Origin of the sequence: Paenibacillus alba (assembly GCF_013204855.1) — a bacterium.
Classification (GTDB): domain Bacteria; phylum Bacillota; class Bacilli; order Paenibacillales; family NBRC-103111; genus Paenibacillus_E; species Paenibacillus_E alba.
Window position 1 is genome coordinate 461,374 of record NZ_JABMKZ010000003.1, and the last position, 57,671, is coordinate 519,044.

Annotated in this window: 57 protein-coding genes and 2 pseudogenes (2 of these 59 only partly in view); 50 read left to right on the forward strand and 9 right to left on the reverse strand. The window is 45.2% G+C overall.

Translation table 11 applies throughout. The features are described from left to right. The 3 genes in view from HQN90_RS05645 to HQN90_RS05655 are tightly spaced (at most 29 nt apart) and all read left to right on the forward strand, a layout consistent with a single transcriptional unit that may run on beyond the window. Positions 1-64: the final stretch of a PHP domain-containing protein gene (locus HQN90_RS05645; RefSeq protein WP_173216840.1), read on the forward strand. The gene continues 794 nt to the left of window position 1, outside the view; the window shows 64 of its 858 coding nt (coding positions 795-858); its start codon lies beyond the left edge, outside the window; the stop codon is at positions 62-64. Continuing rightward, on the forward strand, positions 61-942 hold the full coding sequence (gene galU / locus HQN90_RS05650) for a UTP--glucose-1-phosphate uridylyltransferase GalU (RefSeq protein WP_173216841.1): 882 nt from the start codon (positions 61-63) through the stop codon (positions 940-942). Before HQN90_RS05645 ends, galU begins: the two co-directional genes overlap by 4 nt. A gap of 29 nt (positions 943-971) precedes the next feature. Beyond that, a complete protein-coding gene (locus HQN90_RS05655; protein ID WP_173216842.1) occupies positions 972-2,303 on the forward strand; it encodes a UDP-glucose dehydrogenase family protein in 1,332 nt (443 codons plus the stop codon). Positions 2,304-2,367: 64 nt separating this feature from the next. On the opposite strand, the gene HQN90_RS05660 is transcribed toward HQN90_RS05655, so the two are convergent. Both HQN90_RS05660 and HQN90_RS05665 read right to left on the reverse strand, forming a co-directional pair. Continuing rightward, complete coding sequence (locus tag HQN90_RS05660) at positions 2,368-2,595, reverse strand: hypothetical protein (RefSeq protein ID WP_173216843.1); 228 nt, start codon at positions 2,593-2,595, stop codon at positions 2,368-2,370. A 166-nt stretch (positions 2,596-2,761) separates the two neighbouring features. Beyond that, a complete protein-coding gene (locus HQN90_RS05665) occupies positions 2,762-4,528 on the reverse strand; it encodes an Rqc2 family fibronectin-binding protein (RefSeq protein ID WP_173216844.1) in 1,767 nt (588 codons plus the stop codon). Between the two features lie 231 nt (positions 4,529-4,759). Here HQN90_RS05665 and HQN90_RS05670 point away from each other — a divergent pair, with 231 nt between their 5' ends. The 19 genes from HQN90_RS05670 to spoVM all read left to right on the forward strand — a co-directional run bounded on the left by HQN90_RS05670 (position 4,760) and on the right by spoVM (position 25,886). Next, positions 4,760-7,546: a calcium-translocating P-type ATPase, SERCA-type gene (locus HQN90_RS05670; RefSeq protein ID WP_173216845.1), complete on the forward strand. Its 2,787-nt coding sequence runs from the start codon at positions 4,760-4,762 to the stop codon at positions 7,544-7,546. Positions 7,547-7,808: 262 nt separating this feature from the next. Beyond that, positions 7,809-8,645 carry a diaminopimelate epimerase gene (gene dapF, locus HQN90_RS05675; RefSeq protein ID WP_173216846.1) on the forward strand — a complete coding sequence of 279 codons (837 nt, stop codon included), beginning with the start codon at positions 7,809-7,811 and terminating at the stop codon, positions 8,643-8,645. A gap of 118 nt (positions 8,646-8,763) precedes the next feature. Further along, positions 8,764-10,638 carry a bifunctional homocysteine S-methyltransferase/methylenetetrahydrofolate reductase gene (locus HQN90_RS05680; protein WP_173216847.1) on the forward strand — a complete coding sequence of 625 codons (1,875 nt, stop codon included), beginning with the start codon at positions 8,764-8,766 and terminating at the stop codon, positions 10,636-10,638. Between the two features lie 29 nt (positions 10,639-10,667). After that, positions 10,668-11,552, forward strand: coding sequence for a YicC/YloC family endoribonuclease (locus HQN90_RS05685; RefSeq protein ID WP_173216848.1), 885 nt, complete (start codon positions 10,668-10,670; stop codon positions 11,550-11,552). A 33-nt stretch (positions 11,553-11,585) separates the two neighbouring features. Next, on the forward strand, positions 11,586-11,846 hold the full coding sequence (remA, locus tag HQN90_RS05690) for an extracellular matrix/biofilm regulator RemA (RefSeq protein WP_009672664.1): 261 nt from the start codon (positions 11,586-11,588) through the stop codon (positions 11,844-11,846). Beyond that, entirely contained in the window at positions 11,836-12,474 is a 639-nt protein-coding gene (gene gmk / locus HQN90_RS05695; RefSeq protein WP_079416239.1) for a guanylate kinase, read from the forward strand. The genes remA and gmk overlap by 11 nt, the downstream gene beginning before the upstream one ends. After that, the gene (rpoZ, locus tag HQN90_RS05700; RefSeq protein ID WP_079416237.1) at positions 12,475-12,699 is read left to right on the forward strand and encodes a DNA-directed RNA polymerase subunit omega; all 225 of its coding nucleotides are present in this window, start codon (positions 12,475-12,477) and stop codon (positions 12,697-12,699) included. It abuts the gene before it with no gap. 67 nt (positions 12,700-12,766) lie between these two features. Beyond that, complete coding sequence (gene coaBC, locus HQN90_RS05705) at positions 12,767-13,996, forward strand: bifunctional phosphopantothenoylcysteine decarboxylase/phosphopantothenate--cysteine ligase CoaBC (protein ID WP_173216849.1); 1,230 nt, start codon at positions 12,767-12,769, stop codon at positions 13,994-13,996. Further along, positions 13,986-16,499 carry a primosomal protein N' gene (priA, locus tag HQN90_RS05710; protein ID WP_173216850.1) on the forward strand — a complete coding sequence of 838 codons (2,514 nt, stop codon included), beginning with the start codon at positions 13,986-13,988 and terminating at the stop codon, positions 16,497-16,499. The genes coaBC and priA overlap by 11 nt, the downstream gene beginning before the upstream one ends. A 42-nt stretch (positions 16,500-16,541) precedes the next feature. Beyond that, positions 16,542-17,024 carry a peptide deformylase gene (def, locus tag HQN90_RS05715; protein WP_079416231.1) on the forward strand — a complete coding sequence of 161 codons (483 nt, stop codon included), beginning with the start codon at positions 16,542-16,544 and terminating at the stop codon, positions 17,022-17,024. Next, positions 17,021-17,998, forward strand: coding sequence for a methionyl-tRNA formyltransferase (fmt, locus tag HQN90_RS05720; protein ID WP_244209169.1), 978 nt, complete (start codon positions 17,021-17,023; stop codon positions 17,996-17,998). The genes def and fmt overlap by 4 nt, the downstream gene beginning before the upstream one ends. Positions 17,999-18,117: 119 nt before the next feature. Continuing rightward, on the forward strand, positions 18,118-19,506 hold the full coding sequence (gene rsmB / locus HQN90_RS05725; protein WP_338042286.1) for a 16S rRNA (cytosine(967)-C(5))-methyltransferase RsmB: 1,389 nt from the start codon (positions 18,118-18,120) through the stop codon (positions 19,504-19,506). 215 nt (positions 19,507-19,721) lie between these two features. Beyond that, entirely contained in the window at positions 19,722-20,789 is a 1,068-nt protein-coding gene (gene rlmN, locus HQN90_RS05730; RefSeq protein WP_079416227.1) for a dual-specificity RNA methyltransferase RlmN, read from the forward strand. A gap of 15 nt (positions 20,790-20,804) precedes the next feature. Next, positions 20,805-21,569, forward strand: coding sequence for a Stp1/IreP family PP2C-type Ser/Thr phosphatase (locus HQN90_RS05735; RefSeq protein WP_173216852.1), 765 nt, complete (start codon positions 20,805-20,807; stop codon positions 21,567-21,569). Further along, positions 21,566-23,677 (forward strand): Stk1 family PASTA domain-containing Ser/Thr kinase, encoded by a 2,112-nt coding sequence (gene pknB, locus HQN90_RS05740; protein ID WP_173216853.1) that lies wholly within the window; start codon positions 21,566-21,568, stop codon positions 23,675-23,677. Before HQN90_RS05735 ends, pknB begins: the two co-directional genes overlap by 4 nt. Continuing rightward, positions 23,677-24,606 (forward strand): ribosome small subunit-dependent GTPase A, encoded by a 930-nt coding sequence (gene rsgA / locus HQN90_RS05745; protein WP_173216854.1) that lies wholly within the window; start codon positions 23,677-23,679, stop codon positions 24,604-24,606. The genes pknB and rsgA overlap by 1 nt, the downstream gene beginning before the upstream one ends. A gap of 5 nt (positions 24,607-24,611) precedes the next feature. Then, a complete protein-coding gene (gene rpe / locus HQN90_RS05750) occupies positions 24,612-25,262 on the forward strand; it encodes a ribulose-phosphate 3-epimerase (protein ID WP_173216855.1) in 651 nt (216 codons plus the stop codon). Positions 25,263-25,276: 14 nt separating this feature from the next. After that, positions 25,277-25,522, forward strand: a complete 246-nt coding sequence (locus tag HQN90_RS05755; RefSeq protein ID WP_173216856.1) for a hypothetical protein — start codon at positions 25,277-25,279, stop codon at positions 25,520-25,522. A gap of 283 nt (positions 25,523-25,805) precedes the next feature. Beyond that, positions 25,806-25,886, forward strand: a complete 81-nt coding sequence (gene spoVM / locus HQN90_RS05760; protein ID WP_036634233.1) for a stage V sporulation protein SpoVM — start codon at positions 25,806-25,808, stop codon at positions 25,884-25,886. Between the two features lie 98 nt (positions 25,887-25,984). On the opposite strand, the gene rpmB is transcribed toward spoVM, so the two are convergent. After that, positions 25,985-26,173, reverse strand: a complete 189-nt coding sequence (rpmB, locus tag HQN90_RS05765) for a 50S ribosomal protein L28 (protein WP_029197753.1) — start codon at positions 26,171-26,173, stop codon at positions 25,985-25,987. A gap of 326 nt (positions 26,174-26,499) precedes the next feature. Between rpmB and HQN90_RS05770 the strand changes: the two genes are divergently transcribed. The 8 genes and pseudogenes from HQN90_RS05770 to HQN90_RS05805 all read left to right on the forward strand — a co-directional run. Next, complete coding sequence (locus HQN90_RS05770) at positions 26,500-26,859, forward strand: Asp23/Gls24 family envelope stress response protein (RefSeq protein WP_028558212.1); 360 nt, start codon at positions 26,500-26,502, stop codon at positions 26,857-26,859. A gap of 28 nt (positions 26,860-26,887) precedes the next feature. Beyond that, positions 26,888-28,630 (forward strand): DAK2 domain-containing protein, encoded by a 1,743-nt coding sequence (locus tag HQN90_RS05775; RefSeq protein WP_173216857.1) that lies wholly within the window; start codon positions 26,888-26,890, stop codon positions 28,628-28,630. A 44-nt stretch (positions 28,631-28,674) separates the two neighbouring features. Next, positions 28,675-29,532, forward strand: a complete 858-nt coding sequence (locus tag HQN90_RS05780; protein WP_079416214.1) for a DegV family protein — start codon at positions 28,675-28,677, stop codon at positions 29,530-29,532. 4 nt (positions 29,533-29,536) lie between these two features. Continuing rightward, positions 29,537-31,582: an ATP-dependent DNA helicase RecG gene (gene recG / locus HQN90_RS05785; protein WP_173216858.1), complete on the forward strand. Its 2,046-nt coding sequence runs from the start codon at positions 29,537-29,539 to the stop codon at positions 31,580-31,582. 143 nt (positions 31,583-31,725) lie between these two features. Next, complete coding sequence (locus tag HQN90_RS05790) at positions 31,726-31,992, forward strand: DUF1294 domain-containing protein (protein ID WP_208629849.1); 267 nt, start codon at positions 31,726-31,728, stop codon at positions 31,990-31,992. A gap of 508 nt (positions 31,993-32,500) precedes the next feature. Next, the gene (locus HQN90_RS05795; RefSeq protein WP_173216859.1) at positions 32,501-32,788 is read left to right on the forward strand and encodes a stage VI sporulation protein F; all 288 of its coding nucleotides are present in this window, start codon (positions 32,501-32,503) and stop codon (positions 32,786-32,788) included. Between the two features lie 148 nt (positions 32,789-32,936). After that, positions 32,937-33,308: a YhjD family protein gene (locus tag HQN90_RS05800; RefSeq protein ID WP_173216860.1), complete on the forward strand. Its 372-nt coding sequence runs from the start codon at positions 32,937-32,939 to the stop codon at positions 33,306-33,308. Further along, positions 33,305-33,433: pseudogene (locus tag HQN90_RS05805) on the forward strand (Y-family DNA polymerase); the annotation flags it as partial. The gene HQN90_RS05800 and the pseudogene HQN90_RS05805, both read left to right, overlap by 4 nt. A 1,545-nt stretch (positions 33,434-34,978) precedes the next feature. Here the strand turns inward: HQN90_RS05805 and HQN90_RS05810 are convergent. Together HQN90_RS05810 and HQN90_RS05815 are read right to left on the reverse strand one after the other, a co-directional pair. Then, the gene (locus tag HQN90_RS05810) at positions 34,979-35,434 is read right to left on the reverse strand and encodes a DUF4304 domain-containing protein (protein WP_173216861.1); all 456 of its coding nucleotides are present in this window, start codon (positions 35,432-35,434) and stop codon (positions 34,979-34,981) included. A 34-nt stretch (positions 35,435-35,468) separates the two neighbouring features. Continuing rightward, positions 35,469-35,804, reverse strand: a complete 336-nt coding sequence (locus tag HQN90_RS05815) for a hypothetical protein (protein WP_173216862.1) — start codon at positions 35,802-35,804, stop codon at positions 35,469-35,471. 630 nt (positions 35,805-36,434) lie between these two features. Here HQN90_RS05815 and HQN90_RS05820 point away from each other — a divergent pair. The 9 genes from HQN90_RS05820 (at position 36,435) to HQN90_RS05860 (ending at position 41,648) form a co-directional block, all read left to right on the forward strand. Next, a complete protein-coding gene (locus HQN90_RS05820) occupies positions 36,435-36,878 on the forward strand; it encodes an HAD domain-containing protein (protein ID WP_173216863.1) in 444 nt (147 codons plus the stop codon). Between the two features lie 43 nt (positions 36,879-36,921). Further along, positions 36,922-37,278 carry a hypothetical protein gene (locus HQN90_RS05825; RefSeq protein ID WP_173216864.1) on the forward strand — a complete coding sequence of 119 codons (357 nt, stop codon included), beginning with the start codon at positions 36,922-36,924 and terminating at the stop codon, positions 37,276-37,278. Positions 37,279-37,469: 191 nt separating this feature from the next. Then, the gene (locus HQN90_RS05830; protein ID WP_173216865.1) at positions 37,470-38,051 is read left to right on the forward strand and encodes a hypothetical protein; all 582 of its coding nucleotides are present in this window, start codon (positions 37,470-37,472) and stop codon (positions 38,049-38,051) included. Between the two features lie 208 nt (positions 38,052-38,259). Beyond that, positions 38,260-38,571, forward strand: a complete 312-nt coding sequence (locus HQN90_RS05835) for a hypothetical protein (RefSeq protein ID WP_173216866.1) — start codon at positions 38,260-38,262, stop codon at positions 38,569-38,571. A 102-nt stretch (positions 38,572-38,673) separates the two neighbouring features. Next, positions 38,674-39,291: a hypothetical protein gene (locus HQN90_RS05840; protein ID WP_173216867.1), complete on the forward strand. Its 618-nt coding sequence runs from the start codon at positions 38,674-38,676 to the stop codon at positions 39,289-39,291. Between the two features lie 66 nt (positions 39,292-39,357). Continuing rightward, positions 39,358-39,714 carry a cyclic-phosphate processing receiver domain-containing protein gene (locus tag HQN90_RS05845; protein WP_173216868.1) on the forward strand — a complete coding sequence of 119 codons (357 nt, stop codon included), beginning with the start codon at positions 39,358-39,360 and terminating at the stop codon, positions 39,712-39,714. Positions 39,715-39,797: 83 nt separating this feature from the next. After that, positions 39,798-40,163: a DUF6547 family protein gene (locus tag HQN90_RS05850; RefSeq protein WP_216855209.1), complete on the forward strand. Its 366-nt coding sequence runs from the start codon at positions 39,798-39,800 to the stop codon at positions 40,161-40,163. 171 nt (positions 40,164-40,334) lie between these two features. After that, on the forward strand, positions 40,335-40,646 hold the full coding sequence (locus HQN90_RS05855; RefSeq protein WP_173216869.1) for a hypothetical protein: 312 nt from the start codon (positions 40,335-40,337) through the stop codon (positions 40,644-40,646). Positions 40,647-40,733: 87 nt separating this feature from the next. Further along, the gene (locus HQN90_RS05860; protein WP_173216870.1) at positions 40,734-41,648 is read left to right on the forward strand and encodes a tetratricopeptide repeat protein; all 915 of its coding nucleotides are present in this window, start codon (positions 40,734-40,736) and stop codon (positions 41,646-41,648) included. Positions 41,649-41,966: 318 nt separating this feature from the next. Here the strand turns inward: HQN90_RS05860 and HQN90_RS05865 are convergent, their stop codons facing one another. The 3 genes from HQN90_RS05865 to HQN90_RS05875 all read right to left on the reverse strand — a co-directional run bounded on the left by HQN90_RS05865 (position 41,967) and on the right by HQN90_RS05875 (position 43,712). Then, positions 41,967-42,287, reverse strand: a complete 321-nt coding sequence (locus HQN90_RS05865) for a hypothetical protein (RefSeq protein WP_173216871.1) — start codon at positions 42,285-42,287, stop codon at positions 41,967-41,969. Positions 42,288-42,808: 521 nt separating this feature from the next. Next, positions 42,809-43,276: a CDI toxin immunity protein gene (locus tag HQN90_RS05870; protein ID WP_173216872.1), complete on the reverse strand. Its 468-nt coding sequence runs from the start codon at positions 43,274-43,276 to the stop codon at positions 42,809-42,811. A 55-nt stretch (positions 43,277-43,331) separates the two neighbouring features. After that, positions 43,332-43,712 carry a hypothetical protein gene (locus HQN90_RS05875; protein ID WP_173216873.1) on the reverse strand — a complete coding sequence of 127 codons (381 nt, stop codon included), beginning with the start codon at positions 43,710-43,712 and terminating at the stop codon, positions 43,332-43,334. A gap of 434 nt (positions 43,713-44,146) precedes the next feature. Here HQN90_RS05875 and HQN90_RS05880 point away from each other — a divergent pair, with 434 nt between their 5' ends. The 10 genes and pseudogenes from HQN90_RS05880 to HQN90_RS05925 all read left to right on the forward strand — a co-directional run bounded on the left by HQN90_RS05880 (position 44,147) and on the right by HQN90_RS05925 (position 52,080). Then, positions 44,147-45,073: a DoxX-like family protein gene (locus HQN90_RS05880; protein ID WP_216855210.1), complete on the forward strand. Its 927-nt coding sequence runs from the start codon at positions 44,147-44,149 to the stop codon at positions 45,071-45,073. Continuing rightward, positions 45,070-45,749: pseudogene (locus tag HQN90_RS05885) on the forward strand (DUF4166 domain-containing protein). Before HQN90_RS05880 ends, HQN90_RS05885 begins: the two are co-directional and overlap by 4 nt. Positions 45,750-46,236: 487 nt before the next feature. Further along, positions 46,237-46,524 carry a hypothetical protein gene (locus tag HQN90_RS05890; protein ID WP_173216874.1) on the forward strand — a complete coding sequence of 96 codons (288 nt, stop codon included), beginning with the start codon at positions 46,237-46,239 and terminating at the stop codon, positions 46,522-46,524. Between the two features lie 462 nt (positions 46,525-46,986). Beyond that, positions 46,987-47,538: a hypothetical protein gene (locus HQN90_RS05895; protein ID WP_173216875.1), complete on the forward strand. Its 552-nt coding sequence runs from the start codon at positions 46,987-46,989 to the stop codon at positions 47,536-47,538. A 119-nt stretch (positions 47,539-47,657) separates the two neighbouring features. Beyond that, positions 47,658-47,918 (forward strand): hypothetical protein, encoded by a 261-nt coding sequence (locus HQN90_RS05900; protein ID WP_173216876.1) that lies wholly within the window; start codon positions 47,658-47,660, stop codon positions 47,916-47,918. 144 nt (positions 47,919-48,062) lie between these two features. Continuing rightward, positions 48,063-48,290: a hypothetical protein gene (locus HQN90_RS05905; protein ID WP_173216877.1), complete on the forward strand. Its 228-nt coding sequence runs from the start codon at positions 48,063-48,065 to the stop codon at positions 48,288-48,290. Between the two features lie 253 nt (positions 48,291-48,543). Continuing rightward, positions 48,544-48,795, forward strand: coding sequence for a hypothetical protein (locus tag HQN90_RS05910; protein WP_173216878.1), 252 nt, complete (start codon positions 48,544-48,546; stop codon positions 48,793-48,795). A gap of 1,151 nt (positions 48,796-49,946) precedes the next feature. Continuing rightward, on the forward strand, positions 49,947-50,315 hold the full coding sequence (locus tag HQN90_RS05915) for a YhjD family protein (protein WP_173216879.1): 369 nt from the start codon (positions 49,947-49,949) through the stop codon (positions 50,313-50,315). After that, on the forward strand, positions 50,312-51,580 hold the full coding sequence (locus HQN90_RS05920) for a DNA polymerase IV (RefSeq protein ID WP_173216880.1): 1,269 nt from the start codon (positions 50,312-50,314) through the stop codon (positions 51,578-51,580). Before HQN90_RS05915 ends, HQN90_RS05920 begins: the two co-directional genes overlap by 4 nt. Then, a complete protein-coding gene (locus tag HQN90_RS05925; RefSeq protein WP_173216881.1) occupies positions 51,577-52,080 on the forward strand; it encodes a YhjD family protein in 504 nt (167 codons plus the stop codon). Before HQN90_RS05920 ends, HQN90_RS05925 begins: the two co-directional genes overlap by 4 nt. Before the next feature lie 95 nt (positions 52,081-52,175). Here the strand turns inward: HQN90_RS05925 and HQN90_RS05930 are convergent, their stop codons facing one another. Further along, complete coding sequence (locus HQN90_RS05930; protein WP_173216882.1) at positions 52,176-55,985, reverse strand: hypothetical protein; 3,810 nt, start codon at positions 55,983-55,985, stop codon at positions 52,176-52,178. Between the two features lie 613 nt (positions 55,986-56,598). Here HQN90_RS05930 and HQN90_RS39540 point away from each other — a divergent pair. Next, a protein-coding gene (locus HQN90_RS39540) for a CHAT domain-containing protein (RefSeq protein ID WP_173216883.1) crosses the window boundary here: on the forward strand, positions 56,599-57,671 show its beginning. It continues 1,180 nt past the right edge of the window; the window shows 1,073 of its 2,253 coding nt (coding positions 1-1,073); the start codon lies at positions 56,599-56,601; the stop codon falls past the right edge of the window.

Here is a 57,671-nt window from a genome sequence, read left to right on the forward strand (position 1 = left end):
CTCAAAGCGCATAGGCATCGATATCCTGCAGCACCTACAACCCGAGAAGGAGCAGCGACCATGAAGAAGATTCGCAAAGCCATTATTCCCGCGGCTGGTTTAGGTACTCGGTTCCTGCCAGCGACGAAGGCGCAGCCCAAAGAAATGCTGCCCATCGTTGATAAACCGGCTATTCAATATATTGTCGAGGAAGCGATTGAATCCGGCATTGAAGATATCATCATTGTAACCGGGCGCAATAAGCGTGCCATTGAGGATCATTTTGACAAATCCGTTGAGCTTGAGATGATGCTGGAGGAAAAAGGCAGTACGAAGCTGCTGGAAATTGTACAGTCGGTGTCCAATTTGGCCGATGTGCATTATATTCGCCAAAAGCAGCCGCTCGGACTCGGTCATGCCATCTTGTGCGCACGCAAGTTTATCGGAGATGAGCCCTTCGCTGTTTTGCTCGGGGACGATATTCTTCAATCTTCGCCGCCTGGACTTAAGCAAATGATGAATATTTACGAACAAACCGAAACGTCTGTCATCGCCGTACAAGAAGTTCCTTGGGCGGATGTAAGCAAGTACGGCATCATATCCCCGGCTGCCGCGCGTGAGCAGTATCAGCTGATCGAGGATCTGGTGGAGAAGCCTGATCGCGACCAAGCGCCTTCCAATTTAGCGGTTATCGGCCGGTACATTATCATGCCGGAAATTTTCGGCATTTTGGAACGTCAGGAGGCAGGCCGCGGCGGCGAAATTCAATTGACCGACGCTTTGCGTGTGCTTAACAGACAGCAGCAAATGGCCGCTTATCTGATGCAGGCTAAGCGCTACGATGTTGGCGACAAGATGGGGTATATCGAAGCGACGATTGAGCTTGCTCTGCAGCGTCCGGATTTACAGGAGCAAGTGAAATCATATTTATTATCTCTGATCAAGCAATGGGATTCCAAATAGGCATGCGCTAAACTTGGGAGGTTGAATGGATGAGAGAGGCAGAACGGATTGCGGTTATCGGTGCGGGTTATGTAGGCTTGGTATCAGGTGCCTGTTTCGCTGAAATGGGGCATCGTGTGATCTGCGTGGATCAAGCAGAGGAGAAAATTGCTCGTTTGCAGCAAGGTGAAATGCCCATCTACGAGCCTGATTTGAAAGAGCTGGTTACTTCTAATGTTTTGGCCAATCGACTATCGTTTACCTCGCAAATCGGGGAGGCTGTTCGCAGTTCGGATATTATCATCGTTGCCGTGGGTACGCCTACACTGGACAACGGCGATGTGGATATGTCCCAAGTGAACAGTGTCCTTGCCAGTATTGCGGCCAATGCCATTACCTCGAAGATCGTCGTCATGAAGAGTACCGTGCCCGTCGGGAGCGGCAGCTTGGCTGAGCAATACCTTCGCCTGCTGGCCGCTTCTCACATCGAGATACAGGTCGTTTCCAACCCTGAATTTCTGAGAGAAGGCTCGGCGATTTGGGATACTTTTCATCCGGATCGCATTGTGATTGGCGCCAAACATCCTGATGCGGGAGCGCGCATTGCAGCCCTGCATGCATCCTTGCGTGCTGAATTGCTTATGACGGACCGCGAAAGCGCTGAGCTTATTAAATACGCCTCGAATGCTTTCCTAGCGACGAAGATTTCATTTATTAATGAAATGGCCAATGTGTGTGAGAAAGTAGGCGCTAATGTTAGCCTCGTGGCCAAAGGAATGGGATTGGACCGGCGCATTGGCCCGCATTTTTTGAATGCGGGTATTGGTTATGGAGGCTCATGCTTCCCGAAGGATACGAAAGCGCAGCTGAAGCTGGCGCAGAATATCGATTATGACTTCAAAATATTGCGTTCTGTCATTGAAGTGAATCACTTGCAACGAGAACGCTTCGTAACCAAAATTGAGCAAGAAGTCGGTCGTGTAAGCGGGAAAAAAATCACTGTGCTGGGTCTCGCTTTTAAGCCGAATACCGATGATTTGCGGGATGCTCCTGCACTCGATATTATCGCTGGTTTGCAGCAATTAGGCGCTGTCGTCCATGCGTACGACCCTGCGGCAGTTGAACATGCTTCCAGCCTTCTTCCGGATCTGCAAGTATTCACCGATCCCTATGCTGCGCTTGATGAGGCGGATGCTGTGGTGATCACGACCGAATGGGAGGCTATTCGCTGCTTGAATTGGCGGTTAATTCGCAGCCTAGTGAAGGAGCCGCTCATTGTCGATGGCCGAAATATGTTTGAGCCGAATGAGATGCGTGAACTCGGCTTTACGTATGTTTCCATCGGCCGAAAAACAGCTGCACTAGCGGAAATGGTCGTTTAAGTGTGAGACCTAACAAGGGCTGCCTACAAGTAGAAAAACTACTTGAGGGCAGCCCTTGTTTTATTCATTGAAGAAGGTTGGCTGCTTTCTGCCGGCTGAGCCTGCCTTTTTGGCAGTCTCGGCGTGCTTTTGCGGGGATAGTGCCATATTCGCTACCTGAGCCTACCATTTCGACCGTCTCGGAGCAAGTTGGACGCTTTCTCCCCGCTGAGCCTGCCTTTTTGGCAGTCTCGGCATGCTTATGCGGGGAAAGTGCCATATTCGCGAGCTGAGCCTGATTATACGACTTCATAGAAAAGAACCTGCACTTTGGCAGGTTCTCTGAGTTAAGGAATGAAAAGCCCTGTTAGTGGAATCCCAAGATCCCATGAGCTGAAGAGGAATCACGCCCCATCCATGACCAATTACGTTGTCACAGACTAACAGGGCTTGCAAGCAAGCCCCGCTGCTTCTTCTCGTTATTTGATCGTTACCTTCATCTGCTTGATGTTATTTTCGTCTGGCGTGACGAACAGTGTTTTTTGATTGACATAAATGACGAAGCCGGGCTTGGAGCCGTTGGGTTTGTGGACATGCTTGATGACCGTGTAATCCACAGGGACCTGGCTGGAATGTTTGGCTTGACTGAAATAAGCGGCTAATTGCGCTGCTTCGGTTAGAGTGGCTTCGGAGAAGCTGTCTCCCCTAATCACAACGTGGGAGCCGGGAATATCCTTGGTATGCAGCCAGGTATCCATCGACGAGGCAAGCCGATTCGTTAAATACTCGTTTTGCGTATTATTTTTCCCCACATATATCGGAATGCCTTCACTAGACAGATAGCTAGCCAGCGCAGGCTTATCTTTTTTCTTCTTTTTGCGCTGCTTTTTGTTGCGATCCCGGATGTAGCCTTGCTCCATGAGCTCGTCGCGAATTTCTTCAATATCGCTTAGCGAAGCCACACTCAGCTGCTGGAGCAGGGAGCCTAAATAAGCAATTTCTTGATGCGTTTGTTCGATTTGCTCTTCGACGACCGCTGTACTATTTTTCATTTTGGTATACTTTTTAAAATAGCGCTGCGCATTTTCAGATGGCTGGAGGAGCGGGTCGAGCGCAATTGTGATCATAGCCTGGTTCTCATCGTAATAGTTAACGGTTTCTACCTCTTTATCTCCTTTTTTGATCAGATGGAGGGAGGCAGTCAACAATTCGCCGAGAATTCGGTATTTGTCGGCATCTTTGGAATCATCTACGGTTTCCTGTAATTTTTCCAGTTTTTTCACATTTTTATTGGATTCATTATTTAAAAAACGCAGCAGATCCGCGACCCGTTGTTTGACGGTATCCCTCTCCGCTTTATCCCCATAAAAATGTTCCAAACAGACGCTTGGCGTTGGGTATGTTGTTGAATCTCCGGCAATATGAGTCAGAGGCGTCATGGCAAAAAATAATTTGCCTGTGCCTTCTTGCTGGGTGATGACAGGCTCATACCGGTGTTCACGCACAGCCGTCATAATGCCATCGAAAGCTTTCCACAACGAGGCGGATTCAACCTGTTCCGTGTGGTTCCCGCCTTGTTTGCTGCGGAAGACGATCTCCTTGGCAATCAATGGACTTAACCCGCTGAAGGCGGCAACCAGCCGCTGCTCCGGCTTTTGAGGCTCCTCTTGTGAATCCTCGGCGGCCTCTGTCTCCATGGTGCGATGAAAAGCGGCGCTGCCGGTCTCGAGCGGATTTTGCTTATCTTGCGCGGGCGGTGTGACATATTTGCTTCCGGGCATGACGACGCGATAAGAGCTGATGGCTGGCGTGACGTGATGAATGCCGTCCAGAATCGTTTCGGTCGCTGGATCCAGCAGAATCATGTTGCTGTGCCGTCCCATAATTTCCACAAGGATATGTTTGAGGCTCATATCGCCTAATTCATCACGATGACGTATTTGCAAGCGGATAACCCGCTCCATGCCGATTTGTTCCACAGCTTCAATAACGCCGTTCTCACAGTGCTTGCGCAGCAGCATGCAGAACATGGGAGCATCCATGGGGTTGAGCTGTGATTGTTCGGTAAGCTGAACCCGCGGATAGGTGGGATTGGCGGAAAGCAGCAGCTTCAGGTTCTGCCCTTGTGCTCGAATGTGCATGATGATGTCATTTTCGCTGGGCTGATGAATTTTATTAATGCGGCCTCCTACGCACGTCTGCAGTTCGTGAACGATTGCATGAAGGACTAGTCCGTCTAAAGCCATGATACTTACAACTCCATTCTAGGGGAGCTAATGGCGGCGATATACGATGACATCCCCATTAGCTCCGTGTTTAAAAACTTGTGCTAACCTCTATGATGCCATACTTTACACAAAAACTTAAGTGCCCGCCACCGGGAAAGATGATTTCAGGGATATTTTCCGGCTTGTCTGAATACATTTACGTATGAGTGATTGGTTTGAACAAGTGGGAAGTGGGAGGGAGAAGGGCGGATGAGTCAGAATAAGTGGTACCAGTTGACGTCGGAGGAAGTCCTGCAGTCGCAGCAGGTGAATGCGCAGCAAGGATTGCCCTGGGAAGAAGCTTGGAAGCGGCAGGCGGAGATAGGTCGTAATGAGCTGTCAGAAGGGCATCGTGTGTCTCCGATTACGCTGCTTTTAAATCAATTTAAAGATTTCATGGTGCTGGTCCTATTGGGGGCGACCCTGATTTCAGGTTTGTTAGGCGAATATTTGGATGCCATTACGATTGTTGTCATCATTGTGATGAATGCGGTATTAGGCTTTACCCAAGAATTTCGTGCGGAACGCTCCTTGCGTGCACTCAAAGAACTGTCAGCCCCGAATTCGAATGTGTGGAGGGAAGGGGCAGTTCATCAAATACCCGCTCGTGATTTGGTTCCCGGAGACATTATTCTGCTGGAAAGCGGTGACCGTGTTCCGGCAGATGTGCGCTTCCTGGAGACGAATGGCGTCTACATCGAAGAGTCGGCGCTTACCGGGGAATCGGTCGCTGTCGGCAAAGTAACTTCGGCCATTCCACTTGACGAGGTTCCGCTGGGAGATCAGCGAAACTTGGGCTTCATGGGCACTATGGTTTCGCGCGGAACGGCCAAAGCGGTTGTTGTCCGCATCGGAATGGACACGGAGATGGGGAAAATCGCCGACTTGATCCAGAATACAGAGTCGATGGAAACACCGCTGCAGCACCGACTGGAGCAGCTTGGCAAAATTTTAATTATCGTCGCGATCGCTTTAACGATATTAGTTGTCGTAGCAGGTATTATGCATGGACAACCGCCTTATGCGATGTTCCTGGCAGGAGTCAGCTTAGCGGTTGCGGCCATTCCAGAAGGACTGCCGGCGATTGTAACGATAGCACTCGCACTTGGCGTACAACGGATGATCAAGCGCAAAGCGATTGTCAGAAAGCTGCCTTCCGTGGAAACGCTGGGCTGCGCCTCGGTTATATGCTCCGATAAGACAGGCACGCTGACGCAAAACAAAATGACCGTTACCCACTTATGGGTAGGCGGCGATGTGATGGAAGTGACAGGGGACGGCTACACGCCGGTTGGAAGCATTCAATTAGGCGGTCAAAATGCGGACGTCGCTAAACACGTTTCCTTGAACAAATTGCTGCAGGTATCCGTGCTTTGTAATAATGCGATCCTTTATGAAGAGAAGCAGGAGTCCAAGCGGAAGAAGGGCAAGGAGGACAGCGCCGTTTCAGTTTGGAGTATTAAAGGGGATCCGACCGAAGGGGCTTTGGTCGTTCTTAGTGCCAAAAGCGGCATTACCCAGCAGTCGCTCAGCGAGACCTACAAGCGGGTTGCCGAATTTCCTTTCGACTCGGACCGCAAGCGCATGTCTGTTCTCGTCAGCTCGGAGAATGGCCGCATGGCTTGTACCAAAGGAGCACCTGATGTTCTGCTCCAGCATTGCAGTTACATTCTGTGGGAGGGCAAAGTGATTCCTTTCACTCCGACGCTCAAGCAGAAGGTCATTGCTGCCAATGAAGGGATGGCCAAATCAGCCTTGCGGGTGCTGGGGATTGCTTACAAGGAGATTAAGAGCAGCGACCGCTATGAAGATCATGAGGATGTAGAACATAGTTTGATTTTTGTTGGACTGACAGGCATGATTGATCCTCCGCGCAAAGAAGTGCGTGATGCCATTTCCAAATGCCGCAAGGCAGGTATCAAGACGGTGATGATCACAGGCGACCATCAAACAACCGCAGAGGCGATTGCCAAACAGCTGGGCATGATCCCGGCCAATGGGGTCAGCATGAGCGGGCAGCAGATCGCTCAGCTGTCGGACGATGAGCTTGATGCCAAAGTCAACGATACGTATGTTTACGCAAGGGTTTCTCCGGAACATAAGCTGAGGATCGTCAAAGCTTTGCAGCGCAATGGACATGTCGTCGCCATGACAGGGGATGGCGTGAACGATGCGCCGGCGATTAAAGCAGCAGATATCGGTATCGCAATGGGGATCACGGGGACGGATGTATCCAAGGAAGCATCCTCGCTTATTCTTAGCGACGACAATTTCTCCACGATTGTGGCAGCGATTGAAGAGGGACGAGGTATTTATGAAAATATCCGCAAATTCATTCGTTACCTGCTCGCTTCCAATGTTGGAGAAATTATGACGATGTTTATCGCCATGATGGCGGGACTTCCGCTGCCGCTTGTGCCTATTCAGATTTTGTGGGTGAATCTGGTGACAGACGGCCTTCCGGCCATGGCGCTTGGCGTAGATCAGGCGGAGAAAGATTTGATGCAGCATAAACCGCGTTCCGCGAAGGAAAATATTTTCGCAAGACGTTTGGGATGGAAAATTATTTCCAGGGGTCTTCTCATCGGTGTCTGTACATTAGGGGCTTTCTGGCTCGTCCTGCGAGTCAATCCTACAGATGCGGATACGTTGTTGAAGGCACAAAGCGTTGCTTTTGCCACGCTCGTTATGGCGCAGCTTATCCATGTGTTCGACTGCCGCAGTTCTCGCTCGATTTTTCACCGCAATCCGCTGCAAAATCGGTATTTGGTTTTTGCGGTGTTATCCTCACTCGTTCTGATGCTTCTTGTCATGTACGTAGAAGCACTGCAGCCGATTTTCAAAACGGTACCGCTTGGCTGGAAGGACTGGATTCTGGTGCTTATCGCCGCCGGCATCCCTACATTCTTGATGGGTCTGGGCAGTGTCTTGTCACCTAAGCGCAGCAAAAGCTCTCGTTCTACCGCGTATAAATCATCCAAGCCTAGTTTTAGATAAACAGCGAAGTGCGGAAAGCTGCCTATGGCGGCTTTTTTGCGTACGGCATTTGGATCGGATAGGCACTGCAAAATAGGCTGACATAGGGGGGTGGGAAGGGAGGCTTGAGGCTGGATGATGTGCCGGCTAGGGGCGCTAGCCCTCTGACTCATGTGATCACGAGAAGAGGAGATAATCGCCGAATACAGGGGAAAGGGCTATGCATTTGTGCATTTTTACGCTATGATAATGGCTAAAACAGATGCTTGGAGTGCTGAAAACAATGAATTTCTCAAAATTGCATGGTCTAGGCAACGATTTTATCGTTATAGCGGGTGAACAAGAATTACCGGCAGATGTTGATCAGCTGGCCATCCGGCACTGCAATCGCTTCTTCGGTATTGGCGCCGACGGCTTAGTTTATATACTCCCTTCGGAGAATGCAGATTTCAAAATGCGAATTATTAACTCTGACGGTTCTGAAGCCGAGCAATGCGGCAACGCGATTCGGTGTGTGTCCAAATATGTCTTTGACCATGGGTTAATTGATAAAACAGAGATTACGGTTGAAACGCTGGGTGCCGGTGTGCAAAAGGTGCAGCTCAACTTGAAGGATGGCAAGGTGTCAACGGTTCGCGTGGATATGGGTCAGCCTATTCTGAACGGTCTTCAGGTACCGACTACGATAGATGAAGATCAAGTGATTCATCATCCGATTGAGGTAGACGGCAGAGAGTTTCATTTTACGGCCGTTTCGATGGGGAATCCGCACTGTGTTATCTATGTAGACGATGCAGTGAATTTTGACCTCGCGGCATGGGGACCGAAGCTTGAAGTGCATCCGATGTTTCCGCGCAAAATCAATGTCGAATTTGTTACGGTGAGAAATCGGAGCTATACGGATATGCGTGTTTGGGAAAGAGGCGCGGGTCCGACGCTTGCTTGCGGAACAGGGGCTTGCGCAACGCTGGTTTCTTCTGTCCTAAATGGCTTGACAGACCGTGAGGCAACCGTTTCCTTGAAGGGCGGGGACTTGTTTATCGAATGGAATGAAGCGGATAATCACGTCTATATGACAGGACCGGCTGTAGAAGTATATACGGGAACGATTGTGAAATAAGCAGGCGAGTATCCTAAGGGCTCTTATGTATCAAAATTATTGATAAACGTTTTCCTTAATATCTCCCTTATTTTATGATACAGTATAACTACATTTTTTAGTAAATGGGGAGTTTATCATGAAATTGGATCTTCGCACGGCGCTGCAGCAGGAAATTATAACTGGTGACGGCGCAATGGGGACTTATTTATATCAGATGGGATTTCCGGTGGGCATTTCATATGAAGAATTGAATTTGCTCAGACCGGAAACGGTTGCCGACGTGCACCGCCGCTATTTCGAGGCAGGTGCTCGTCTTATTGAAACGAATACCTTCTCGGCGAACCGCGAGAAATTATCGAAATACGGACTTGAAGGCGATGTAGAAGCCATCAACCGTGCTGGGGTTGAGCTTGCAAGGAAAGCTGTCGGTGACGACGCTTATGTCGTAGGGGCGATTGGTTCCATTCGCGCAGGCAAACGTAAGAATGTTCGTACCGCTGATGTTGAGGATTCACTACGCGAGCAGATTGGTGTTCTACTGGACTCGCCTGTGGATGGACTCTTGCTGGAAACGTTCTATGATCTGGAGGAACTTCAGCTTGCGCTGCGGATCATTCGGAGCATGAGCAGCTTGCCTGTGATTTGTCAGTTTGCGAATGAAGGCACAGGAAGCACGCAGGACGGCGTGCCGCTGCAGGAAGCTTTCCTGCGGCTGCGCGATGAGGGGGCAGACGTCATCGGCTTTAACTGCCGTGTTGGCCCTAACGGGATTCTCCGATCACTCGAGAAGCTGGCTCCGCTCGCGGGCGTGCCGTTCTCCGCGTTCCCGAACGCGGGGCTGCCCGACTACGTGGACGGGCACTATACCTATGCGGCGACGCCGCAGTACTTCGCCGAAAGCGCGATGCGCTTCGCCGATCTCGGCGCGCGCATCATCGGCGGCTGCTGCGGCACCACGCCGGAGCACATCGCCGCCGTCGCCAAGGCGCTGCAGGGCTATGTGCCGGCTGCGCCCGGCACGGCCGTCCCCGCGCGGGACGTGCGCGTGATCGAGCCTGCGCCGGCGAAGCCCGCGCCGCCGGCCAGCAAGCCCTCGCTGCTTGAAATCGTCAAGCAGCGCAAAACCGTCATCGTCGAGCTGGATCCCCCGCGGGATCTCGACATCGAGAAATTTATGCAGGGCTCGAAGGCCCTGCAGGATGCCCATGTCGACGCCATTACGATGGCCGACAATTCACTGGCGGTGACGCGCATGAGCAACCTGGCCCTCGGCTACCTTGTGCAGGATAAACTGGGCGCGCGTCCGCTGATTCACATCGCGTGCCGCGACCGCAACATGATTGGGACACAGTCCCATCTGATGGGTCTTCACGCGCTCGGCATTGACCATGTGCTGGCCGTGACCGGCGATCCCGCCAAATTTGGCGATCTCCCCGGGTCCAGCTCGGTGTACGATCTGACCTCATTCGAGATCATTCGGATGATTAAACAGCTGAACGAAGGCATTGCCTTCTCCGGCAAGCCGCTAAAGCAGAAGGCCAACTTCGTTGTTGGTGCTGCCTTTAATCCGAATGTGAAGCATTTGGATAAAGCGGTTCAGCGCTTGGAACGCAAAATCGAGGCAGGCGCCGATTACATTATGACGCAGCCGGTTTACGATGCGAAGCTGATCGAGCAGATTTATGAAGCGACCAAACATTTGGATATTCCGGTTTTCATCGGGATTGCCCCGCTTGCGAGCGGAGGGAACGCGGAGTATTTGCATAACGAGGTTCCGGGTATTCGGTTATCCGATGAAGTCAGGGCACGCATGGATGGACTCAAGGGTCCTGAAGGGCGCGCAATGGGTGTGGAGATTGCCAAAGAGCTGCTCGATGCAGCCATGCCATACTTTAACGGGATCTATCTGATGACCCCGTTTCTGGCCTATGAGATGTGCGTAGATTTGACCAAATACGTATGGGAAAAGTCGAATCGTCATGATTTCCACTTGTACCCACTTTCAAAATGAATTAAAATAGGGTAATGGATGTGATTAGGATGATTTGCAGTATGACCGGATTCGGACAAGCGAATCGTTCTTTTGCCGGATACAATGTGTTTATCGATGTGAAATCGGTCAATCATAGGTATAGTGAAGTGTCGATTCGCTTGCCTAAGGAATGGGCGGTCTTTGAAGACGCTTTGAAGAAAACGGTGCTGCAAGCCGTAAAGCGAGGACGTGTAGACGTCTTCATCACGGCGGAACGTGAGGCGGCTTCCATGAAGAGCGTGACGGTTGACTTTGCGCTGGCAGATGCCTATTTGCAGGCTGCTGAGCAGTTGAAGGAGCGCTATGGATATGCCGAGCAGGTCGGGCTCAAAGAATTATTAAGACTTCCTGATCTCGTTCAAATGAAAGAGTCGCGCAAGGAACCTGACAAAGAGATTGAAGAGGAATTGTGCGCCTGCTTGCAGGAAGCCGTTTCCAGGTTATCTGACATGCGGCTTCGCGAAGGCGCATTTCTGGAGCAAGATATTCGTGAACGCCTGATGGAACTGAAGCGGATTCATGTGGAGTTAGAAGCTTTGGCACCGCAGGTGGTTCAAGAATACGCGGCTAAGATGACGAGTAGAATTCAGTCTCTGCTGCAGGATCAGACGCCTGTGGATGGGCAGCGTCTAGCGACAGAAATTGCGATATTCGCAGATCGTTCGAATGTAGATGAGGAATTGACTCGATTGAAAAGTCATTTTGGGCAATGTGATCAATTGCTCACAGACCAGGAGCCTGTTGGACGCAAATTGGACTTCTTGATTCAAGAAATGAATCGGGAAGTGAATACAATTGGGTCTAAGTCGAACCACTCGGAGCCTACGGCTAGGGTCATTACGATGAAAGCAGAGCTTGAGAAAATGCGGGAACAAATACAGAATATCGAGTGAAGCGGCATGAAGCTTCGCGAGGAGGAAGCCCTAATGGCTATCAAATTAATTAATATCGGGTTCGGCAACATCGTATCAGCGAACCGCATTATCTCAATTGTGAGTCCGGAATCGGCTCCGATTAAGAGGATCATTCAAGAAGCACGTGATCGTCACATGCTGATTGACGCTACGTATGGTAGAAGAACCCGTGCCGTCATTATTACGGACAGCGATCATGTAATTTTGTCGGCAGTACAACCAGAGACGGTAGCACATAGACTTTCCAACAAGGACGATGATCATGACGAGTAATACGAACACTCTTGAGCGTGAGAGAGGTATTCTGATTGTACTTTCCGGTCCTTCCGGTGTCGGCAAAGGCACAGTTTGCGCGGCACTGCGTAAGATTTCTCCGGATATTGTTTATTCGGTATCAGCAACAACCCGATCTCCTAGACAGGGTGAAGTGGATGGCGTCAACTATTTCTTCAAAACGCGGGAACAATTCCAGCAGTTGATCGACACGGATGAAGTGCTCGAATGGGCGGAATACGTAGATAATTTCTACGGTACTCCGAGACGTTTTGTAGAAGAAACGCTGCGCTCCGGCAAAGATGTGATCTTGGAGATTGAAGTCCAGGGGGCTTTGCAAGTTAAACAAAAGTTCTCAGAAGGTGTTTTCATCTTCTTATTGCCGCCTTCCCTAGATGAGCTTGAGAACCGCATTGTTACCCGTGGGACGGAAACAGACGAAGTGATTCGCAGCCGCATGTCGGTCGCGATTGACGAGATCCGTTTAATGGAACACTATGATTATGCGATTGTGAATGATCATGTAGAAACGGCATGCGCCAAAATACAGGCGATTCTGGCAGCTGAGCATTGCAAAAAAGAGCGAATGTATCCAAAAATCGTACAATGGATGGATGAGGTGAATTGAATGTTATATCCTTCAATTGATAAACTGCTTGATATCGTGGACAGCAAGTATTCGTTAGTGGTTGCAGCTTCCAAAAGAGCGAGATCGCTACGCGACGGCGCGAAATCAGATTTGAAAAACCAAAAGGCTCACAAGCACGTGGGTGTTGCGTTAGAAGAACTTTACGGACATTACATCGGCTACGAGAAGATCGAGACGACAGAAACAGAGAAATATCAGAAATAATTGCTTTACCCAACAACCCTAGTGGTTGTTATTTTTTTCTCAAATGGTGCGAAGAAAGGGGAATTCGATGAGTGTATTGCAGGGTAAAACGATTGTACTTGGCGTATGCGGAGGCATCGCCGCTTATAAAGCTGCTGCGCTGACTAGCAAGTTGACGCAAGCAGGCGCTGTGGTTCGTGTCATTATGACCAAATCTGCTGTTCAATTCGTGGCGCCGTTAACGTTTCAAACGCTGTCCCGTCATCATGTTTTCGTGGATACCTTCGATGAGAAGGACCCTTCCGTAGTTTCACATATCAACTTGGCGGACAGTGCCGATCTGGTGCTCATAGCTCCCGCAACAGCGAACACGATCGGCAAGCTGGCACTTGGGCTTGGCGACGATATGCTGAGCACCACGCTGCTTGCAACGATGGCTCCAATTTGGATCGCACCTGCGATGAACGTGCATATGTATGCGAATCCGGCTGTACAGACGAATATGCAGACACTGTTAAGTCGCGGGGTGCGTTTTATTGAACCAGGAGAAGGGCAGCTCGCTTGCGGTTATGTGGGCAAAGGACGGCTGGCAGAGCCGGAGGAAATATTTGCTGCGGTAGAGCGTCATTTTCAGGGAGAGCCTGGACGCTTAGAGGGCCAGCATGTCCTTGTGACCGCCGGAGGCACTGTGGAACGCATTGATCCGGTTCGTTACATTACGAATGATTCTTCAGGCAAAATGGGCTACGCCATCGCAGAAGAAGCGGTGCGCATGGGGGCTAAGGTGACGCTGGTTTCCGGTCCTTCGGCTTTGCCTGTGCCTTGCGGCGTGGAGATTGTGCGCATTCAATCCGCGCTGGACATGCGGGAAGCCGTTTTGTCCCGTTTGGAGGCCAGTCATCTTATCGTTAAAGCGGCTGCCGTAGCGGATTATCGTCCAGCGGTCGTTGCCGAACAAAAAATAAAAAAGAAATCGGACTCGCTCACGCTGGAGCTGATTAAAAACCCCGATATTCTCCAGGAAATCGGCACTTTGAAAAAGCATCAGTTTGTCGTCGGTTTTGCGGCAGAAACAGAAGCGTTGGATGAGCATGCCATGGACAAGCTGAGCCGTAAAAATTGCGATCTCATCGTTGGCAACGATGTCTCTCAAGAAGGTGCGGGCTTTAGCGGAGATACGAATGTGGTACGTATTTATGATCGTAATGGGCTTGTAGAAGCTCTGCCTATTCAAAGCAAAAAAGATGTGGCGCGCAGACTGCTTGAGCTGGCAGCCGATCGTATGCCGGCCGCAGCGAGGAACGCAGATGTACGCTAAAGTGATTGTCGATGTCCCTGCGAAGCAAACGAACCGTGCATTCGACTATGAAGTTCCAGCCTCGTTAACCAAATGGGTGGAAGTCGGCAGTCGGGTAGGCGTGCCTTTTGGCCCCCGGGTGCTGCAGGGCTTCGTCGTTGAGCTGCACGCGGACACGCAGGTGGATGTTAAGCGGATTAAACCAATTCTGAACGTCCTGGATTTGGTGCCTCCGCTCACAGAAGAACTCGTCATGCTCGGCAGATGGGTCAGCCGCATGTATTTGTGTCATGAAGTTACGGCGCTGCAAGCGATGCTGCCTGCTGCGCTCAAAGCGAAATATGAGCGCATGATTGGGGTTGGCGAGGAGTCTGGTGAGCAAGCGCTGCTGGAGATGTCAGATCTCCAAGAAATTGTTCGCTTTGTCAAGTCCAAAGGATCGCTTTCGATGGACGCCTTGATGGAGCGTTTCGCGAGCGAAGGGGCTTTAATCAAACAATTGCTCAGCGCCGGCATCCTTACGGAGGAACAGAAGGTCAAAGACCGTATGAACACGAAGAAGGCGCTGACGGTGTTTCCTCCGGCCGGCGGATTGGGCTTGGAAGAGGCTCTGCTTGAGCTTCCTGCCAGAGCGAACAAGCAAAAGGATGTGCTGCGCTATCTGCTGGAGCATCCGCATGCGATTCGGCTGACCGCCTTGATGGAAACGATTGAGGTCGGGGCGAGTACGGTCAAAAGCTTGGCCGATCGCGGCTGGATCGAGCTGCGCGAGGTTGAGGTGATGCGCGACCCTTATGCGGGTCGTGCTTTTGCACGGACCAAGCCGCTTCCGTTAACAGAAGAGCAGACCGGTGTCTTCACGGAAATCCGCGATGCCGTAGCGGCTGAGAGGAATGAAGTGTTCCTGCTGCACGGGGTTACGGGGAGCGGTAAAACCGAGGTCTATCTGCAATCGATTCAGCAATGCCTGGATATGGGCAAAGAAGCGATTGTGCTTGTTCCGGAAATTTCATTGACACCACAAATGGTAGAGCGTTTTAAAGGACGATTCGGCGATTTGGTCGCTGTCCTGCACAGTCGTCTATCAAATGGCGAACGTTATGATGAATGGCGTAAAATAACGCGGAAGCAAGTGAAGGTTGTGATCGGCGCTCGTTCCGCGATATTTGCTCCTTTTACCCAAATTGGACTTATTATTATTGATGAAGAACACGAGTCCTCCTATAAGCAGGAGGAAAGCCCTAAATATCATACCCGGGATGTTGCGGTGCAAAGGGCAAAGCAGCAAAACGCGGTGGTGGTACTCGGCTCAGCGACCCCTTCGCTGGAAAGCATCGAGCTGACAAAGCGCCGCCGAGATCGAGAAAAGCCTCCTTTCCGATTGCTCACGATGCGGGAACGCGTGGCCAACAGGCCGATGCCGCCGGTTGCTATTGTCGATATGCGCGAGGAGCTTAAGAACGGCAATCGCTCCATGTTTAGCAGGTCCTTGTATAAAGCGATCGAAGATCGGTTACAAAAGAAGGAACAGATTGTTTTGCTCTTGAATCGGCGCGGCTATGCGACATTCGTGATGTGCCGCACATGCGGCTTCGTTTCCTCATGTCCGCATTGCGACATTTCGCTGACGTATCATCAAAGCTCGCGGATGCTGCGCTGTCATTACTGCGGCTATGCGGAACGTGAAGTGACGCAGTGCCCGAGTTGTCAGTCCGAGCATATTCGTCACTTTGGGACGGGAACGCAGCGTGTGGAAGAGGAACTCAGTAAAATTTTCCCTGGCATTCGCGTCATCCGGATGGACGTCGATACGACGACGGAGAAAGGGTCGCATGAAAAGTGGCTGACCATGTTTCGGGAGAAGCAAGCCGATGTCCTCTTAGGCACGCAGATGGTGGCCAAAGGGCTGGATTTCCCCGATGTTACCTTAGTGGGTGTTATTGCGGCGGATACCGTGCTGAATATCCCCGACTTTCGGTCAGCAGAGCGCACTTTTCAGCTGTTGACACAGGTGGCAGGACGAGCAGGCCGTCATGAAAAGCAGGGCGAAGTATTTGTCCAGACCTACACCCCTGAGCATTACAGCGTGCAATATGCCAGTCAGCATGATTATATTGCTTTTGCCAATCATGAGCTGGATATCCGGGCGAATTTAGGGTATCCACCGTATCAGCGGTTGATTTTGGTCACCTTTTCGCATGAGTCCGTTCCCCTCTTGGTGCGGTCTGCGGAAGCTTTTGTAACGAGGCTGAAAGAGATTGCTATGGAGTATTCAACCAAGCAGATGGATCTATTTGCGAATGTGGTATCAATGGATTCCTCCTTTCATATGGATGTGTTAGGGCCTGTTGCATCGCCTATTTCCCGAATCAAAGATAGATATCGATTCCAATGCGTGGTAAAATATCGTGGGGAAGATCAGGCTGCAGACATTGTAGGTCGCACCGTAGCGTGGTTTGAGGAGCGCTCGGCGAAGGAGAAACTGCAGATTAGCGTGGATGTTGACCCGCAATATTTGATGTAAGGAACCCCAAATAGAGAAGACTTTTAAAGGTAGGTGCACATTATGGCTATTCGCATTATTGTCAAAGATCCAGATCCTGTGCTGCGTGAAAAAGCGATCACAGTAACCAAATTTAACTCCAATCTGCACAAATTGCTTAACGACATGGCTGATACGATGTATGAGGCAGAGGGGGTAGGTCTTGCTGCTCCCCAAATCGGTATTCTCAAACGTGTCATCGTGATGGATTGCGGCGAAGAGCACGGCGGACTGATTGAAATGGTCAATCCGGAAGTGGTCACTTCCGACGGTGAACAAATTGGGGCAGAAGGCTGCTTGAGTATTCCTGGTTTGCGCGGGGATGTAACTCGGCCGTTGAATGTGACCGCGAAAGGTCAAGATCGCAACGGGAATCCGATTGAAGTAACGGGTACAGAATTGCTGGCTCGTTGTATTTTCCACGAAATCGATCATCTGAATGGTATTCTGTTTACCGATCTGGCAACAAAAACATATACGAGCGATGAAGAGGAAGATGCCGAGTGAATATTATTTTCATGGGCACTCCGGACTTTGCCGTCCCATCCCTGCAAGCGCTGCTGGAGCAAGGTTACAACGTCACAACGGTTGTTACGCAACCGGATCGGCCGAAGGGACGCAAACGCGTCCTGACGCCGACGCCGGTGAAGGTGGAAGCGGAGAAGCATGGTATTCCTGTGCTTCAGCCGGTGAAGCTGCGTGAAGCGGATTCTGTTGAGGTCTTGCGTCAATTAAAGCCGGATTTGATTGTAACGGCTGCGTATGGGCAAATTTTGCCCAAAGCGGTGCTGGATCTGCCGCAATACGGCTGCATTAATATTCATGCGTCGCTGCTGCCCAAATATCGTGGCGGAGCGCCGATTCATCATGCCGTGATGCAGGGCGAAGCGGTGACTGGCGTTACGATTATGTATATGGCTGTTGGTCTGGATACCGGCGATATGATATCCAAAGTGGAGCTTCCGATTGAAGATACGGATACGACGGGCTCTTTGTTCGAGAAGCTAAGCCTTGCTGGGGCTGATCTTTTGAAGCGTACATTGCCGGATTTACTGGCTGGCCGTATTCAGGCTGTTGTGCAAAATGAGGCTGATGCCGTCTATTCACCGAATATTCGCAGAGAGGACGAGCTGATTGACTGGTCGCGTTCTGCTGTGGAGCTTTGGAATCAAGTGCGTGGCTTAAATCCTTTCCCAGGCGCTTATACGTTATGGAATGGCGAGGTCATGAAGGTATGGGCTAGCGCGAACCCGAAGAGCGCTTCGGAGCCCAGAAGCAGAAGTTTGGCGCTAGGTGCCGATGCCCCTGCGCCGGGGACTGTCCTTGGCAGCAGTGAGCTTGGCATTGAAGTCATGACTGGCGAAGGCACGCTATGGCTGACGCACATTCAACCTTCCGGCAAAAAGGCGATGCCCGTTGCTGAATTTATTCGAGGCGTGCAAATCGCAGCGGGAACGGTATTGGGCGGCGGGAACGAATAGCGGCTTAGACTTAAATTCATTATTACTTAACAAAAAATGAGGTAGTTGATTTGTCAACGGAAAAACCAACTCGTCCGCAACATGGACTTCAGAAATCGCCGAGAGCTGGGAAGCCCTCGGTGCCAAAATCTTCCTCAGGCGCTGCGAAGAGCAGCGCTGTTAAGCATTCTGCCCGAGATGCGGCGCTGGATGTCTTGATTCGGGTGGAAGAGAATCAAGCGTACAGCAATTTGCTGCTGAACCAGATCCTGCAAAAGCATGCACTGGAACGATCGGATGCGGGACTGGCGACAGAGCTTGTGTATGGTACCATTGGACGGAGAAATACGATTGATTTCTTCTTGGAACGGTTTGTGAGCAAGGGGCTTGCCAAGCTGGAGCCCTGGGTTCGCTGCTTGCTGCGGCTGAGTTTCTATCAGCTGCATTATTTGGACCGCATTCCCGACCATGCGGTCGTGAGCGAAGCGGTCAATATCGCGAAGCGCCGAGGCCATCAAGGCATCTCGGGCATGGTCAACGGCGTGCTGCGCGCGATCATTCGCAGCAAAGCTGAGCTTACATTGCCGGCTGCGCTCGGCGATGTGAAGCGCATTGCGCTGGGCCACTCCCATCCGGAGTGGCTCGTGCGCCGATGGATCCGTCAGCTGGGCGCCGAGCTGACGGAACAGATCTGTGCGGCGAACAACGAGCCGCCGCACGTGAGCATTCGCGCGAACGCGAGGCGCCGCAGCCGCCCCGAGCTGCTGGAGCAGCTCCAGGGCAGCGGCCTCAGCGCGGAAGCGTCAGAGCTGGCCCCGGCCGGTATCCTTGTGCAGGGGGCCGGGAACATGGCTTTGACCCCCGGCTTCCAGCAGGGGGACTTCTCGATTCAAGACGAGAGCTCGATGCTCGTCGCCGAAGCTCTGGATCCGCGTCCAGGCATGACGGTGCTGGACTGCTGCGCCGCCCCTGGCGGCAAGACCGCGCACATCGCCGAGAAGATGGACGATGCGGGCAAGATCTGGGCTTGTGATCTGCATGAGCACAAGCAGAAGCTGATCGCAGATCAAGCAGAGCGTCTGGGACTGTCGTCCATTCAGACGCTGGTGATGGATGCTGCGAAGCTGGACGAGCACTTTGCGGCGGAGTCGTTCGACCGCATCCTGCTGGATGCGCCTTGCTCAGGCCTTGGGGTCATTCGCCGCAAGCCAGATCTTAAGTGGGCGAAGCAAGAAGCGGAAATCGACGCAATCAGCGAGCTTCAGTACGGTATCTTGAGTCACGTGCATCGGCTGCTGAAGCCGGGCGGCGTGCTGGTCTACAGCACGTGCACGATTGAGCACGCTGAGAACGCCGGCATGGTTGAGCGATTCCTCGCCGACCACAGTGAATTCGAACTCGATCCGCTGCCGGCGGATCGCTTTGCCAGCATTGATCCAGCAGCGGCGGCAGCTGGGATGGTGCAAATCCTTCCGCAGCAGTTCCACTCGGATGGCTTCTTTATCGCTCGGCTGCGCAAGCGTGCTTAGCATGGGGACATGAACGCATAAGCTACTTATGAAGAATGACCTGCCCACTGCGCAGGTCATTCGCGAATTTTGGCGCGATTCCACATGGGAACGAAGGCATTTTCCGCGTTTACTGGCAGCTGCTGTAGATGAGGATGTGTGTTCGTGCCCGCTTTGTGATAAAATACATGAGATTAGCAAAAAAGTAGACCAAATAACAACAGGTTGTGATAAATATGATTAGCAAAGTAAGTGAGAATGTGAAACCGTTTGTGTATGATTTGAATTGGGATGAGTGGCAGAGCTGGGTGAAAGAGAACGGCGAATCCTCGTTTCGTGCCGGGCAAATTTTTGACTGGCTGTATATAAAGCGTGTGTTCAGCTTTGACGAGATGTCGAATTTGCCGAAGACGCTGCGCGACAAGCTGAAGGATCAGTTCGAATTTGTAACATTGACCGAGATTGCCAAGTATCAATCGCAAGATGGTACGGTTAAGTTTCTATTTGAGCTGGAAGATAAGAATGCGATTGAAACGGTTGTCATGAAGCATAACTACGGCAACAGTATTTGTGTTACTACGCAGGTAGGCTGCCGGGTAGGCTGTACGTTTTGCGCCTCTACGCTGGGCGGTCTCAAAAGGGATCTTAGACCTGGGGAGATTGTTGCTCAAGTTGTCAAAGCGCAGAAACTGCTGGATGAAACAGAGGAACGTATTTCTTCCATCGTGATCATGGGAATCGGCGAGCCGTTTGAGAATTATGAAGCGACGATGAATTTCTTGCGTGTAATGATTCATCCGAAGGGTCTAAACATTGGACAACGTCATATTACGGTATCGACGAGCGGGATCGTGCCGAACATCTACAAATTCGCTGACGAGAATCTGCAAGTGAATTTGGCGATTTCCATTCATGCGCCGAACGATAAGCTTCGTTCCAAGCTGATGCCGGTAAATCGCAGATTTCCTTTCGTTGATTTAATTGAAGCTTGCAAGTATTATATTGCCAAAACCGGCAGACGCATCACGTTTGAGTATGCCCTTATGGGAGAAGTGAATGACCAGCCGGAGCATGCTGAAGAGCTTGCCTTGGTGCTGAAGGATATGCCGCTTAGCCACGTGAACCTGATTCCTGTGAATTTCGTAGCTGAACGGGATTTCAAACGTACGCCTAGAGATGATATTTTCACTTTCCAGCGTATTCTTGAGAAGGGCAAAATTAACGCCACCATACGCCGTGAACAAGGCAGTGATATTGCAGCTGCCTGCGGGCAATTGCGCGCTAAGCATATGGAGAGCAAGTAATGAGGTGAAATCCGGATGAAGATGGTAAGCCGTACTGATATCGGTAAAGTCCGTCAAGTGAATGAGGACCGCGCCACTATACAACCTGAGTTGGGTGGCCTTTCTTTGGCTATTGTTGCTGATGGTATGGGGGGACATCAGGCTGGTGATATCGCCAGTCAAATGGCTATCGATATGATCCAACAGCAGTTGCAGTTGATCCACCGGGGAATGTCCGTAGAAGCTTGCAAGCAAGTGCTGAAGGAAGCTATTGAGAATGCAAATGAGAAGATTTATGAGTTTGCTTCAGGACAGGAAAATTATCATGGGATGGGAACGACGGTTGTTGCTATTATAGCTTCGCAGGAGCTTCTTATTATCGGGCATATCGGCGACAGCCGTGCTTATAAAATAACAGATGATGCGATCACGCAGCTGACAGAGGATCATTCGCTCGTATATGAGCTCGTGAAGAACGGGCAGATTACCATCGAAGAGGCGGATCATCATCCTAGGCGGAATTGGATTACGCGGGCCCTTGGCACAGAGCCAGGCGTAGAGGTGGATCTTTATGAATACCCTTGGCGACCGGGAGACACGATTCTGATTTGCAGCGATGGTCTGAGCGGATTAGTGGACTCTAGTGACATTATGGGCATCGTCAAATCTCATGCCAAATTGGAAGATGCTGCGGAACAATTGATTGCACGCGCGCTTGATGAAGGCGGAGACGACAATGTAACGGTCATTTTACTTGCACATGATCAGGATTCGGACGAAAAAAGGGGTGATGAGAATTGATCGGTAGAAAGCTTGGAGGCCGCTATGAGATCCTAGAGCGCATTGGCGGAGGCGGCATGGCTTTGGTTTACAAAGGGCATGATCTTTTATTAAACCGTAAAGTGGCTGTGAAGGTGCTGCGCCAGCAGTATGTGCATGACGAAGAGTTCATTCGTCGTTTCCGCAGAGAAGCTCAAGCAGCCGCTTCCCTTTCTCATCCTAATGTCGTCAGTATTTATGATGTGGGACAAGAAGAAGACGTGCATTACATTGTCATGGAATACATAGAAGGCAAAACGCTAAATGATTTAATCAAGGAAAAAGCCCCGCTTCAGGTGGAAGACGCCGTTCATTTCGCGAGTCAAATCGCCGATGCGCTTGATCACGCCCACCATAATGAAATCATCCACCGGGATATTAAGCCGCACAATATTTTGATCGGCAAAAATGGCCGGGCCAAAGTGACGGATTTCGGGATTGCGCGTGCGGCAACCTCCTCGACCATTACGCAAACGGGATCGGTTGTTGGTTCTGTTCACTATTTCTCACCTGAGCATGCCAAAGGGACGAATACGGGCGAGAAATCCGATTTGTATTCCCTGGGTATCGTCATGTATCAAATGTTGACGGCCAAGCTGCCTTTTCTGGGTGAAAGCCCGATTTCGGTAGCGCTCAAGCATTTGCAGGAAGATGTGGAAGAGCCTCGCAAGGTGAACCCGCTCATCCCGCAAAGCGTGGAAAATATTATTTTGAAGGCCATGCGCAAAAAGCCCGAGGAACGCTACAAGTCAGCGAAGCTCATGATGGAGGATTTGGACACCTGTTTGAATCCGGACCGCAGGAATGAAGCGAAGGTTGCTTTCTGGGATGCTTATGGGATGGATGAAGAACGTACGTTGGTGATGCCTGCGATCCGTGCCGATCAACTATCGAAGTTCGAGGATGACGAACCGGAAAAGCCCGCTTTGCGCGAAGAATCAGCTCCTTCCAAAGGGAATGGATGGGCCAAGCCGTTGATCTGGATTGCCGTTCTGCTCATCGTACTGGGTGGGATGTGGTACATGGTCACGTATGTGAGAGGGATGTTCGCCGTTGAAACCGTGGAGGTTCCGAATGTGATTAACAAACCGTTGATTCAGGCTCAAGCTGAACTCACGGCGGTTAAGCTCGGTTCGACGGTTGAATATGACAAAGACAGCAAGCTGGCTAAGGACACCGTTATTCGTCAAGATCCGAGTGGGATGAGGATGAATGTGGGGACGAAAGTGACGCTTTATGTTAGTTCTGGCGTTCCCAAAATCAAGATGGAGAGCTATGTCGGACAGTTGCTCAAGGATGCCAAATTAAAGCTTCAAGCGCTTGGTATCACCGATGATCAGATTACGTTCACTCAAGAGACGACCGAGGATGCTCCTGGTACAATTCTGAAGCAGACGCCGCTTGTTGGGGACGAATTTGAACTGGGCAAAGCAGCCATTACATTTGTCGTCAGCAAAGCCAAGGAAACGGTTAAGATGCCTGATCTTGTTGGCATGACGGAAGCGGAAGCGAAGGCGCAGATTGCGAAGCTGAATCTTAAGGTCGCTGTGAATGGCATTACGCGCGAGAAGAGCTATAAAGTCGCCAAAGGCAAGGTCATTCAACAGTTTCCTTTTACCAAAAATCAGGATGCCTCTGTCGGTGACGAGATTTCCTTGGTGATCAGCGATGGTTTGCCGGAAGATGCCGGTCAATTAACGGTCAGCATTCCGGTGAAGCCGACGACAGAAGGCAAGGATTCCGAGTTCAAAATTGTGGTCAGCGACGCTCAGTATGAGAATTTCGAATACAAAACGGAAAAAGTGTCCAAGGCGCAGAACTTGGATGTCAAAGTCATTGTTTCTCCGGATAAAAAAGCCGTCATCTTGATCAAAGAAGGCGACAGTCTGGTTAACTCTATCACGCGCACGTATCAAGATTATTTGGATCAAAAGAGTGGGAAAACGGCATCGCCGAGCCCTACGGCATCGCCTACGCCTTCGCCCAAACAACAAAATAGCGGACCGGCAATCCCGGTTGGCAACAATGGAAATGGGCAAGGTCAAACAGGCGGTGCTGCCTCTAAACCACCTACTGGAGGCACAAATTAATGCCGCAAGGAACGATTACAAAAGCATTGAGCGGTTACTACTATGTACTGCCCGAAGGGGCGGAGCTGGCCGCGGCGAATACGATTACTTGCCGCGGCCGGGGGGTTTTCAAAAATAGAAATATTACCCCGCTCGTAGGGGATCGTGTGATGTACGAAGAGACCGAGAATGGGGAAGGCACCGTCACGGAGATCTTTCCTCGGACTTCGGAGTTGATTCGCCCTCCGATCGCGAATGTGAATCTCGTTGTGCTGGTCTTTTCGGTCACAGAGCCGGTCTTGAATTTGCAATTGCTGGACAAGTTTCTCGTTCATATTGAGAATACCGGGATTGACGTGCTCCTGTGCTTCACCAAAAGCGATTTATTGACAGCAGACAGCGACGCTTCCGGAGCCAAGGACATGACGGTTGCGGAGTTAGAACGGATTACCAAGCTGTATGAGGGCATTGGTTACACGATACAAAAAACGAGCTCGAAGCTGCATGAGGGCGTGGAGTCGATCCTCCAGCATTTGGATGGCGCGGTCAGCGTATTCGCCGGGCAGTCGGGCGTAGGCAAGTCTTCGTTGTTGAATGAAATGATCAGCGGTCTGAATTTGGAGACGAATGCCATTTCGCAACGGCTGGGGCGAGGGAAACATACGACAAGACATGTGGAACTAATGCCTCTAACGAACGGAGGCCTTGTCGCAGATACGCCGGGCTTCAGCCAACTCGATTTCATGGAAGTGGAAGCGGAGGGGCTTAGCGACTGCTTCAGGGAATTCGCCGCGATAGCGGAAGGCTGTCGATTCAGAGGTTGCTTGCATTTGCATGAGCCTGATTGCAAGGTTCGTGATGGCGTAGCCGAAGGGACGATTGCGGCTTCTCGTTATGATCATTACTTATTATTTTTGGCAGAAATCAAGGATCGGAAGAGGAGGTATTAGAACGGATGGTATATGTAGCACCTTCTATTTTATCAGCTAACTTCGCTAAGCTTGGGGAAGAAATTAAAGAAGCGGAGCTTGGCGGAGCAGATTGGATTCACGTCGATGTCATGGACGGCCATTTCGTGCCGAATATTACAATCGGTCCGTTGGTTGTTGAAGCGATACGCCCGGTGACGAAGCTGCCGCTTGACGTGCATTTGATGATTGAACAGCCGGATCGCTATATCCCAGATTTCGTCAAGGCGGGCGCTGATTTGATCTCGGTTCATGTAGAAGCTTGTACGCATCTGCATCGGACGCTGCATCTTATTAAGCAAAGCGGCGTGAAAGCTGGGGTTGTGCTTAATCCTGCAACACCGATTTCACTCATTGAGCATGTGCTGGACGAGCAGTTGGATCTTGTTCTGATTATGACGGTGAATCCCGGCTTCGGCGGTCAAGCTTTCATTCCGGGCATGCTGAACAAAATTCGGGCTTTGCGCGAGCAGGCGAATGCCAAGGGGTTAAGCGGGCTGCATATCGAAGTGGACGGCGGGATTAATGAAGTTACGGCTCGCCAGGTGGCAGAGGCCGGAGCGGATGTGCTGGTCGCTGGCAATGCGGTATTCGGGCAGTCAGATCGTGCTGAGGCTATCCGTCGAATTCGCGGGTAGAGGGGAGCGGGACGATGAGATTTCTCTGGTTGATCATGTACAGTGTGCTTTGCGGCATTTTGTTAACCTGCTTTTCGAATATACAAGGCGTGACAAAGTACATTTTTTCACTTGGCACCTTGTATGTGGGGATACGTTTTTTTCGCCAGTTCGAGCAAATTAGCTTTCGTGTATGGTTCATTGTGTTGACGATTCTTTTATATTTTATTTTCAGTTTATGTGTTGCACTTTATACGCAGCTGGGCATAACGCCATCGTAGCTGCATACATATAGTTACAAGAGTGAAGCGCTCTTGTAGCTTTTTTTGCTTTCTGGAAGCGAATTTACGGGAGAAAGTAAAATAGAGGGTACTTTTTTGCGACCCTGGCATATACTGTTGTAACGATGCTAAGGAGCAGTTATGCAAACAGTGTAGCTTACGAGGTAGCTTTCTTTCGAAAAACGCAAGTTCCATGCTCACGAAGTCAGTTTTCTGACGAAAACGCTTAGCCAAATGCTCACCAAGTCAGTTTTCTGACGAAAACTCTAAGGAGGGGTAGAGAATGAAGTTCTACACAATCAAGCTACCAAGATTTTTGGGTGGATTCGTGAAGGCCGTGCTTAATACGTTCAGCAAAAACTAGGAAGCACATAGTTAGCTATCTCCCCAGAAAAGCAAAAAAAGCACCGATAAGGTGCTTTTTGTCTTTTACATCGAAAGTGTAAGTATCAGAAGCTGCAATTAAACGCGAGCCACTTTACCGGATTTCAACGCACGAGTACTTACGTAAACCCGTTTTGGTTTACCATCAACGAGGATGCGAACCTTTTGAACGTTAACTCCCCAAGTACGCTTGTTTTTATTGTTAGCGTGGGACACGTGATTACCTGAACTTGGACTTTTACCTGTAATGAAACATTTGCGGGACATGTTTGACACCTCCTTCGGCAGTATACAAAGCAGCCTGGGTGGCAAGCCTAAGCTTGACATGACAGCTTTCCTCAAATTTAGACATTGCTTCTTGCGATTCATGTTATAACCAGCAAAAACACACTTAGACATAATATCATAGCAAAAGGAGCCTAGTCAACGAATTACCTGCTTTTTTGCCGTTTATTTATTTAGTATGTTATAGTACAATGAAGATTACTCCACATTCCAAGTACATAGTTTGCGGCAGATTTGTCAGGCAGAGCGGGAATGGGAATGCTTACATAGGTAGTTTTGAAGGGAAATTTGAAGGAGTTGTTTAGATGATGCCAATTGAACTCACAACCGAGTATGGAAAAGTGTACATAACCAATGAAGTGATTTCAACTCTGGCGGGTTCCGCTGCGTTAGATTGTTATGGACTTGTTGGTATGGCAACTAGAAAGCAATTAAAAGACGGGATAGCAGAGCTGCTGGGCCGGGACAATTTAAGCCGCGGTGTCGAAGTTCGTCGTGAGAACGGGCGACTCGAAATTGATCTTTATATTATTGTCAGCTATGGAACCAAAATATCCGTAGTTGCAGGCAACGTCCAAACGAAAGTTAAATATATTTTGAATGAAGTCGTAGGGCTTCAGGTGGACGATGTGAACATTTTTGTTCAAGGCGTTCGAGTAGCTAAATAAAAGCCCGTAACCAGGAAGGGGAATCACTTTGAGTAAGCGCTTTATTTCAATAAATGGAAATGACTTCACTGCCATGGTCTTGGCGGGTGCGGATAACCTTCGCCGAAATGTAGACAAGGTTAATGGATTGAACGTTTTCCCTGTACCCGATGGAGATACCGGCACCAACATGAATTTAACTCTCACGGCAGGCTGTGAGGAACTGAAGAAGAAGCCATCCTCTCATATTGGGAAAGCAGCTGATGCATTGTCCAAAGGGTTACTGATGGGCGCCAGAGGCAACTCAGGGGTTATTTTGTCACAGTTGTTTCGCGGATTCGCGAAGCATGTGCACGATCTTGAGCATGTAAATGTACAGCAATTTGCAGCGGCGCTGCAGCAAGGTGTAGAAACAGCCTACAAAGCTGTTGTGAAGCCTGTAGAAGGCACGATTTTGACCGTATCCAAAGAAGCAGCCAAGCACGCGGTGCAGTATCGGCGCGGCAACGATTTGTTGGATCTGATGCAGGAGGTTCTGAGCAAAGCGAAGGAAGCGCTCGCCAGAACGCCTGAGCAGCTTGCTGTGCTTAAGCAAGTTGGTGTGGTGGATGCAGGCGGTCAAGGACTGGTCTGCGTCTATGAAGGCTTTGTGGCGTCGCTGAGCGGCGGTCTGGTTCGTGAAGAAGATGATTATGCAACGATGGATACGCGGTTGGACGCAGTTTCCCTTGTTCCCGGCATGAACTTGGCCAAGGAAGTGCACGCGCATTTGCCGGCTCAAGCACATTTGGCTACGGAAGACATTGAATTCGGCTATTGCACGGAGTTTATGCTGACAATTGTGCCCGGCAAGGTCAAGGGGCTGACTTTCAATGAAATCGCATTCCGCGATCAACTGAGCAAGTTGGGAGATTCTCTGCTAGTTGTCGCCGACGAGGAATTGGTAAAGGTGCATATTCACGCCGAATATCCAGGTGAAGTGATGAACCAAGCCATGAATTACGGGGCACTTAGTCGTATCAAAATTGAAAATATGCGCGATCAGCATTCACATATATTGGAAGACATGGCAGGCGGATACGAGGCGCCTCATTCGTTTGCTGCGGAAACGACAGGACTGGCAGCACCAGGCAAAGCCTATGGTTTTGTTGCGGTTGCTCTGGGGGACGGGATTACCGACATTTTATCCAGTGTAGGCGTTGATGTTGTTCTGTCCGGCGGACAGACGATGAATCCGAGCACGGAGGATATTGTGAATGCCGTCAACAGCATTGATGCGCAAACCATCTATGTGCTGCCGAACAATTCGAATATTATATTGGCGGCTCAGCAGGCTGTCGATTTAGTGGATAACAAGACACTCGTTGTAATCCCTTCGAAATCGATTCCGCAAGGCCTTGCCGCGATTCTGGCTTTCCAAGAGAAGGCGGATCCGAATACGAATACAGAAGCGATGAACGAGTCGCTGGGGCGTGTCAAATCGGGCCAAGTTACGTATGCCGTGCGCGATACGAGCATGGACGGCATTGAGATTAAGCAGGGGCATTTTATCGGCATTCAAGATGGCCGGATTGTGTCGTCCCAGCCAAGTCTGATGGATGCTTGCAAAAAGCTGCTGGAAGAAATGATTGAAGAAGGCAGCGAAATCGTTACCATCCTCACGGGAGAAGATGCCAAGGAGGAAGAAACCGAAGAACTCGAAGCGTTCATCCAGGCCATGTACCCGGAAATGGAAGTCGAGCTTCATCCTGGTGGACAGCCTTTGTATGCCTACCTGTTCTCTGTTGAATAAACGATCGTACCCGCAATGGATGATTGCATGAAATGGAGTGAGTCCTGTTGACAATTCGTATCGTAACGGACAGTACGGCCGACATCCCTTTGGCACTCAGGCAAGAGCTTAACATCGAGATGGTGCCGCTCAAGATTCATTTTGGCGATGAACAGTATTTAGATGCGGTAACGCTGCAGTCGGAGGCATTTTATCCGAAGCTGACTTCGTCCTCCCATTTCCCGAGAACGTCACAGCCTTCTCCTGCGGAGTTTCTGAGTCTTTATCAGAGCCTACTGGAGGAACCGGATACGGAGGTCATCTCCATTCATCTGGCTTCTGTGCTGAGTGGGACATACCAGTCCGCTTTGCTGGCTTCCACGATGCTGGAGGATGAAGCAGCCAAAGTGCATGTGGTTGATTCTCGTTCTGCCTCTTATGGAATCGGCGCGTTGGTCGTAGCTGCTGCAAGGGCCGCTAGAGCAGGGAAAAGTGCAGCAGAAATTTTGGCGCTTGTCCAAACGATGAGAGAGAACTTTTACATTTATTTTCTTGTGGATACGCTGGAATTTCTGCAAAAAGGCGGCCGAATCGGCAAAGCCTCTGCACTGTTTGGTTCATTATTAAACATTAAGCCGATCCTTTCCTTGGATCGCGAGGGTGAAGTAGCGGCCATTGATAAGGTGCGCGGTCACAAAAAAGCGATTGCCCGTATTCTGGAGCTGCTGGCTGCCGATATTCCGAGCCGCAGCATCCGCAGTATGCATATCGCTCATGCCAACAATAGGGAAGGCGCGGAGCTGTTGAGGGAAGCCATTATGCAGCAATTCGCTGTGGAGCATGTGGACTATATTACGCTTGGTCCGGTGATTGGCGCACATGCAGGCCCAGGCACCATCGCAGCCTTCGTGAGTACGGTATAAGGATATGGATTTAAATCAAATTGCAGTACGCGAAGTCCATGGTGTTGGCGCTCAGAAGGCACTTGAGCTAAACGCCATGGGCGTTTTTACGGTTATGGATTTACTGGAATATGTGCCGTTCCGGTATGAGGATTATACGGTCCGCGATTTGGCGAGCGTAAAGGACGGCGACCGCGTCACCGTGAAGGGCTATATCATCGGCGAGCCGGTGCTGCAGCGCTACAGCGGCAAGTCCCGGCTATCCTGCAAGGTGATGGTCGATGAGTTCTTGCTGATGGCGGTGTGGTTTAACCGCCACTTCTTGAAGGACCGCTTGCGGCCTCAGCAGGAGATTATCCTGACTGGCAAATGGGACGCGAGGCGCAGGCAAATGAGCGTGTCCGATTCGGAGTTTCCCGGACAAGGGGATTCGAATACCGGCACGATCCAGCCGGTATATTCGGTTGCAGGCTCGATTACGCAGAAGTGGATGCGCAAGATCATTGCGCAGGCGCTGACGCAGTACAGCGCCATGATCAGTGAAGTGCTGCCAGAGAGCCTGACCGGCAGGTACGGGTTCATGCCGCGCAGCAAGGCGCTGGCGGTCATCCACACGCCGAGCGGCGTGGAGGAAGGCAAGCAGGCGCGCAGGCGCATGGTCTATGAGGAGCTGTTCCTGTTCCAGCTCAAGCTGCAGGCTTACCGCGCCGTGACGCGCAGCCGGGCGGACGGGCTTAAGCAGCAGGTGGACTTGCCTGCTGTCCGCGCCTTCGTGCGCGCGCTGCCCTTCCAGCTGACGGAGTCGCAGAAGAAGGTCGTCGCTGAGCTCCTGCACGACATGCAGGAGCCTTACAGCATGAATCGACTGCTGCAGGGCGATGTCGGTGCAGGCAAGACGATCGTCGCGGCCATAGGCCTCTACGCGACCGTGAAGGCCGGCTACCAAGGCGCGCTGATGGTGCCGACGGAGATCTTGGCCGAGCAGCACAAGCGCTCTCTAACTAGCTTGTTCGAGCCTTACGGGATGCAGGTGGCCCTGCTGACCGGCAGCTCGACCGACCGTCAGCGGCGGGATCTGCTCGCCTCCTTGCAGATGGGGCTGATCGACGTGCTTGTAGGCACGCACGCGCTTATCCAAGAGGACGTTTACTTCCGGCAGCTGGGCCTTGTTGTGACGGACGAGCAGCACCGCTTCGGGGTGAACCAGCGCAGCATTCTGCGGCGCAAGGGGATGCAGCCTGATGTGCTGACGATGACGGCGACGCCGATTCCGCGCACGCTGGCGATTACTGCCTTCGGCGACATGGATGTGTCGACGCTGCGCGAGCTGCCGAAGGGGCGCAAGCCGATCAAGACGTACGCGGTGCAGCATGCGATGCTGGAACGCGTACTGGGCTTTATCCAGCGCGAGGTGGCCGCAGGCCGGCAGGCGTATGTAATTTGTCCGCTCATCGAAGAGTCGGACAAGCTGGACGTGCAGAATGCGATCGACGTCCACATTCAGCTGCAGCAGCATTTCCCGCAGATGCGGATCGGCCTGCTGCACGGGCGGATGAGCGCGCAGGAGAAGGAAGCGATCATGCGCGCTTTCAAGGAAGGGACCGTGGAGGCGCTCGTCTCGACCACGGTCATCGAGGTTGGCGTGGACGTGCCGAATGCCACGCTGATGGTGATCTACGACGCCGACCGCTTCGGCCTGTCGCAGCTGCATCAGCTGCGCGGGCGGGTTGGCCGCGGCGAGCATCAGTCCTTCTGCGTGCTCATCGCCGACCCGAAGACCGAGGTCGGCAAGGAGCGCATGAAGGCGATGACGGAGACGACGGACGGCTTCGAAATCGCCCGCCGCGACCTGGAGCTGCGCGGGCCGGGGGACTTCTTCGGCACGAAGCAGAGCGGGCTGCCGGAGTTCCGCGTCGCCGACATGATGGCGGATTTCGAAGTCATGGAAGAGGCGCGCGATGATGCGGCTGAGCTCGTCGGCGACTCGTCCTTCTGGACGGGCGCTTCCTATCTGTCTCTGAGAACCTATTTGGAGCGCTCGCATATTTTTGATAGCGAAGTGCTGGATTAGCAGCGAGCGTTTGGCAGCGTTTGGCGGGTAGGCATTGCCGGCCCTAATTTGGGCGTGTTCGTCGTAGATATTGACCGCATGCGCGTTCGCTTTTAAGATAGAAAGTAGAGTTTACTATTTTCTGAAATGAAGGTGTCCCGCATTTGACTTATTTTCTTGTTTATTTATTGCTGATGAATATCATTACGTTTATAGAAATGGGACATGACAAAGGACAGGCCAAAAAAGGCGGCCGCCGCGTGCCGGAGAAACGGCTTTTTACACTGGCTGCGCTCGGTGGCGGGATTGGCGGTTGGCTGGGCATGCGCGTATGGCGCCACAAGACCAAACATATGTCGTTTGTGATCGGTATTCCGCTCCTAGTCGTGCTCAATTGCATCTGTGTCATTCTGATTGCTATTTATATGTAAAAATTTGAGAGGTTGTCTCCGAAGGTGAAAAACCTGGCGAGCAGCCTCTTGTTTTTTGGATAGAGATTCCCTGTCTGCTGCTGCATCGACCAAGATTAAGCTGCTTGCCCTGTATCAATGCTCTATATACGCTCCCAACCTTCTAATTAACTCCACCGTCACCAGCAAATTAGTCTTGAGGGATGGCTTGGGAAGGCGATCTGTGGCTATCTTGCAGATGTTCATTTCCTACACTGGATAAAATCCAATGGATCTCACCAGTTTGCGACAAAAATGCCGGTTTCATTGGATATATCCAGTGGAAATCTCAGAAATAGCCCGGACTCGGCGATTCCAAGTTGATTCCAAGGCAATCGATTGGATAAATTCCAATGAAACGACGATTCAACCGCGCTAAAGCTGATTTTATTGGATAAAATCCACTCTGCCGAAGGTTCCTGATAGGAGGCAAGTTCGCCTCGCTGCACTCATATGCTAGTAGCAGGAAAGCAGATCGGAGGTCGCGAAGATGGGCTATCGGCAGTATGGCATCGATCCTGCGCTCGTGGAGCGTGTGAAGTTTAAGTTGAAGAACCCAGAGATCAAGGAGCGTATCAAATTGCTGCTGCAAGGCGTCACCAAGGCTGATTTGCAAAATCACACAGAGGTTGCTCGCCTCACCCAGCTTGCGACCACGATCTTCGGCGAGGAGCTGAACGGCAATCAGACGGCGCAAATCCTCGAATTTATTGTGGCTCAAAAGATCGATCCTTCCAAAACTTTTCACTTAATCCGACTGTGGGCGATATTTCGTTAAACGAAGTAAAAAGCACCGTGCAGCCGAGCTGAAATGCTCATCTGCATGGTGTATTTTATTTCCAATTAAAATTACTTGCATAACGAATACATGTTCGGTATATAATAAGTAACACGAATATATGTTCGCATATGGTGGTGGGGATAAAATGAAGGTGAGCTCAAGAATTGAGACGGATGAGGATGTTCAACTTATTAAGGAATTTACGCTGTTGCCCATTTTGCTCGATATGCTGGCAAGGGATATGGAGGAGCTCAAGGTTTACAAGGATAAAATTGTGTACAATCATGTACTTTTTTATTTGAGAGAGGTTGAGAATGCCATTTACCCGCAATTGCAGCAGCTGAAGAGCAGCATGAAAAAAAGAGACATTAAAGTGATTCATACCGAAATGAATGCCTTAGGGATCAACGTTGAATACAAAGTACGCGGTTACATTCACCATTTCACGATGCTTCGCAGCTTGGTTAAAGCAGAACTTATGACCATGCTTATGAATATGCGAGGGGGATTACGGTGAGCAAAGCAAAGGAAAGAACGATATTCCTAGCGGACTGCGAGAGCTTCTATGCCAGTGTTGAGAAGGCGGATCATCCGGGCTTCAAGGATAAACCCGTTGCGGTCGCTGGGGATCCTGCGCTGAGGTTGTATGGACTATAATAAGAAGTAGTCATTGCTTTATACATTAGATATTTATAGTATTTATAGCAGATCAATTTTCATTTTTAGATCGGTTAAGTGACGGATATTATTTAGCTACAGAAGGAATTTACGGAGAAGTAGAAGATATAATACAGGATGCACTTGATGACTTAAAGAAGTTTGATGAGTACTTGGACATTTTGAGGGATAATTCGTAGAAGATAAGTCTCTTTGTTACGTAATACAGGAGAATAGACTCAGACTTTATAAAGTTAAAGGGAAACTAGAGTTGAATAAACATTAATAGACGAAACTACCAGCACAATCGGTAGCTTCATTACGTTAAAGTACAGCTTAATGGGTAGCATGTTTCAGTACGGACAATAGAGCGTGTGGGACGGCTATTTATTATCGCTCATTATTTGTGATACGGGTCACAGCAATCTATCTAAGCATAAAGTACGGTTTGACCACAAAATATACATCAGTATATAAAGACAAAAGCCACTCTGCTAATGGAGTGGTTTTTACTTCCTTAAGTATACGTGTAGACCTAATCGGTTAGCCAATCCTCTAGCAAATTCCTTTTGCGAGTCCAACTTCAATTCATTAAACACTCTTGCCATGCGCCCCTGTGCTTTTTCCATTTCACCTATTGAGCAGTAGATTACCGTTAAATAATGGGGATTCTCATAAATCTCATCTTTCTCACGTAACTCCATTACCCTGATTACATCGTTAATGCTTTCAAATTGCCGAAGGTGAGGGAGTATATACTCTGTAATGTCTTTTATTATCATTCGTTTAAGTTGTTCAACATTAGTATCGATTGTCAATCTGTACCAACTATCGGTTGCAATAGGTAAGCATTTGATGTGATCTCCAGCTTTTCCCCTGCGCCACACCGGACGTGCCAGTTTCCCGGCATCCGGCGTTCCCTCTAACTGACTTTACTAGATCATAAGTTCCTCGTTACTCAAGGATATAGACTGTTAGGTCATCCTAGTAGCTTGCACTGTGGCATCCATTGATGTCCCCACGTTCCTACCTGATCGGTGCAATTCACGCTTGGAAAACAATCGTTCTTTTCAGTTAGACTTGGGGCTATTCCTCCACTCCCATTACAGGAGTTTCACCAGTCGTGCCCCTGCCCTCACAAGGATTAATGTATTTCGGCATGCGCCTTATAACAACCGTTTTGGGTAACAGCCCTTGTTGCAACGTCCCTTGCTTTCCAAGTCCCTTACATCCTAGCTATTCTTTCTAGACTTAGGTGCTTCCTCTAAGCCTGTGAGACCAATGCCACCATTGTTCGGCATAGCGTATTTCATAGAAGAAATTCTTACTTTACGCCGCTCACCCCATCGTTTGATGGTGCATATGTTTCCATATGCTCTAACTTTAGACCTGTACATTCGGAAGTTCGTCAGTTCAGTCTGTTTGAACATTCTCACCATATCTAGTTTTTCAGCCGCGCGACATATCCGTTGGCATACCTTTTTCTATTCGAATGGCTATAGCCTTCGTTCTGCCGAATCTACCTGTACTTCATACCTCATATTCTGTTAAACATGACGCACGCAGGAGTATTGGCGGGATGGTTTCGGGATACATGGTTCCGTCGTTCCCATCCTTGGTTGTAAAGTTAAGATTACTCGTGTAATCTCCTGCTTTTCGCACTGTTTGGTGCTTATAGCAGAACTTGTCGTACTTTTTCGTTAGTTCTGTGCCACGAATCCGTAAAACTGAGTCTATTTCCATTGGAAATGATGGTTTCGGATATAGATGAACTGTTCCAAATAATTTATCTATATAAATGCCTGTATTGAAAAAGAACTCAACTTCATCTTCTGTATTCCACTTTGATGACTGAATGTTCACTGTCGCAGAAAAGTCAGAACATACATAGGCAAAGTTATTGCCCTGCTTCTTAAAGCCTTCTACTTTAAACAAGGGAGCAATGGTTTCTTTTACGATTTGCTTCAATACATCCTGCATTTTCATGCTAAACAATCCCCTTAGCGATAGAATCCTACCTTCATTCGTCCATGTTAACCTCGACACATTTATCAAATATAACTTCAAAGTCTCCTTTGAATATCAAATGCTCAACCACTTCTTCAATGCGAATACGACTGCATTCATCCACCAGTACCATGTCACTACCCCAAAAATACTTTCCTTGTAAACACTCTCCAGTTTGTTGATTCTTTTCTGCGAGAGTCTGTATGTTCTTGTAAGTAAAAAATGAAGCAACCCATCTTGACCCATCTTCAAATGTAACTATTGCATCAGTATTACCATCGTATATGTTCCATTCTCCTTGAGACCAATGTTCCGCTTCAATCCAAATGAAGTATTGCATGTCTTTCATTAAAATCGCCTTCTTACCACCCTTATTTATTGATTCAATTGTACCATATGTTGGAATTGTTATGTGTAATCGTATGCATCATAATTCATCCTTACCGGGGCTGTAGAAGTGTTGACTGCATTTATGAAACCGACATGAGCATAGATGATGTAAACCACCCCACCCTGACTTTACAACATCACCAGAACGCCTAGAAAGCCCTCTAAGCTGTGATTCAAGACTTCATGATAGAGAGGAGATGGCAATCAGACTAATTCCTTTATGAAGCGCCTATAGCCCCACATCTGAATGATTACTCATTGTCAAAAAGTATACTCTTTGACAAAGTAAATAATGGTAGGGGCTGTATGGGCTTCTGAAAGGCTTTGATAGGAGTGTGGAAAAAGCCATTCGGTGGGATTCAAACATGCCTTAGAAGGCTGTCTAGGAGTTCTGGTGTTGTTATGTAATTAGAGGTGGGGGTTACATTAAAAATGAAGTTGTTTGAATAGTGGAAGGGGTTTAGCACTTCCACCGCTCGACTATGAGTGAAACATGGAGCGATACAGCATTATATAAATTCCAACATATGGTATAATGGGCTGGTGATAGTACTTTGATAAAAGAAGGATTGTATTTGGGGTGATTTGCTTGAAGTTAATCTTTTTAGATATTGACGGAGTATTAGTTACAACAAATTCATTAATACCAAGTGATAAGTATTTTGCTCATACATTCGACAAGACCTGTGTTCAAAATCTAATTGAGATTCTTAATGCCACAGGAGCAAAAGTCGTCATATCTTCATCGTGGAGAGAAGGTAGAACATTGGCTCAATTACAGTCAATATTTCAGTCTAATGGTATTGAAGATTGCGTAATAGGTCTAACACCTTCCTTCAACGATGAAACAATCAGAGGGACTGAAATTAAGGCATACTTAGAAGGTTGTAATGGTTTAGAATGTTTCGTGATTATAGATGATGAAGAAAAAATGGGCGATTTAGAGCCATTCCTTATAGAAACTGAGTTTAGAACTGGCATAACTGAAAGCGTCAAAGATGAAGTAATAAGTAGACTAATGAAAGCAAACTGAACGAAAGCACGATTTTATTAATCATACTAAGGTGGTTCAAAGGATGGAGATTTTTCCAGAAGAACACGAACTTATTAATATTTTTGAATGTGAACCGCAAGTAACCTTAGAGGAATTGGATGTTCCTGACTACTATAAACAATGGAGGTTCATTCTAAAACGAGAAACTGATGTGTTAGAGTTTGATATAGAACCAAGTATCTCATATGTTTATATGAGATGGCATCAAGAAAACAAGGTCATATTAGAACTTGCATTAGAAGAAGTTTATGGAATAGAAATAAAAAAACAAGGAAACTCGGAATTTATTTTGTTGTTATTCCAGGATGAACGATTTAAAACTTTAACTTTAAGGACAAAACCTTACATATCAGTTGTTTGGGGAACAGCTAAAATTTGAAAAGTTGAGCTTTTAAAAGAGCAATTTGAATTGGTAAGAAAGAGATAACTAATTGGATGGGATATTTGGAGCGGTTGTTTTACCATGGCTCACGACAAAGCAGATGACAAGTATATTGAGAAAATAGGTAAATATGAAGTTATAGGAAATCAGCGTAAATTTAAAAAACGATAATCATTGGAGTCTTAAAAATGTCGATTTTTATAATTTTTATAACACGAATAACAAATAAAATCGGTTCTCATGCCATTAACACGCTGGTGTTAAATCAAAAGATATTCAATATAACAGTCAAAGAAGAAAATGGACATTTCCTATTAATCGATGCAGCGGACAGTGGTGAAATGTTCATTTTGGCAAGTTTAATTCAACATTCAATGAAAAGTAATGATGTTATATTTTTAGAACGAGAAGGAACAGAGAATACAGATTTATTTATTTTTAACGGAGCCGTCAATCCTCTAACAAAGAAGGATATTAGAAAAATTAAGAAATCGTTAAGTTATATTAAACCGGAAATTATCAAACTTCCTTTGGTGAATTTACATGATGAAACTGTATGGGACACATGGGAACATTGGAAGTATGAAGAACAACTTAAAATAAAAGCAGATAAAGATTTAGCGATAATAAATACATCACAACTCGGTTTAAAGTTGCTTTTACACAGCTGTTCCCATCTTGCTACTTCATATTCGGGACATTCTCATTTTGATAGGAATTCTACGAAGTCTTCACCAGAATTGATCATTAGAAATATGGCTAGGAATTAACTAATTATGAGTACTTCGAAGAGGACGCTGACATCCTATAACGCCGTATTCACGCTGCGGCTCCTGGCAAAGCCTAGAAGAAGTCGAGTCAGGCAGATAACCCTGCGAACTTAACCGCAGTCGCGGCCGGCAGCTAAAGTGCCTTTAGGTTCTCGGATCGTGATTACAACAACGTTATCTGAAATAAGGTGAGAGAGTTGATAAAATCATGAAGACAGTAGGAACGGTAAAGATATATTTCCTGACTGCCGAAGAAGGCGGGCAAAGTATTATTCCAGTTGGAAACTTCTCAATACCGATCATCTTTGAAGAAGATAGGGAGTTAATAAATGGCTTATGGAGTGCAGTAATTGAATTTCACAACTCTCCAAATACTCAAAGAGATACAACTGCAGACTTGTATTTAGCTTTCCATGAGAAAGAAGAGGCACCGAATCATTTAATCAAACCTGGAATGAAATTTGAATTAACGACAAATAGAGTGATAGCCAGAGGGGTAATTAAATCATTAAAAAATTAAGTCAGGTATTAGAAGATGGGGCGAGAAAGTAATCTGAAACTCGACACATAATCAGTCTAATAAGATGGTACTATTTGTAATAGAAGTGTGAGGTGAATAAATATGAGGAATATCGTTAAAGACTCTCAATTTCTCAATGAGAGAACTGAGATGATGTATTATTTTCAGGAAACGTTCCACAAATCAGAGGAAACTGAAATTATTAATTCACCATCGAAGAAATTCAAGCTGGTAGTCCATCACTATAATCATGAGGAAGGCATTACCAGGTACAATTACACTAAAGGGATAGTCACGGACAGTGACAACAATATTATTGACACTATCTATAGAAACCTTGACCCATTTTTATATAGTTGGGTGGAGGTAAATGGAACAGAATACCTATTATGTGGACTTGATTATCAGGGGTATTCAGTTGTTGATTTATTGAATAGACAAACTAAACATTATGTCCCCGAAGAAGCTTATAAAGGTCGTGGGTTCTGCTGGGCTGAAATAATATACTTCCAGCAAAAAAATCTAATAGTGGTTGATGGGTGTTACTGGGCATGTCCTTATGAGCTTGTCTTTTATGATTTTTCTAGTCCGATGAGTGTTCCATATAAAGAATTATTTCGTGTTGAGGTAGATAGCATTAAAAATTGGGGTAACTGGAAAACGATCCATAAGATTAGTTATGTTGATGAGGAAAATAACGATAAGGAATTTGTTTTTTAGAGCTATGCTAACGCATAGCGTTGCTCAAACGCGGTTAGATAAAGAACTAGTCCAGAGGTGATTACAATGAAGGTCAATCTTTATCTAGATGATTTAAGGGATTGCCCAGAGGGTTTTATTATCGCAAGAACAATCGAAGAAGCAATACAATGTTTTCAGGAGTATTCAATAGAACTATTATCACTTGATCACGACTTAGGCGAAGATGAAAATGGAAATGAATCGCGTAATGGTTACGATTTCGTTAAATACTTTTGTGAGAATGGTTTAAGGGCTAGCAAAATTTACTTACATACAGATAATCCTGTAGGTCGAAAGAATATGTATGAAACATTGTTAGCAGCACAACGCAGAGGATTTATTGATGAGGATATTGAGATATACCATTATTCAATTACTGCAAACAAGTATTCAGGAGAATGATCATTCATTCCGCTAACGCAGAACGAACTTGTTCGATTGATCGACTCCAATAAAAAGCTCAGAATAGAGGGAATGAAATAACATTGGATAATAAGGAATTAGAATTCTACAAAACATTTATTGATGATTTAGTGGAGCTTCGTCCTGCTGTGTATTCACGTAGGATAATGGGAAATGGTTGGCCACGGACTGTTGAAAACGAAAGGATAAACAAGGTACTAGCTGAGTTATCGCTAGAACAAAAGGAGGTTTTTGCATTAATTGCACAATCTGCTCGCGATGGTGGAATTCATGATGTACTCGTTTATTTAACAAAGCAGATTAATCTAGCGGGTCTCGAAATCGCAAAGAATGGGATTAAGATGACAAAGGAACCCTTTGGTTCTGAAATGTATTTTGATTGGGTTTGCAGAAAAGAAGGCGATGCATGGCCGGATTCAAGTAAGTAAACCACCTGGTTAAGCCGTTAAATTGAGGGACTGCGGAAAGATAGTTTAATAAAACAGCGGCAGTCTCAGACTTTATTATCAGTCCAATGCTGCCGCTGTTTCTTTTATTGGGGTTAGTCTAAATCTTAATTTACTAAGTATATCGAAAATAATGTGAGGGAGGTTTAAGAAATGTATTGCCCTTATTGCAAAGAAGAACTGAAAGTTAATAATGAAGAGTTATATTGCAAAGCTGGAGACAGTTATTTTTCAAAGCACATGGAAAAAGTTTTTAATGTAGCAATAGATAATTCTAAAGAAGTTGAAGTACGGCTACCAAAATTTGCGAATAGTGAAGCAGGAAGATTCTTTTGTGTGAATTGTGGAAGCAAAATGATGAAAATTGAATCTATGCATGAAGTTTGTACATGTTGTGGATTTGAAATTAACAAACGTACGTTCTATGAGATTATTGAAATTAATCCCCATCGTTCATTCAGGTGAAAGAATCATTGAAAAAATGAAATTATACTTAATGAAGTAATGGAAAACTATAGTTTAAAACAATATCTCATCCGACGGAGGACCAATTTGAACATTAACCAGAGAGCTATCGAACATCTCGAACGTAACGAGTATGATGCAGCCTTAGCTCTTTTCAAAGAAGCTGTTAACGAATCGAGAAATGTACAGTCTTTAACGAACCTTGCTTGGATATATTATCACGAAGAAAGTGACAAAGAAACTGCTCTGGAACTAGTTAAAGAAGCAATAAGTCTAAATTCATCTTCGCACTTTCCATACAACCTTTTAGGTGAAATATATGTTGAATTGGAAAGATGGGAAGATGCCTCGATTGCATTGTTGAACTCCATCGCAATCGAGCCTTCCAAAGAAGCATATAATAATTTAGCTATAGCTAAATATCATCTTGGGGAATTGGATGAAGCATCAGTCTTATTTCTAAAAAGTGCCGTGCCTTCGGATTACACAATGTATAGTCACATAAAATGTTTGATTGAACTCGGTAGAACGCACGAAGCAAAATGTAAGTTAGATGCCTTTTCGGAAAGTGATGAAGAATTCGTCGGAGAAGTTCATGTTGCTGAACTGTACTTTGAGTTACAATGTTTTTCTGAGGCTGTCCATTGGTTTGAAAAATCATGGGGAACATATTATAAGACTTCAGATTGGGTTTGTAGGTATATTTATTCGTTAATTAAAACAAATTCTTTAAATCGCGCGGTTGAAATAGCGAACGAATGTATTCAAATAAAAATAAACGATATTCAGGAGGAACACGCAGATCAATGCGATGAGGATTGGACAGAGAGCGAAAAAGCCGCATACATTAAGCAATTAGAAGATGATAAACAGGAATATGAAAGTATAATAAATAAGATTTCTAAAGGTTTTGTTCCACCGTTGAAATTCTCAACATCTCGGAGTTCAAGTTGTTATTTATTTGGATGTTCAAGACACAATCATCATGAGTACAATGTTTGAACCTTTTCAACGGTGATAATGGCGGTCAAAACTGTTGTCAGTTCGAACACCATTACTTATACCATTAGTAAGCTTGCACCTCAAAACGGAACGCTTTATGCTTAGCGGCAGCTCCTCTTTTATTCATTGAAGTATGGGCAGTAGAGCGTGGTGGAACGGGGGGGGGACGTAATCTATTTGTGATACGGATTGGATCACCGTAATGTATCTAAATACAAAGTGTTTGACCATAAAATTTATATATCTATATAAGGCAAAGCACTCCTAACAATGGAGTGGTTTCTTTTAGAACTTTTCTTTTATTCCAAATATCAAGTACTAATTTATAGTATCTTCTTTTAACAAAATTTTATTGAAGACATTTGTAATTTCAGCATAACCAACAATCTTAGACGCTTCTTGGATGTTAATTATCTTTCCAATCCATAAGCAATGCGGATACTCCTCTGGGCTTATAAACGTAATAGTTCCACGAACAGATTCACCTAAGACAACTTCTTGCTTATCATAATAGTGATGTATACCTGTGGTTAAATAATCATCTCTCACTAAATGTGCAGGTCGATAGCCATTGAACACACTTCTAGTTCTCCCTCCTGTTTTTAAAAAGGTTATCATAGCTTCAACATCTGCGATCATTACAACCCCCTATATGCAACGAAATCCATGTTCTATCTTATTTACGCTTCATCAATAAGCCTTATGTACTCCCCAGCTTGCTCTCTATTCAATCGTTCAATAATATAATCCTTAGCAATGACCTCCACGTACACATCATGCCCTTTGATTACGTAATGGTTATATTCATCATTTCTTGAATTGCTTTTTGGATAAAGACTTTTATGCTTCAACACTAATCCATTAAGCCATTGTGAATCAATGACTTTTAGAACATAGGAATGATGTAATTGTTCATAATCATAATCTATATATTCAGCATGGGTATAGTTCGTTGACCAACAGCCCTTAAATGTTATCTTCGCTATAAATTCAGCAGGTGTAGAATCCTCATTTCAGCATCCAAAATATGCTGTACACTCACTTTCAGAAACATTAAGAATTACATCCCCCTGTGGGTCTTGCCACACTTCAAGAGGTATTTGTATAGCCTTTTCACGAGCCAAGTATGTTACCACCTTTTCAATGAAATTGCTCTTTCATTAAAGATAACCTAAAGTTATCTCACCCTCATGGAAAAATTCAATAACATATTGTGAAGAACAGTAGACGTAAGTATCAAAGTCCACTGCTAAAACATCATCATGTACATTTATGAATCTTTGAAATTCAGTTTGTAATACTGGATAGCTTCCACTCCATATAATATAGAGTGGAAGCCCTGTGTCGATATTTAAGGATTTCAAAGTAGATAATACATCTGTTGCTATTTTTATTTCGGTTTTCTTGGAAATTTTATCCCAATCAATTCTTCCCCAAGGAGTAAAAGAGTAAGCATTAACTAATTCGTTCCTCATTGTTTCACTTGATTCTTCGGACAAAATGATAGTTCCTTCACCCAATGCGTCTAAACATTCCTCAAATAATACGCCATACGATACTTTCTGCTTAGACTTTTGCTTTTGTAAAAGCTGTTCTAATCTCCATTTTCTATTTCTCTTATGTTCCATGACTTCCCCCTCAAATAAAATCGTGCTTTCATTGAATAAGATTTTGACCTAGCTATCACAAATTATCAATAATTGCCGTTACATTACCTTTCCAATCGACTATTGTTACTTGCTCCTTCATTTCAAAGCACCAATCAATTATCTGTACTACTAATCTTGGGGTTATGATTGTATCTTCCCAACTTGGAGTTAATACTCTTGTCCAACCAAATCTTTTGTAACCAGCTAATCCTTCAAATTCCATACCTTGAATGACAATAAAAGTATTCTTCTCTAGTAGCGATTGACCAATTGCATAAGAAATAATATATTTCTTATCCTCTGATACAATGTGCAATATAGTTCTCCCATAATCTTCAATGTCTTCTTTTACACTCCAGTAGAAAACTCTACCTTTGTTTATCAATTTTCTCTTGCCTTTCGTGCTAACTCCCACGACATAACTCCTTATGAATAAAATCATTCTTTGATTAAATAATACCATATACTGGAATGAACGTCTTTATCGTATCGCTTCAAATTTAACTCATAGTCGAGCGATGAAAGTGCTATGACCATTTCACCATTCAAACAACTTCATTTTGATGAAAACCACGCCCCCACCTCTAACTAAATAACAACATCAGAACTCCTAGACAGTCTTCTAAGGCTTACTTCGGCAGATTTTTTGAGGTCGACTTTTCTTAAAAGGCAGGATGACCATTTTATAGGATTAAAATCTAGTTCAAATCTAAGGAGCAGATCGCCGGCTGGCAGATATTCCCTTTTTCATTGACGAACAAGCAGAATAACGTAGCAGTTTCTTCTACTTTCAGATTAAGAAGGAATTAGTTGGAATTTATCGAAATAATGTGGAAACAGGAGGTAGTCATGATCAATAGAAAACCCATTTATGTAGAAATTCTTATGAAGGTACCAATGGAAACATTGTGGACATATACGCAAACACCTAATTTGCATCAACAATGGGACTTAAGGTTCTCAGAGATTACATATATTCCTAAATCCAATGAAGAACATCCCCAGCGCTTTTTATATAAAACTAATATCGGTTTTGGGCTTTGTATCGCGGGAGAAGGCGAATCGGTAGGAAACAAAGAGAAAGACGGTATTATGACCTCTACCCTGAAATTTAGTTCTTCTAATCCCATCTCGCTAATATCTGAAGGAGCTGGCTTTTGGCGTTATGTGCCTACAGTTGATGGAATCCGTTTCTTAACAAGATATGATTACAGAACTCGTTTTGGCGCATTTGGCACATGGATCGATGGATTCATATTCCGACCGATAATGGGGTGGGCGACAGCATGGAGTTTTGACTGTTTACGTCTTTGGCTAGAGCAGGGGATTTCTCCATCTGTATTGATCAGGCGTTCTATTTCGGAGATTTTGATAACAACAAGCTTATTTAGCATTTGGGTGTATCAAGGACTTGTGCCAAAGCTGTTAGTTCCGGATTCCGGGGAAATGGACATTTTAAGGAGTATCGAAGGTATTGCCGATTACGGAAGACCACTCCTGACTTTGATGGGATTAGGAGAAATCGTAATCGGATCCTTGTTTCTTATTTTTAGCGGCAAAAAGCGAAGGAGACTGCATAAATTCAATATCATGGTTTTAATTCTTCTTGGATTAAGTGCGGCATCACATCCAGCGACCTATGTAGCGCCTTTCAATCCAATTACTCTGAATATAGCAATGATAGCTTTATCGATAACCAGTCTACTAAATGCAACAGAGCTTCCGAGTGCTGAAAGATGTCTCCGAAATTCACCTGAAAGGGGTAACCAAACATGACCTCAATCTACGAAAAGGCCCTCGGTGAAGATTTTGCCAAGCTCCACCCTCAGATTCAAAAACGATTTAGCTTTGGAAGCGAAAATCAAATAGCATCTATTGGAAAAGGAGTTATGGAACATGTTTGGTATGGTAAATGGTTTACACTTCCGTTTCTGGCATTAGGTACTTGGCGAAACATTCTTTTCCCGCAGGGAGGTAAGCATATTCCTTTCACGATCGAGAATTACGCATACAGGGATAGCTTTGGCGAGAGACTGTTACGTGGATTCGGACATATCAATTTCTAAACCGAGTCAGACGTTTTGATGCTACGATGATTTACAGTGAAAAACGACGTAAAATTATTGATTATTTAGGTACTCACCAGCATCTGGCAGTGGAAATCGATATGTTTGTTGCGGAAAATGGCGGAATGGGGCTACGTTCTGGGAAACAATTTTTTTATGAGGGAATTCTAGGCGTTCGGTTTCCAATGATATTCTCCGGTTATGCTGATGTCTGCGAGTGGTACGATGATGAAAAAGGAAAGTTCCAAATTAGTGTGCAAGTGAAAAACAAATTTTTCGGACCGCTATTTGGCTATCGTGGATCCTTTAATGTTGAATACGTCCCCATAGATACAGGCGACATTCCGCAGCACGTAAAGCCAGTGCGGGAAGAGAGCCGAGAGTAACTTGTTAGCAAAGTTCTTGTGTATATATTAACAACTAGGAAAAGGAAATTATTATGAGATCAGTAGTGAAGAAATCAGTGATTATTTATGGAATTTTGGGATTAGTAATAGGATTATGTATGTTTATTTATTCAATAAGTTCTAATGATTTTGTTTTCAATCTAGGCGATAAAGAAGTTTACGGATACCAGGGAGGATTACTACCGATATTTTTTATGCCAATAATAATGGCTGTAGTCGGAGCTGGACACGGAGTAATGTTTTGGTTCCCGATCGTTTATATATATCGAAAAATAACAAACAAATAAAGATTTCAAAGCAAAGCGGCTGCTCTTTTTCTTAAGTAACGGGCAAAATTCCAACAATATATACGTGTTATGTGAAACAAATGGCTTTATTGCATTTTTATAATTGTAGACTAAAAACAAAAAGGTTTAATTAAGGAACTAGTTTCAATAAAGTGAATCGAACATCTTCGGAGGGTGAAATGGGCTACATTTGTCCAGTTTGTGGTTATGACGAATTAGAAAAACAACCATATGATGAGAAGGGTAATGAATCTTTTGAAATATGTGTATGGTGCGCTTTTGAGTTTGGCGTTGATTGCATGCTTTATACCTTCGAAACATATCGTACGGAATGGATATCAAATGGTGCGAAATGGTTGTTACATGCTACTAGACATAGTGGTAACTGGAACGCAGATGAACAATTAAAGAATATTGAAAAAATCAAACCAATGTACATCCCGTACAATCGGCCACCAAAGCCTTAAGCTAACGCTACCAGCTTATTTTATTGAAGATAAAGGACAATAAAGATGAAAAAAAGTATAAACTTACTGAAAGTATTAGTCGCTCTTGTACCAAGCTTAATTTTAATGTTCTTCTTACTTAACTATTTTCCACACACAGGATTAGGTAGAATCATCGCGCTTCCGTTTATTTTAGTAATAAACACTGTCTTAATAACTTTAGGAATAACCTTCATTCATCGATTGAGTCAATCTTTAATAATTGCTACCTGGACTTTGACTTTACTATTTACATTGGTGGTTACCATTTTGATCTATCCTCAAGAATATGGTCCAAGCGTAATTCATCAATTGTGGAATAAGATGCCCATCGGGCGTTGAGCTAAACAGAGAACGATTGCACAATAAGAGTTACGAAGTTCGTAAATAAATAGTTAGGGAGAAAACATAGTAATTCTATTTTGAAGAATAATGGGAGATCAAATGATTAAGTTCTATAATGAACGTGTTGAATTTTCTGAATATCCATTTTGGGCATCATCTATTTCTAATGATGGAATAATACTTATTGAAGAAATTTGTGAAGTTCTATTAGATCAACTCCCGCCTGAGATTCGTACTAAAGCAGGTGATGTGATATTCGTAGAAGCACTTTATAAAGAAAGATTAAAAAAATTTGCTGAAATTAATAATATTCCTATGGTAAGAAGGATAGATACATGGGGATTGATACTAGATGAATTTTTGGATACGGAATTTAGTGAAGATAGTAAGGAAAGAGTTTTTAATATGCTAGAAGCATGTGGAATTAGCAGAGAAGAAGTGGTATCGATTAGACACTCAGTGCATGATGTTATGATTGCATATAATTTCACTTCAATGTTATGGGAATGGGTCCATTTAGGATTATATGATTTGCTCAAAGCTCATTCTGGTGTTTTAACAGGGGACAAATATAAGTTGGATAAAGAAGATTTTAAAGAACTATATAAGAATGCTGTGAACATAGCTAATAAAGGGATTCTGATGCAATAGGAGGACGTGCATCGTCTTACACCGCTTTCTAGAATCGAGGGCTGTCCTTTCTATCGCATAAATTGATTTAGTGGTGCGGATTAAGAAGTATCATTAACAGGAAATTTGAGGTGGAATTTATGAATGATTTAAGAAAAAGGGCATACAAAACCTTGAATTTCCAGGCTTTCTTAGACATCAAGAACGGTGGAACTTTCTGCGAGGAAAACTTCAAGCGAACTTTCAGAATTGCTCACGCTTTCCACAACCTTGCAGAGTACATTATTCTAGATCTTCAAGGATTCGATGAGTCCGAGTTCTGGGAGAGGATAGGTGTACTTGAGGAACAACTCGGACTATACCATTATAGAAAAGCATTTAATGAAATTATTAATCAATAAACTGCACTGACGAGGACCGATAGCGAAATAACATGCTGCCTGGATATTGGGCAGCATGTTCAAGTCACTAGCAGAACGTGGTCATTTTAAAGATATTATTTGTTGGAAAATGGAATAGTAGACTTTTAGTGAGTAGGTGTGTGTATGCAATTAAGTAAATATGAACCAGAGTTCCCACCTGTAGAATATTTCATTACTCGTTTCTTTGTTGATAATCAATGTTTGTTTGAACAGGAAACGAAAGTACCTTTGCCGACATTAATTAAAGGTGATAGCATTGAAATATTTGATATAAGCTATAATGTTGACAAAAGGGAATTTGGTTTCAACGAAGATGCCTTTTTTACAGTGTATTACCTTAAGCAAGTTTAATTTGAGAAATGGCATAAAACGAAGAACGATAGTTCATAGACATCAGAGTAAGGCTGCCGGCAGATCGGACTCGGTGGCCAAGTTGGTGATTGGTTAGGGACTCCTGAAGGAAGTGTACTTGCAATTACTGAAGAAATGTACTGTTAAGAATATTTTACTCATTAAGACAATTTGTATCCACAAAATGGGTATCAATTGTCTTTTCTCTTGTATAATGAATGTGAATGAATTGTCCAAGAAGTGAGGTGACTATATGTATGTACCTGTAGTTTCAACTGACATCGAAATTGCACGGGCTGATTACTTGGACTACAAAGCCACTGGGCACAGTAAGTTTTTTGACCGATACCGCATTTTGAATAGTGAGATGGATCCTGCCAACTTACTAGGGCTGACAAAGCTTTACCCTGCATTTGCATACGTATTAAGGGAAGACCTTGGGACGCTTGATCAAGAACCGCGGCTGCGTGTTTATAACGTTTTGGAAAGGCGATTTGATTTATAATTTTCAAAAAGGGGGATTTGATCTTGAGCAATTATCGTACGTTTATTGAAAGCGAAGTGCCTGAGTATCTAGAATGGAGAAAGCTGAACCCAGAAGGTTTTGTCCTTACATAAACACATGGAAACCAAGCAGATCCATTACGAACATAATTCATTCCGCAAAACGGTGTCCGTCGTTGGACAACCCACCGCTTAAGAATCGAGATAATCCGATTACGCCCGAGCATCCAAAGCTATGTTCAATAGATATACAGGATCTGATTGACGTAATGGAATCAAAGGGCTTACCGTACAAGCGATGTGGTCTTCGCGGTTGCTTGGGAGTACATACTGGATCGCTGAAGAAGGGGGCTGAGTTGGGATGAAGAAGTACTTAGGTGTTCTGGGTGTAGGAGCAGTTTTGATTGTGCTTTTCAGTCTTCTTGTATATCCAACTGTTGTATAGGTACGACCACGACCCATATTTGCGTACTGATACGTCTTATGTTGTAAAAATCAATAGATTGACTGGGGATTCTGAGGGGTGGAAAGTAATCGAAGCCAAGAATACTCAAGTCCCCACAGAAAAGAAGTGATGGACGCAAAATACCGAAAGGGGGAGCGTTTTTGAAGAACGATTTTAATTTAGTGAATTGCGGTCATTGCGGAAATATGCAACAACATTATCCTTGTTGGCATTGTCGACAATACACCCTCTGTCTAGGTTGCTCAAATGCAGGGCGTGTAGTTCCATGTAAATCTTGTGAACAGCGAAAACTAGAAGAAGTAATTCCCCGTGAATTGAAGCGGACTGTAGAATTTGATGTCAAAGACAACACCATGTATAGGGACCATGATTCTTCTACAATTCTCCCCCCTAGAACCAATCGTGATCGGAAAATTAGCGAGTACTACAAGAAAAGAAATCGGAATGAAGACAACGATTAAAGCCATTATGTTAAAATTTGTGAAAAGTTAGGAAGCGCCTGTGCAAAGAAGGCTACTGACTTCGTCCCGACTATATGTTTCCTTTTGCCCAGATAGTTTATCTGGGTTTTTGGTGTTTTTATCCATTGCTAAATATATTTAAAAATTTCCTTGCATAACGAATACGTGTTCGGTATATAATATGTAATACGAATAGATGTTCGCATTTTGGTGGTGTGATTATAAGTGATTAGTCAAAGAATCGAAACTGAAGAGGATATTCAAATTATTAAAGAATACGCTTTGTTACCCATTTTGCTGGATATGTTAGCAAGAGATATGGATGAACTGAAAATTTATAGGGATAAAATAGTGTATAATCATGTCCTTTTTTACCTTAAAGAAGTTGAGTGTGCGATTTATCCCGAGTTGCAAAGCATTAAAAGTAAGATGAGAACGCGAGATATTAAAGTTTTGAATACAGAAATGAATTCATTGGGCATTAATGTCGAATATAAAGTGCGCGGTTATATCCACCATTTCACAATGTTGAGGAGTTTGGTTAAAGCAGAGCTAATGACCATGCTAATGAAAATGCGGAGGCGGTTAGGATGAAAGAAGAACGCGAGAAAATTATTTTTTTAGCGGATTGCATGAGCTTCTACGCCAGCGTCGAAAAGGCGGATCATCCAGGATGTAAAAACAAACCGGTTGCTGTGGCCGGAGACCCAGCAAGAAGATCAGGAATAATTTTAGCAGCATGCCCTATTGCAAAGAGCTTTGGAGTAACTACAGCGGAGCGTCTTGGTGAGGCACTAAACAAGTGTCCGGAACTCGTTATTATGCGTCCGCGCATGCAGCATTATATTGATGTCTCGCTGATGATCACGAAGATTTATGAGGAGTTCACTGATCTCGTTGAAGTCTTCAGCATTGATGAGCAATTTTTGGATGTTACTGCAAGCTTACCTATCTTTGGAGATCCTGTAACCATTGCCAAGTCGATTCAACAAAAAGTTCTAAGTCAAACAGGGGTATGGGTAAGAGTAGGTATAAGTTCTAATAAGATACTTGCTAAAATTGCAACTGATATATGGGCCAAGAAGAATGAAAGTGGCATTTTTACTTTGCCCAAAACAGAAGTTGAAGCTTTTTTGTGGCCGCAACCAGTAAATAAGATGTTCGGTGTCGGCTCGCGCATGACAGCACATTTTGCTCGTCTTGGAATGACCACGATCGGCGATATTGCCAGAACGCCGCTACCACGTCTTAAGGATAAATTCCGTGCTCGCTTTGGGAAGCAATCAGATATTCATGCTGAAGTCATGTGGAGAACCGCGAATGGCCTAGATGACTCTCCCGTCACACCTGGCACTTTTAATGCAGCTCCTAAATCAGTCGGTCACATGATGACTTTGCCGAGAGATTACACTGAAAATATTGAGGTAGACACGATTCTTCTCGAGCTCACAGAGGAGGTTTGCCGAGATTGCCGTCGTAAAGGGTATATGGGCTGGGTCGTCTCAGTTAGCTGCATGTGCAGTCCTTACGAAACACCTACGGGCTTCTCACGGCAAATGAAGATGCCTGATCCAACTAATAACACGAATGCAGTTTACGAAGCCGTCAAGATACTATTCTATCGTTACTGGGATAAAATGCCGGTACGCCGCGTAGGAGTGACGCTTAGTAATCTTGTAGATGATGAAGGATACCAATTGACACTCTTTGAGGATCAGGTGAAGTCAAGAGCCTTAGATAAGGTTACTGACAAAATTAAGGATCGTTACGGCAGTGCTGCTATTGTAAGGGCATCATCGCTTACTACTGCAGGGCAAGCAGCAGAGAGGTCGATGAAAATTGGAGGACATTATAGATGAGTAAAAAACTGGAAAAGAATGGACTGTGGGAATCTAGCCGAATGATGCTTCCACAACATAAGGAGGCATTTCAGAACAGACTTAACGATAAAGTAGTTCAACATGGCCGCCCAACAGCAGAAGAAATCAATATGATGAGAGATTATGCTTTATTACCCATCATATATTCGATTATTTTAAAAAAGGCCCGAGAGGTAGAGGGCTCTTCCGAAACGTTAAGAGTGCTCTATTCTAAAGTTGCCCAGGTTCTTGCAAAAAACATTCATGCCGATTTATCAAAAGTAAAAAGAAGCTTGATGGAAAAAAACATCCGCATTTTTGAAGAGGAAAAAGATGATCGGATGATCCGATACAGATATATCTACGGAGGGTACGAAGACAGTTTTACAATCACTAGAGATTATATGCGTGCGGAAATAGGTGTGAGGATTGGACGTTATGCTGATGGTCTTGTAACTAATATGTATGGCGCGGCAAGGTCAGATGAGAAACAAATATAAACCATGAAGAAGCCCGATGGAAAATGTCTCCATCGGGCTTGATTTATTAAATAGAAATAAGCGGGGCGCTTTCGTTAGTGTTATGTACCCAACGGCTATTCAAATCGTTCGTTATGCTCCCTTTCATGTTTCAACTCCCCCTCACGTTCTAAACGGATTTCTTCAACAAATGCTCTTTCCTGTTGTATAGCCCAATCCTTAACGATAGGATTTTCATGGTTTTGAAGTTCTAACAAAAGGTGTAATCGAGACTGTAGTATTTCTGCCCGGGATCCACTCCATGAGGTTGGCCTAAACCTTGACTTTAACTTGTTTAAAATAAGAATGGGGTCGGAGGAATTGTTAATTAAACTCATTGCTAGTGGTGTCCATTGCAGTCCGCTGCCAAGATCTCTATATGGCACAACAACTGATGCGGCTACGGGATACCTTGTGGTGGGATTAACATTACACCATTTTAGTATCACATCATCATTGATAGCTAATATCGGATTACGGTGCGTCGCAATATCCTCCGAAAACAATCGGGCTATCCTATAATTAAGATGATCGCTTTTCCCGAGAAAAACATCAATGAAGACTAATGGATGTGAAGAAGCTAATGAAAATAAGCTTTGATCATAATCTGTAGTGGAAATGTCGTAATTCTCCAATGCCTCAGTAATTTTTGTGAGAACTATGCGAGTATTCTCGCTCGCGGCTTCGTTAGCAAAACAATATTCTAAGATGTTTGCTAATTTGTAGTCTATACCGGGAGCATTCTTACCGGAAAATGTATACTCGATGAGTAATTCTTGTCCTATTGAAGCAATTAATTCACTAACATCATCTTTTATCTTTGCGTGAATTCTCATCTGAAGAATATCAATAGCAACATATATACCTTCACTTTTGGAGGATATTTTTCTCAGCAATTCACATAGATCAGCATCATCGATTACATCATGAGCCTTTCCGTAAGCTAAATTTCCATATACCCATACTGGTGCCACCCCTAGATCAAGCGAATGCATAAGCCGCGCAACACCTTTTTTGCTTATGTCCACACTGGTTTGAATAAATGGAAACACCACAGATAGAACCTTATTAGTAACAGCTTCGTCTAACAAGTCCTCAGATAGATTATTATTTGATTTAGAAAGGGTGTTTAAAAAACCTCTCAGTAACTGGAAATTACGTTTAGGTTCATCTATTAAAGATAATTGTTCCACAATTTTACCCCAGACATTTCTCGGATCACCATTCCCTTCTGCTAAACCTTGTCCAAATTGAAATATCCTCATACCCTCATTACTTAAAAGCTCGGGCAATAGCTCGTGAAAAATATCCATTTGTGATCCAACTTCACGTCCGAATGTACGAGTTCTTTCTTCTACCATTGTATAAACATCGCTTGCGCTTCCGCCTTCATCTTCAACTGCATCGATCAAGTCATAAGTAGTTCTAAACCCGGACAGAGTGTATAATTTGATTTGATCTATAAAATTAGTCGGCTCTAAAAGTTTGATTATGGTATCCAATCTAGATACTACGTCCGGTACCATATTTTCTGCATCAAACCTTTTAGTGCTTTTTACGGCTACCCATCCTTCACTCCAACTAGCCTTTGCTGAAATAGCTTCTATAGCAGTCTCCAATTCATCATACATGGCCGCCTTTGTCCAGAGACCTCGGAACTTCTCAGCCAGAAGGCTCTTAAGTTTAATTGATACTGGGTTCTCAGAAACGGAAATTGCTACTGTGTAATCAAGAAATAATTCATACCATTGTTTTACATTTTCATTATTTTCAGGTGAATAGCCATAATCTCTTGCACGAGCACCAAATTCGAAATCATAAGAGGAACTAAAATGCCAAGACTCCAACGCCGCACTTAACAAAGAAACGCCCAAGTTTGCATGATCTTCTGAATCAGACTCTATTAATCTGGAAATGACATTTAATCTTTGTACAGGAGAAGCATGGGTGCCAGATAGATAAATATAAAAAAGCGATTTTAATAAACTTCTTATTGAATCGCTTTTTTCATTTGGGTTTTCCGCCAATGCAAATTGACACAGAAGATGAGTTGATCTTTCGAATAATTCTTGTTCATATGCTATTGATCTAAGAAGTCGTGTGAAATATCTAAAATGATTATTTTCTCGAGTGAAAAATTTTCCAACGTCTTTTTGATTAGCAACATTCTCAATAGTTGAGAGGATTAACGTAGGATCCACCGGAGCGATATTTCTAAACAGAGTAATACCAAGTTCATTTAAGTCTCTAATATCTCGTAAAATGCCTGTATTAGATAACCAATCGTGTACAATTTCTTTTGCAGCAGCAGAATTATGAAGATAACCTAGTCGTCTTGAGAAAGAGGTTAACAACCTCTCAGAACCACCACTTAGAAAAAATTTAGTGATGTCGCTATTCGGGATATTTTCCAATGCTCTTGTGGCCAAACGGTTAGCAACTGCGTGAGGTAAAACAGCTCGCCAATTACTTCTTTGTTGTACAAGATCACGACGTTTCAATTCACTGATATTTTCGTAAAGTTCTCGAACGCTCATTTCTAATAAGGAACCTAAGAGCGTAAGTTCAGTATTTTCGTCTTCTCCAGTTCTGCAATCGAATGAATACACTAGGGAACAAACTTCTGCTGCTTTTTGTAATTTGCTGTCTGGTATGTTTCGTTGAAAAAATAACCTTTCAAATAATTCTTGGTCTCTTAGTCTGGAAATATCCTCTCCTCTTTCAATTGTTCTTGCTAGGGCGATAGCAATACGAGCATTTCCACCGGAGAATTCAGCTATTGTACGTGCGCTTACTTGGCTAATTTGACCAAATCGTGCAAGCATAACCTTTTCAATTAATTCAACTGAAGCTGGTTCAAGTCGATAAACGTCCGTTTCTTCAGGTTGATCTTCTCTGACGTCATACTCGATTGTGATCAAACTAATAAGACTTCCGGCTACCGAACATATGGAAGTCAATCGTCTATGTAAATCCGGTGGGCAATTATCAATAACAAGTACAATTGGCTTCTGGAGTGCAATCAACCTTTCCGTGAAATTTCTTGGGTCTGGGAAGGGACTATCACTAATATCAGAGTAAAATACTTGAGATCGATTTAATGGCATATCACCGATTCGTTCATCAAACAAAGCCTGTATTAGTCGAGTCTTACCCACTCCAGACAACCCAACTAAACGAACCGAGGATCTTGGACGACTAAGTGTATTCCTAAGTTCATTTATACCATCTACTATAGAAATACCTTCTGGATTTGTATTTGTAGCATTATATAATCGAACATGTGCATCAGCAATGTACTCTTCTTTAATACCTTCGGGGCAGTTAGCCCAATTATCGTATGCTTTCCATCCATGAATTGGCCTTCCGATTTTTTCTCGTACCCATAGAACAAGTGCAGGATGTGTACGAACCCACCCAGCTACTCGTTCGCGATCATAGAAGTCAAGCTTGATCTGTGAAGAATTTACGTAATCAGATGTTGCATTCTGCATCGCTGTTTTTCTTTTTTTTAATGATGAGTCCGATGTTGATCCTTGGCTACTTATAATGATGTAGGCTCCATTGGCATCTGCTAAATCTTTAATTACTTGCCTAAGTGCGCCTTCCGGACGCATTTCAGTGATGATTTCAGAAGGTGGCATATCAGGTTTTTTTACTTGAAATCCTGTACCTGATCTTGGTATAAAACTGTCGCTAGGTAAAGTAGCGGTTATCTCAACACGAACATCAAGCCCACCATCACTTGCATTTTGATGGCCACCCCATGTAACCCCTGCGATAGGTAAACCAGCAGAACGTAACTCTGCTTCACAAAGAAGGCCAACAAGTGATCTGAGATCTGTATCGTTTAATTCTTTTATATCATTACCTGTAATTTCAAGCATAAAAATCCTCCTTTGAATCTAAGTAATTTGGCATATCGTACTGATTTGTTCTCAACGAATATCTAAAAATAAAAGCATTTGCAATCGCGTTAGAGTTTCTTGCATGTTGGACGATAAACGGAAACTGAGGGTTGCGTGTCCTTGGTTTATTGATCATGTACAAATGGGCACTTCTATTTGTAGCATTTTCAATTCTAGCTTTCAATTGGACAAGTTCTTGCCATTGTAGCCATTATCGTTTCACTCCTCAAGAATGACAAAAAGGGGGAGAGAGTGAAAAAAAGCGTTGCTTTAACCCAAGCTTCCATAATTCGCTGCTTTCCGCGATTAAATGCCAATTTTATTATAAAGCATCTACCAATACCTGGAAACATGTATGTCTTTAGCACTACTTAAGTTCATTTTTTAGCGAAGTATTAAGGAAAATAAACCATTAGACTGGCGATGGCGTTAATACGAACAGGCAGGATAGTTACAATAAAGGAAAAACTATTATTATAGAGAATAAGTTCATAAATACGTATTTGGGGGTACTCTCATGTAATATAAGTATTCCACTGAGGTAGAATGAGATTTAAATGTGAGCGATTACTTAAATATGGAGTGAAAACAAGTGAGAATAGAATTTAATAAGGTATGCAATGAACTACTTATCCATGAACAAGTAATCGATAAAGAAAAGATTCTAGAACTGAAAAGAATTTCCAAAAAAGGTGTCAAAGAAACAATCGTAAGTGATATTTATAACGTAATTTTAAGCTTGTTACAGAGTATGGACTATAGTAAGTTAGTTCAAACTGGAAAATTAATTGATTTATTTATCGAATTTAATAATAAGTTTCTTAATACAAAAGGATATTTTAATACTAATCTTTCGAGAAAGAAAAAAGCGCCTTACTTTTATATCATGATGTTCGCAATGGATTTGTGTACCAAATATGCGGTTTTACTCGAAATCCTAGGTTTACCTGGAGAATCTTTCAAATATTTAATTAAAGGTTATGATCCGTTGCATGTAACATATTGTAAAGATTTAGGTACTGGAGATCTCGTTCTAAACCCAGAAAGATATGAAGAGTTTGAGAAGGATTGGATAATGTTTATCAGTAGTAAGGTTCCATTAGTACGTCAAAATTATATGAGGCGCGAAGCGTTAAACATGCGTTTACGCCTTGTTTTAGGTGATATTAATAATGAAGGGTACAGCAAATATGTAAAGAACCAATTTTATATAACATTGGGTGTGTTCGCAACCCCAGAAGATATTAGGTATCTTTCAAATGCAGCTTTAGTACTTTCTAAGTACTACAATGATATTGACTTTGTAAAGACAGTTCTAGATCAAGCAATTTCAGATCTTAAAAAACAACTAAATATAGAACTGCAAAAAAAATCTAGTGATGCATTTGATATTGCCTATACACTATTTGAACTTGAAAGAAATATTTCACATGCCTTAACTGCAGCCCAATCCTTAGATGCATCTCAAATGGATAGAGAACAACGAGTATTTGGTGATCAACTTCGACACAAATTAACTCTACTAGGTAATGAACTTCAATTTGATGAGATGAGAATAAGAAATTCATTCGAAGGGTTTTTGAACCTTATTAATTCTATATTCAAAGATGAAATTTATAATAAAATCGCGAGGCAGCGGCATAGTCAAGTAATAATTGATACAGT

Bases quoted from the DNA above. Each gene is read 5' to 3' on its own strand.
- HQN90_RS05840 (WP_173216867.1), top strand. From the start codon at position 38,674: ATGAGGAATATCGTTAAAGACTCTCAATTTCTCAATGAGAGAACTGAG.
- rpe (WP_173216855.1), top strand. From the start codon at position 24,612: ATGGTATATGTAGCACCTTCTATTTTATCAGCTAACTTCGCTAAGCTT.
- HQN90_RS05830 (WP_173216865.1), top strand. From the start codon at position 37,470: ATGTCGATTTTTATAATTTTTATAACACGAATAACAAATAAAATCGGT.
- HQN90_RS05770 (WP_028558212.1), top strand. From the start codon at position 26,500: ATGCCAATTGAACTCACAACCGAGTATGGAAAAGTGTACATAACCAAT.
- spoVM (WP_036634233.1), top strand. From the start codon at position 25,806: ATGAAGTTCTACACAATCAAGCTACCAAGATTTTTGGGTGGATTCGTG.
- HQN90_RS05680 (WP_173216847.1), top strand. From the start codon at position 8,764: ATGAAATTGGATCTTCGCACGGCGCTGCAGCAGGAAATTATAACTGGT.
- HQN90_RS05910 (WP_173216878.1), top strand. From the start codon at position 48,544: ATGTATGTACCTGTAGTTTCAACTGACATCGAAATTGCACGGGCTGAT.
- HQN90_RS05660 (WP_173216843.1), bottom strand. From the start codon at position 2,595: ATGAAGTCGTATAATCAGGCTCAGCTCGCGAATATGGCACTTTCCCCG.
- HQN90_RS05800 (WP_173216860.1), top strand. From the start codon at position 32,937: ATGAAGGTGAGCTCAAGAATTGAGACGGATGAGGATGTTCAACTTATT.
- coaBC (WP_173216849.1), top strand. From the start codon at position 12,767: ATGAGTGTATTGCAGGGTAAAACGATTGTACTTGGCGTATGCGGAGGC.
- HQN90_RS05795 (WP_173216859.1), top strand. From the start codon at position 32,501: ATGGGCTATCGGCAGTATGGCATCGATCCTGCGCTCGTGGAGCGTGTG.
- dapF (WP_173216846.1), top strand. From the start codon at position 7,809: ATGAATTTCTCAAAATTGCATGGTCTAGGCAACGATTTTATCGTTATA.
- rpmB (WP_029197753.1), bottom strand. From the start codon at position 26,173: ATGTCCCGCAAATGTTTCATTACAGGTAAAAGTCCAAGTTCAGGTAAT.
- HQN90_RS05810 (WP_173216861.1), bottom strand. From the start codon at position 35,434: ATGAAAATGCAGGATGTATTGAAGCAAATCGTAAAAGAAACCATTGCT.
- HQN90_RS05670 (WP_173216845.1), top strand. From the start codon at position 4,760: ATGAGTCAGAATAAGTGGTACCAGTTGACGTCGGAGGAAGTCCTGCAG.
- priA (WP_173216850.1), top strand. From the start codon at position 13,986: ATGTACGCTAAAGTGATTGTCGATGTCCCTGCGAAGCAAACGAACCGT.
- HQN90_RS05685 (WP_173216848.1), top strand. From the start codon at position 10,668: ATGATTTGCAGTATGACCGGATTCGGACAAGCGAATCGTTCTTTTGCC.
- HQN90_RS05895 (WP_173216875.1), top strand. From the start codon at position 46,987: ATGATTAAGTTCTATAATGAACGTGTTGAATTTTCTGAATATCCATTT.
- HQN90_RS05655 (WP_173216842.1), top strand. From the start codon at position 972: ATGAGAGAGGCAGAACGGATTGCGGTTATCGGTGCGGGTTATGTAGGC.
- HQN90_RS05900 (WP_173216876.1), top strand. From the start codon at position 47,658: ATGAATGATTTAAGAAAAAGGGCATACAAAACCTTGAATTTCCAGGCT.
- def (WP_079416231.1), top strand. From the start codon at position 16,542: ATGGCTATTCGCATTATTGTCAAAGATCCAGATCCTGTGCTGCGTGAA.
- recG (WP_173216858.1), top strand. From the start codon at position 29,537: ATGGATTTAAATCAAATTGCAGTACGCGAAGTCCATGGTGTTGGCGCT.
- HQN90_RS05920 (WP_173216880.1), top strand. From the start codon at position 50,312: ATGAAAGAAGAACGCGAGAAAATTATTTTTTTAGCGGATTGCATGAGC.
- gmk (WP_079416239.1), top strand. From the start codon at position 11,836: ATGACGAGTAATACGAACACTCTTGAGCGTGAGAGAGGTATTCTGATT.
- HQN90_RS05855 (WP_173216869.1), top strand. From the start codon at position 40,335: ATGTATTGCCCTTATTGCAAAGAAGAACTGAAAGTTAATAATGAAGAG.
- rsgA (WP_173216854.1), top strand. From the start codon at position 23,677: ATGCCGCAAGGAACGATTACAAAAGCATTGAGCGGTTACTACTATGTA.
- HQN90_RS05665 (WP_173216844.1), bottom strand. From the start codon at position 4,528: ATGGCTTTAGACGGACTAGTCCTTCATGCAATCGTTCACGAACTGCAG.
- HQN90_RS05930 (WP_173216882.1), bottom strand. From the start codon at position 55,985: ATGCTTGAAATTACAGGTAATGATATAAAAGAATTAAACGATACAGAT.
- galU (WP_173216841.1), top strand. From the start codon at position 61: ATGAAGAAGATTCGCAAAGCCATTATTCCCGCGGCTGGTTTAGGTACT.
- HQN90_RS05815 (WP_173216862.1), bottom strand. From the start codon at position 35,804: ATGAAAGACATGCAATACTTCATTTGGATTGAAGCGGAACATTGGTCT.
- rlmN (WP_079416227.1), top strand. From the start codon at position 19,722: ATGATTAGCAAAGTAAGTGAGAATGTGAAACCGTTTGTGTATGATTTG.
- remA (WP_009672664.1), top strand. From the start codon at position 11,586: ATGGCTATCAAATTAATTAATATCGGGTTCGGCAACATCGTATCAGCG.
- HQN90_RS05870 (WP_173216872.1), bottom strand. From the start codon at position 43,276: ATGGAACATAAGAGAAATAGAAAATGGAGATTAGAACAGCTTTTACAA.
- HQN90_RS05835 (WP_173216866.1), top strand. From the start codon at position 38,260: ATGAAGACAGTAGGAACGGTAAAGATATATTTCCTGACTGCCGAAGAA.
- HQN90_RS05755 (WP_173216856.1), top strand. From the start codon at position 25,277: ATGAGATTTCTCTGGTTGATCATGTACAGTGTGCTTTGCGGCATTTTG.
- HQN90_RS05880 (WP_216855210.1), top strand. From the start codon at position 44,147: ATGATCAATAGAAAACCCATTTATGTAGAAATTCTTATGAAGGTACCA.
- HQN90_RS05905 (WP_173216877.1), top strand. From the start codon at position 48,063: ATGCAATTAAGTAAATATGAACCAGAGTTCCCACCTGTAGAATATTTC.
- HQN90_RS05865 (WP_173216871.1), bottom strand. From the start codon at position 42,287: ATGATCGCAGATGTTGAAGCTATGATAACCTTTTTAAAAACAGGAGGG.
- rpoZ (WP_079416237.1), top strand. From the start codon at position 12,475: ATGTTATATCCTTCAATTGATAAACTGCTTGATATCGTGGACAGCAAG.
- HQN90_RS05890 (WP_173216874.1), top strand. From the start codon at position 46,237: ATGGGCTACATTTGTCCAGTTTGTGGTTATGACGAATTAGAAAAACAA.
- HQN90_RS05825 (WP_173216864.1), top strand. From the start codon at position 36,922: ATGGAGATTTTTCCAGAAGAACACGAACTTATTAATATTTTTGAATGT.
- HQN90_RS05735 (WP_173216852.1), top strand. From the start codon at position 20,805: ATGAAGATGGTAAGCCGTACTGATATCGGTAAAGTCCGTCAAGTGAAT.
- HQN90_RS05845 (WP_173216868.1), top strand. From the start codon at position 39,358: ATGAAGGTCAATCTTTATCTAGATGATTTAAGGGATTGCCCAGAGGGT.
- HQN90_RS05925 (WP_173216881.1), top strand. From the start codon at position 51,577: ATGAGTAAAAAACTGGAAAAGAATGGACTGTGGGAATCTAGCCGAATG.